58 protein-coding genes (2 of these 58 cut by a window edge) are annotated in these 55,975 nt (G+C 71.5%); 32 read left to right on the top strand and 26 right to left on the bottom strand.

What is annotated here, in order from left to right:
- Together Q9R20_RS04535 and Q9R20_RS04530 are read right to left on the bottom strand one after the other, a co-directional pair.
- Positions 1-399, bottom strand: the 5' portion of a protein-coding gene (locus Q9R20_RS04535; protein WP_311248200.1) for a metal-dependent transcriptional regulator. 237 nt of this gene lie to the left of the window's left edge; 399 of the gene's 636 nt are visible here — the first part of the coding sequence; its start codon is at positions 397-399; its stop codon lies beyond the left edge, outside the window.
- Positions 400-409: 10 nt separating this feature from the next.
- On the bottom strand, positions 410-1,687 hold the full coding sequence (locus Q9R20_RS04530; protein ID WP_311248199.1) for an Nramp family divalent metal transporter: 1,278 nt from the start codon (positions 1,685-1,687) through the stop codon (positions 410-412).
- Between the two features lie 240 nt (positions 1,688-1,927).
- On the opposite strand from Q9R20_RS04530, the gene Q9R20_RS04525 reads away from it, so the two are divergent.
- Entirely contained in the window at positions 1,928-2,581 is a 654-nt protein-coding gene (locus Q9R20_RS04525; protein WP_311248198.1) for an RNA methyltransferase, read from the top strand.
- A 15-nt stretch (positions 2,582-2,596) separates the two neighbouring features.
- On the opposite strand, the gene Q9R20_RS04520 is transcribed toward Q9R20_RS04525, so the two are convergent.
- Complete coding sequence (locus Q9R20_RS04520; protein WP_311248197.1) at positions 2,597-3,925, bottom strand: MATE family efflux transporter; 1,329 nt, start codon at positions 3,923-3,925, stop codon at positions 2,597-2,599.
- 165 nt (positions 3,926-4,090) lie between these two features.
- On the opposite strand from Q9R20_RS04520, the gene Q9R20_RS04515 reads away from it, so the two are divergent.
- The 12 genes from Q9R20_RS04515 to Q9R20_RS04460 all read left to right on the top strand — a co-directional run bounded on the left by Q9R20_RS04515 (position 4,091) and on the right by Q9R20_RS04460 (position 15,609).
- Positions 4,091-6,070, top strand: a complete 1,980-nt coding sequence (locus Q9R20_RS04515; protein ID WP_311248196.1) for a M13-type metalloendopeptidase — start codon at positions 4,091-4,093, stop codon at positions 6,068-6,070.
- 48 nt (positions 6,071-6,118) lie between these two features.
- The gene (locus tag Q9R20_RS04510; protein ID WP_396653655.1) at positions 6,119-7,084 is read left to right on the top strand and encodes a serine hydrolase; all 966 of its coding nucleotides are present in this window, start codon (positions 6,119-6,121) and stop codon (positions 7,082-7,084) included.
- Positions 7,085-7,190: 106 nt separating this feature from the next.
- Positions 7,191-7,451, top strand: coding sequence for a monovalent cation/H+ antiporter complex subunit F (locus Q9R20_RS04505; protein WP_311248194.1), 261 nt, complete (start codon positions 7,191-7,193; stop codon positions 7,449-7,451).
- Positions 7,448-7,822 carry a monovalent cation/H(+) antiporter subunit G gene (locus tag Q9R20_RS04500; RefSeq protein WP_311248193.1) on the top strand — a complete coding sequence of 125 codons (375 nt, stop codon included), beginning with the start codon at positions 7,448-7,450 and terminating at the stop codon, positions 7,820-7,822. The genes Q9R20_RS04505 and Q9R20_RS04500 overlap by 4 nt, the downstream gene beginning before the upstream one ends.
- A complete protein-coding gene (locus Q9R20_RS04495) occupies positions 7,819-8,745 on the top strand; it encodes a hydrogenase subunit MbhD domain-containing protein (RefSeq protein WP_311248192.1) in 927 nt (308 codons plus the stop codon). Before Q9R20_RS04500 ends, Q9R20_RS04495 begins: the two co-directional genes overlap by 4 nt.
- Positions 8,742-9,056 carry an NADH-quinone oxidoreductase subunit K gene (locus Q9R20_RS04490; protein ID WP_311248191.1) on the top strand — a complete coding sequence of 105 codons (315 nt, stop codon included), beginning with the start codon at positions 8,742-8,744 and terminating at the stop codon, positions 9,054-9,056. Before Q9R20_RS04495 ends, Q9R20_RS04490 begins: the two co-directional genes overlap by 4 nt.
- The gene (locus tag Q9R20_RS04485; protein WP_311248190.1) at positions 9,053-10,507 is read left to right on the top strand and encodes a proton-conducting transporter membrane subunit; all 1,455 of its coding nucleotides are present in this window, start codon (positions 9,053-9,055) and stop codon (positions 10,505-10,507) included. The genes Q9R20_RS04490 and Q9R20_RS04485 overlap by 4 nt, the downstream gene beginning before the upstream one ends.
- Positions 10,504-12,063: a proton-conducting transporter membrane subunit gene (locus tag Q9R20_RS04480; RefSeq protein ID WP_311248189.1), complete on the top strand. Its 1,560-nt coding sequence runs from the start codon at positions 10,504-10,506 to the stop codon at positions 12,061-12,063. Before Q9R20_RS04485 ends, Q9R20_RS04480 begins: the two co-directional genes overlap by 4 nt.
- The gene (locus Q9R20_RS04475) at positions 12,060-13,829 is read left to right on the top strand and encodes a complex I subunit 5 family protein (protein ID WP_311248188.1); all 1,770 of its coding nucleotides are present in this window, start codon (positions 12,060-12,062) and stop codon (positions 13,827-13,829) included. The genes Q9R20_RS04480 and Q9R20_RS04475 overlap by 4 nt, the downstream gene beginning before the upstream one ends.
- Entirely contained in the window at positions 13,826-14,326 is a 501-nt protein-coding gene (locus Q9R20_RS04470) for a Na+/H+ antiporter subunit E (RefSeq protein WP_311248187.1), read from the top strand. Before Q9R20_RS04475 ends, Q9R20_RS04470 begins: the two co-directional genes overlap by 4 nt.
- 99 nt (positions 14,327-14,425) lie before the next feature.
- Positions 14,426-14,701, top strand: coding sequence for a hypothetical protein (locus tag Q9R20_RS04465; protein WP_311248186.1), 276 nt, complete (start codon positions 14,426-14,428; stop codon positions 14,699-14,701).
- A 14-nt stretch (positions 14,702-14,715) separates the two neighbouring features.
- Positions 14,716-15,609 (top strand): FHA domain-containing protein, encoded by an 894-nt coding sequence (locus Q9R20_RS04460; protein WP_311248185.1) that lies wholly within the window; start codon positions 14,716-14,718, stop codon positions 15,607-15,609.
- Positions 15,610-15,701: 92 nt separating this feature from the next.
- Here Q9R20_RS04460 and purU read toward each other — a convergent pair whose 3' ends face one another.
- The 3 genes from purU to Q9R20_RS04445 all read right to left on the bottom strand — a co-directional run bounded on the left by purU (position 15,702) and on the right by Q9R20_RS04445 (position 17,836).
- Positions 15,702-16,583, bottom strand: coding sequence for a formyltetrahydrofolate deformylase (gene purU / locus Q9R20_RS04455; protein ID WP_311248184.1), 882 nt, complete (start codon positions 16,581-16,583; stop codon positions 15,702-15,704).
- A gap of 135 nt (positions 16,584-16,718) precedes the next feature.
- Positions 16,719-17,093: a hypothetical protein gene (locus tag Q9R20_RS04450; protein WP_311248183.1), complete on the bottom strand. Its 375-nt coding sequence runs from the start codon at positions 17,091-17,093 to the stop codon at positions 16,719-16,721.
- Positions 17,057-17,836, bottom strand: a complete 780-nt coding sequence (locus Q9R20_RS04445) for a zinc-binding alcohol dehydrogenase family protein (RefSeq protein WP_311248182.1) — start codon at positions 17,834-17,836, stop codon at positions 17,057-17,059. Before Q9R20_RS04445 ends, Q9R20_RS04450 begins: the two co-directional genes overlap by 37 nt.
- An 80-nt stretch (positions 17,837-17,916) precedes the next feature.
- Here Q9R20_RS04445 and Q9R20_RS04440 point away from each other — a divergent pair, with 80 nt between their 5' ends.
- The 3 genes from Q9R20_RS04440 (at position 17,917) to Q9R20_RS04430 (ending at position 20,638) form a co-directional block, all read left to right on the top strand.
- On the top strand, positions 17,917-18,477 hold the full coding sequence (locus Q9R20_RS04440; RefSeq protein WP_311248181.1) for a TetR family transcriptional regulator: 561 nt from the start codon (positions 17,917-17,919) through the stop codon (positions 18,475-18,477).
- 129 nt (positions 18,478-18,606) lie between these two features.
- On the top strand, positions 18,607-19,929 hold the full coding sequence (locus tag Q9R20_RS04435) for an MFS transporter (protein ID WP_311248180.1): 1,323 nt from the start codon (positions 18,607-18,609) through the stop codon (positions 19,927-19,929).
- Between the two features lie 22 nt (positions 19,930-19,951).
- Entirely contained in the window at positions 19,952-20,638 is a 687-nt protein-coding gene (locus Q9R20_RS04430; protein ID WP_311248179.1) for a GNAT family N-acetyltransferase, read from the top strand.
- Between the two features lie 4 nt (positions 20,639-20,642).
- Here the strand turns inward: Q9R20_RS04430 and Q9R20_RS04425 are convergent, their stop codons facing one another.
- Genes Q9R20_RS04425 through Q9R20_RS04415 form a run of 3 tightly spaced genes read right to left on the bottom strand, consistent with a single transcriptional unit; the run spans position 20,643 to position 23,407 of the window.
- Positions 20,643-22,319 (bottom strand): FAD-binding dehydrogenase, encoded by a 1,677-nt coding sequence (locus Q9R20_RS04425; protein WP_311248178.1) that lies wholly within the window; start codon positions 22,317-22,319, stop codon positions 20,643-20,645.
- A 60-nt stretch (positions 22,320-22,379) separates the two neighbouring features.
- A complete protein-coding gene (locus tag Q9R20_RS04420) occupies positions 22,380-22,589 on the bottom strand; it encodes a multidrug transporter (RefSeq protein ID WP_311248177.1) in 210 nt (69 codons plus the stop codon).
- A gap of 5 nt (positions 22,590-22,594) precedes the next feature.
- On the bottom strand, positions 22,595-23,407 hold the full coding sequence (locus Q9R20_RS04415) for an SDR family oxidoreductase (protein ID WP_311248176.1): 813 nt from the start codon (positions 23,405-23,407) through the stop codon (positions 22,595-22,597).
- A gap of 265 nt (positions 23,408-23,672) precedes the next feature.
- On the opposite strand from Q9R20_RS04415, the gene menC reads away from it, so the two are divergent.
- The 4 genes from menC (at position 23,673) to Q9R20_RS04395 (ending at position 31,586) form a co-directional block, all read left to right on the top strand.
- Positions 23,673-24,806 carry an o-succinylbenzoate synthase gene (gene menC, locus Q9R20_RS04410; RefSeq protein WP_311248175.1) on the top strand — a complete coding sequence of 378 codons (1,134 nt, stop codon included), beginning with the start codon at positions 23,673-23,675 and terminating at the stop codon, positions 24,804-24,806.
- The gene (locus Q9R20_RS04405) at positions 24,803-25,516 is read left to right on the top strand and encodes a hypothetical protein (protein ID WP_311248174.1); all 714 of its coding nucleotides are present in this window, start codon (positions 24,803-24,805) and stop codon (positions 25,514-25,516) included. The genes menC and Q9R20_RS04405 overlap by 4 nt, the downstream gene beginning before the upstream one ends.
- Before the next feature lie 58 nt (positions 25,517-25,574).
- Positions 25,575-26,963 carry a glycine--tRNA ligase gene (locus Q9R20_RS04400; RefSeq protein ID WP_311248173.1) on the top strand — a complete coding sequence of 463 codons (1,389 nt, stop codon included), beginning with the start codon at positions 25,575-25,577 and terminating at the stop codon, positions 26,961-26,963.
- Between the two features lie 627 nt (positions 26,964-27,590).
- Positions 27,591-31,586, top strand: a complete 3,996-nt coding sequence (locus tag Q9R20_RS04395; protein WP_311248172.1) for an SCO7613 C-terminal domain-containing membrane protein — start codon at positions 27,591-27,593, stop codon at positions 31,584-31,586.
- 117 nt (positions 31,587-31,703) lie between these two features.
- On the opposite strand, the gene Q9R20_RS04390 is transcribed toward Q9R20_RS04395, so the two are convergent.
- Both Q9R20_RS04390 and Q9R20_RS04385 read right to left on the bottom strand, forming a co-directional pair.
- A complete protein-coding gene (locus Q9R20_RS04390) occupies positions 31,704-32,174 on the bottom strand; it encodes a hypothetical protein (RefSeq protein ID WP_311248171.1) in 471 nt (156 codons plus the stop codon).
- A gap of 45 nt (positions 32,175-32,219) precedes the next feature.
- Positions 32,220-33,518, bottom strand: a complete 1,299-nt coding sequence (locus Q9R20_RS04385) for a hypothetical protein (protein WP_311248170.1) — start codon at positions 33,516-33,518, stop codon at positions 32,220-32,222.
- Positions 33,519-33,683: 165 nt separating this feature from the next.
- Between Q9R20_RS04385 and Q9R20_RS04380 the strand changes: the two genes are divergently transcribed.
- Complete coding sequence (locus Q9R20_RS04380) at positions 33,684-34,235, top strand: hypothetical protein (protein ID WP_311248169.1); 552 nt, start codon at positions 33,684-33,686, stop codon at positions 34,233-34,235.
- 49 nt (positions 34,236-34,284) lie between these two features.
- On the opposite strand, the gene Q9R20_RS04375 is transcribed toward Q9R20_RS04380, so the two are convergent.
- The 3 genes from Q9R20_RS04375 to Q9R20_RS04365 form a co-directional block, all read right to left on the bottom strand.
- Entirely contained in the window at positions 34,285-34,860 is a 576-nt protein-coding gene (locus tag Q9R20_RS04375) for an HhH-GPD-type base excision DNA repair protein (protein ID WP_295840140.1), read from the bottom strand.
- Between the two features lie 71 nt (positions 34,861-34,931).
- Positions 34,932-35,213, bottom strand: coding sequence for a hypothetical protein (locus Q9R20_RS04370; RefSeq protein WP_311248168.1), 282 nt, complete (start codon positions 35,211-35,213; stop codon positions 34,932-34,934).
- Between the two features lie 218 nt (positions 35,214-35,431).
- Positions 35,432-36,757, bottom strand: a complete 1,326-nt coding sequence (locus tag Q9R20_RS04365) for a glutamyl-tRNA reductase (protein ID WP_311248167.1) — start codon at positions 36,755-36,757, stop codon at positions 35,432-35,434.
- Positions 36,758-36,857: 100 nt separating this feature from the next.
- Between Q9R20_RS04365 and hemE the strand changes: the two genes are divergently transcribed.
- From hemE to Q9R20_RS04340, 5 genes are all read left to right on the top strand, one after another.
- On the top strand, positions 36,858-37,895 hold the full coding sequence (gene hemE / locus Q9R20_RS04360; RefSeq protein ID WP_311248166.1) for a uroporphyrinogen decarboxylase: 1,038 nt from the start codon (positions 36,858-36,860) through the stop codon (positions 37,893-37,895).
- Positions 37,892-39,397 (top strand): protoporphyrinogen oxidase, encoded by a 1,506-nt coding sequence (gene hemG / locus Q9R20_RS04355; protein WP_311248165.1) that lies wholly within the window; start codon positions 37,892-37,894, stop codon positions 39,395-39,397. Before hemE ends, hemG begins: the two co-directional genes overlap by 4 nt.
- A 109-nt stretch (positions 39,398-39,506) precedes the next feature.
- Positions 39,507-39,905: a hypothetical protein gene (locus Q9R20_RS04350; RefSeq protein WP_311248164.1), complete on the top strand. Its 399-nt coding sequence runs from the start codon at positions 39,507-39,509 to the stop codon at positions 39,903-39,905.
- A gap of 3 nt (positions 39,906-39,908) precedes the next feature.
- Positions 39,909-40,319, top strand: coding sequence for a phage holin family protein (locus Q9R20_RS04345; RefSeq protein ID WP_295840133.1), 411 nt, complete (start codon positions 39,909-39,911; stop codon positions 40,317-40,319).
- Entirely contained in the window at positions 40,309-40,587 is a 279-nt protein-coding gene (locus tag Q9R20_RS04340; protein WP_311248163.1) for a hypothetical protein, read from the top strand. Before Q9R20_RS04345 ends, Q9R20_RS04340 begins: the two co-directional genes overlap by 11 nt.
- Before the next feature lie 62 nt (positions 40,588-40,649).
- Here the strand turns inward: Q9R20_RS04340 and Q9R20_RS04335 are convergent, their stop codons facing one another.
- The gene (locus tag Q9R20_RS04335) at positions 40,650-41,438 is read right to left on the bottom strand and encodes a DUF4239 domain-containing protein (protein WP_311248162.1); all 789 of its coding nucleotides are present in this window, start codon (positions 41,436-41,438) and stop codon (positions 40,650-40,652) included.
- Positions 41,439-41,576: 138 nt separating this feature from the next.
- On the opposite strand from Q9R20_RS04335, the gene hemQ reads away from it, so the two are divergent.
- The 5 genes from hemQ to hemL all read left to right on the top strand — a co-directional run bounded on the left by hemQ (position 41,577) and on the right by hemL (position 46,479).
- On the top strand, positions 41,577-42,248 hold the full coding sequence (hemQ, locus tag Q9R20_RS04330) for a hydrogen peroxide-dependent heme synthase (protein WP_295840130.1): 672 nt from the start codon (positions 41,577-41,579) through the stop codon (positions 42,246-42,248).
- On the top strand, positions 42,245-43,243 hold the full coding sequence (gene hemC / locus Q9R20_RS04325; protein WP_311248161.1) for a hydroxymethylbilane synthase: 999 nt from the start codon (positions 42,245-42,247) through the stop codon (positions 43,241-43,243). The genes hemQ and hemC overlap by 4 nt, the downstream gene beginning before the upstream one ends.
- Complete coding sequence (locus Q9R20_RS04320) at positions 43,240-44,055, top strand: uroporphyrinogen-III synthase (RefSeq protein ID WP_311248160.1); 816 nt, start codon at positions 43,240-43,242, stop codon at positions 44,053-44,055. The genes hemC and Q9R20_RS04320 overlap by 4 nt, the downstream gene beginning before the upstream one ends.
- Complete coding sequence (gene hemB / locus Q9R20_RS04315) at positions 44,052-45,035, top strand: porphobilinogen synthase (protein WP_311248159.1); 984 nt, start codon at positions 44,052-44,054, stop codon at positions 45,033-45,035. Before Q9R20_RS04320 ends, hemB begins: the two co-directional genes overlap by 4 nt.
- A gap of 103 nt (positions 45,036-45,138) precedes the next feature.
- On the top strand, positions 45,139-46,479 hold the full coding sequence (gene hemL / locus Q9R20_RS04310) for a glutamate-1-semialdehyde 2,1-aminomutase (RefSeq protein ID WP_311248158.1): 1,341 nt from the start codon (positions 45,139-45,141) through the stop codon (positions 46,477-46,479).
- 118 nt (positions 46,480-46,597) lie between these two features.
- On the opposite strand, the gene Q9R20_RS04305 is transcribed toward hemL, so the two are convergent.
- From Q9R20_RS04305 to Q9R20_RS04275, 7 genes are all read right to left on the bottom strand, one after another.
- Positions 46,598-46,774: a hypothetical protein gene (locus Q9R20_RS04305; protein WP_311248157.1), complete on the bottom strand. Its 177-nt coding sequence runs from the start codon at positions 46,772-46,774 to the stop codon at positions 46,598-46,600.
- Between the two features lie 964 nt (positions 46,775-47,738).
- A complete protein-coding gene (locus tag Q9R20_RS04300) occupies positions 47,739-48,266 on the bottom strand; it encodes a hypothetical protein (RefSeq protein ID WP_311248156.1) in 528 nt (175 codons plus the stop codon).
- Positions 48,267-48,276: 10 nt separating this feature from the next.
- Entirely contained in the window at positions 48,277-48,642 is a 366-nt protein-coding gene (locus tag Q9R20_RS04295; protein WP_311248155.1) for an SseB family protein, read from the bottom strand.
- Positions 48,643-48,963: 321 nt separating this feature from the next.
- A complete protein-coding gene (locus Q9R20_RS04290) occupies positions 48,964-49,236 on the bottom strand; it encodes a hypothetical protein (RefSeq protein WP_311248154.1) in 273 nt (90 codons plus the stop codon).
- A gap of 2 nt (positions 49,237-49,238) precedes the next feature.
- Positions 49,239-50,528 (bottom strand): hypothetical protein, encoded by a 1,290-nt coding sequence (locus Q9R20_RS04285; protein ID WP_311248153.1) that lies wholly within the window; start codon positions 50,526-50,528, stop codon positions 49,239-49,241.
- On the bottom strand, positions 50,525-50,776 hold the full coding sequence (locus tag Q9R20_RS04280) for a hypothetical protein (RefSeq protein WP_311248152.1): 252 nt from the start codon (positions 50,774-50,776) through the stop codon (positions 50,525-50,527). Before Q9R20_RS04280 ends, Q9R20_RS04285 begins: the two co-directional genes overlap by 4 nt.
- A gap of 68 nt (positions 50,777-50,844) precedes the next feature.
- Positions 50,845-51,246, bottom strand: coding sequence for a YbaB/EbfC family nucleoid-associated protein (locus Q9R20_RS04275; RefSeq protein ID WP_311248151.1), 402 nt, complete (start codon positions 51,244-51,246; stop codon positions 50,845-50,847).
- Positions 51,247-51,332: 86 nt separating this feature from the next.
- On the opposite strand from Q9R20_RS04275, the gene cofD reads away from it, so the two are divergent.
- Entirely contained in the window at positions 51,333-52,298 is a 966-nt protein-coding gene (gene cofD, locus Q9R20_RS04270; protein ID WP_311248150.1) for a 2-phospho-L-lactate transferase, read from the top strand.
- A gap of 134 nt (positions 52,299-52,432) precedes the next feature.
- Here cofD and cofC read toward each other — a convergent pair whose 3' ends face one another.
- The 4 genes from cofC to cofG all read right to left on the bottom strand — a co-directional run.
- On the bottom strand, positions 52,433-53,068 hold the full coding sequence (cofC, locus tag Q9R20_RS04265) for a 2-phospho-L-lactate guanylyltransferase (protein WP_311248149.1): 636 nt from the start codon (positions 53,066-53,068) through the stop codon (positions 52,433-52,435).
- A 148-nt stretch (positions 53,069-53,216) separates the two neighbouring features.
- Positions 53,217-54,227 (bottom strand): glucose-6-phosphate dehydrogenase (coenzyme-F420), encoded by a 1,011-nt coding sequence (fgd, locus tag Q9R20_RS04260; protein ID WP_311248148.1) that lies wholly within the window; start codon positions 54,225-54,227, stop codon positions 53,217-53,219.
- Positions 54,228-54,246: 19 nt separating this feature from the next.
- On the bottom strand, positions 54,247-55,716 hold the full coding sequence (locus Q9R20_RS04255; RefSeq protein WP_311248147.1) for an NAD(P)/FAD-dependent oxidoreductase: 1,470 nt from the start codon (positions 55,714-55,716) through the stop codon (positions 54,247-54,249).
- Positions 55,713-55,975: the end of a 7,8-didemethyl-8-hydroxy-5-deazariboflavin synthase CofG gene (cofG, locus tag Q9R20_RS04250; RefSeq protein WP_311248146.1), read on the bottom strand. 2,155 nt of this gene lie beyond the right edge of the window; only the last 263 of its 2,418 coding nucleotides appear in the window; its start codon lies off the right edge, out of view; its stop codon occupies positions 55,713-55,715. The genes Q9R20_RS04255 and cofG overlap by 4 nt, the downstream gene beginning before the upstream one ends.

Here is a 55,975-nt window from a genome sequence, read left to right as displayed (position 1 = left end):
ATCCGGGATCGCATCGCCGTGCGGGTCGAACCGCGGGCGTCCGAGCCGTTGATCGATCCCCTCCAGGAGCCGGTCGCTGAGCGCGTGCTCGAGCACCTCGGCCTCGTCGTGCACCTCGTCCCACGCGTAGTCGAACTCGCGCACGAGCCAGGTCTCGATCAGACGGTGGCGCCGGATGACGGCGGCCGCCCGACGCTGCCCGGCCGGGGTGAGCGACACGGGACCGTACGGGCGGTGCGTCACGAGGCCTTGCGCGGCGAGCTTCTTCACCATCTCGGTGACGCTCGAGGGGGCGAGCCCCAGCACCCCGGCGAGCTGCGAGGGAGTGATGGGCGCGCTCTGCCACTCGGTGTGATGGTAGATCGCCTTCAGGTAGTCGTCGGACACGGGCGATTCCACGCCCGTCAGCCTATCCGCCGGTGAACACCAGCCACAGGAGCACGGCGTTCAGCCCGATGAGGAACACGGATGCCAGCACCCCGGCGACCGTGGTCGCGGGGCGGTTGCGGTGAGCGCCGAGCACGTCGCGTCGCGCGGTCAGGGCGACGAGCGGGACGAGGGCGAAGGGGATGCCGAACGACAGCACCACCTGGCTGAGCACGAGGGCGAGGGTCGGGTCGATGCCGAGGGCGAGGATCACGAGCGCCGGGACGAGCGTGATCAGGCGGCGGGCGAGGAGGGGAATCCGCGCGCGGAGGAGTCCCTGCATGATCTCGGCGCCGGCGTACGCGCCGACGGACGTCGAGGCGAGACCCGAGGCGAGCAGGCCCACGGCGAACAGGGTGGCGACGAGCGGTCCGAGGCCGTCGCGCAGCGCCGCGTACGCCCCCTCGAGGCTGTCGGTGCCGTCGACGCCGGCGAGGTTGGCGGCCGCGAGCAGCAGGATGGCGAGATTGACGGTGCCGGCCACGGCGAGGGCGATCGTGACGTCCCAGCGCGTCGCACGCAACAGGCGCGGTGTCGAGATGCCCCGTGCCGCTTCGAGTCCGTCGGCACCGAGCGGGGAGGAGGGGGCGAATCGGTCGCGCGAGAGCGCCGAGTGCGCGTAGATCGCGTGCGGCATGATCGTCGCGCCGAGGATGGATGCCGCCAGCAGCACCGAGGTGGACCCCTCGAACCGCGGGACGAGACCGCCGACCACCTCCGCCGGCTCGGGGGGCGCGAGGAAGAGTCCGAACGAGAAGCCGACCGCGATGATGACGAGCATCCCGATCAGGACGGTCTCGAAGGCGCGGGCGCCGCGGCGCGTCTGCACGAGCAGCAGTCCCATCGATACGACGCCGGTGATCGCCCCACCCCAGACGAGGGGGATGCCGAACAGCAGGTGCAGGGCGACGGCACCGCCGATGACCTCGGCGACGTCCGTCGCCATGGCCACCAGCTCGGCCTGCAGCCAGTACGCGCGCCGGGCCCAGGGGGAGCGGATGCGTCGCCCGAGCACCTGCGGGAGGCTTTCGCCGGTGACGATGCCGAGCTTGGCCGAGAGGTACTGGATGAGCCAGGCCATGACGTTGCCCAGCACCACGACCCACACGAGCAGGTAGCCGAAGGCGGCGCCGGCGGTCATGTTGCTCGCGACGTTGCCGGGGTCGAGGTAGGCCACGCCCGCGACCATCGCCGGACCCAGCAGCCACAGGCCGCGGCCCGGCGCGCGACGTCGGTCGACGGCATCCAGAGTTTTCGGCATGCCGAAACCCTAGCCATTTTTCGGGCGTCCGAAAAGCGGGTGTGGCGGTCGAGGTCACGTGCTCTCGACGAACAGACACGTCGTGTCGTGTCGGCTGGCGCACATCACGTGACCTCGGCGCGCGCTGTCGGCCCCGGCAGGACGTCGCCCCCCCCGCCGACGCCGAGCTGCCACCGCCGCCCCGCCGCCGCGGTCGGCGCCGCGAACTGAGCCGAGAGAACGCGCGGGTAGCCTGAGGCGGTGACGGATGCCGACGATCCCGCGCCCCCGACGGCGGATGCCGAGACGCCCGCGGAGACCGCGACCCACGGCGTCGGCCCCTGGGTCGGCGAATGGCCCGACGACCCGCGCTACGACCCCGAGCTGCTCGCCGAGGGCGACCGACGCAACGTCGTCGACGGCTACCGCTACTGGAGCATGGACGCGATCATCGCCGACCTCGATGCGAAGCGGCATCCGTTCCACGTCGCCATCGAGAACTGGCAGCACGACATGAACATCGGCACCATCGTGCGCAGCGCCAACGCCTTCCTGGCGGCCGAGGTGCACATCATCGGCAAGCGGCGGTGGAACCGCCGCGGGGCGATGGTGACCGATCGCTACCAGCACGTGCGCCACCACGAGGACGTCGCGGCGTTCGCCGACTGGGCGCGGGGCGCGGGACTGCCGGTGGTCGCGGTCGACAACGTCGACGGCTCGGTCCCGGTCGACCGTGCGGACCTTCCCGAGGCGTGCGTCCTGCTCTTCGGTCAGGAGGGACCGGGGCTCTCGCCCGAAGCGCTCGCGGCCGCCACGGGTGTGGTCGAGATCACCCAGTACGGCTCGACCCGGTCGCTCAACGCCGCGTCGGCGGCGGCCGTGATCATGTACGAGTGGTGCCGTCGCTGGGCGTGAGCCCGGACGCGACGATCAGTCGCCGGCCGTCATCCACGCCCGACCGCGGACGCGGAGCCCGAGCGTCAGGGCCCGCGCGAGCATGTACACGCCGAAGAACGCCGCGGCGAGCCACGCCAGACCGGCGGCACCGTTCCCCGCGAACAGGGCGACGAGCACCAGCGCGGGCACGTACGGCACGAGGTTGAGCAGGCCCGCGAGGGCGAGGTAGCGCACGTCTCCCGCGCCGATGAGCACCCCGTCGAGCACGAACACGAAAGCTGCGAGCGGCTGGGCGACGGCGAGCACGAGCAGGGCCGGTTGTATGAGTCGGGCGATCTCGGCGTCGCCCGTGAAGACGAGGCCGATCACCCCCGACCCCGCCGCGACGATCGCTCCCACGGCGATGCCGAACCACACGCCCCACGCGCTGGTGCGGCGCAGGACCCGGCCGACGGTGTCGGTGTCGGCGGCGCCCAGGGCACTGCCGATCAGCGCCTGCGCGGCGATCGCGAGGGCGTCGAGCGCGAATGCCGCGGTCGAGAACACGGTGAACGCGATCTGCCACCCGGCGAGCTCGGCTGAGCCCAGACCGGTCGCGACGGCGACGGTGGCGAGGAACGCCACACGCAGGCTCACGGTGCGCAGGAACAGCCAGCCGCCCGACCGTGCCGTGCCGGTCAGGCCGGCCCGCTGGGGACGGATGGATGCCGCGTGCCGCCGCGCGAGGCGGCGCGCGACGAGCACGTAGGCGCCGACCATGCCCCACTGCGCGACGACGGTGCCGATGGCGGACCCGGCGATGCCCCAGCCGAAGCCGTAGATGAAGAGGGCGTTGAGCGCGGCGTTGGCGCCGAAGCCGAGGCCGGCGATCCACAGCGGTGTGACAGTGTCTTGCATGCCGCGCAGGAGGCCGGTGGCCGCGAAGACGACGAGCATCGCGGGCAGACCCCACATCGAGATCGTCAGATAGGTGCGGGCGTTCTCGGCGACGTCGGGTGCCGCGCCGAACAGCGCGACCACCCCCGGGGTGGCGACCGAGCCGATGGCCGCGAGCAGGGCGCCGAGGCACAGCGCGAGCCACATGCCGTCGATGCCGACCGACACCGCCCTGCCGAGCTCTCCCGCACCGTAGCGTCGGGCGACGGCCGGGGTGGTCGAGTACGCGAGGAAGACCATGAGCCCGACGATCGTCTGGAGCACCGCCCCCGCGATGCCCAGTCCCGCCAACGGCGCCACACCGAGGTGCCCGACCATCGCCGCGTCGACGATGAGGAAGAGCGGCTCGGCGATGAGCGCCCCGAGGGCGGGGACGGCGAGCCGCAGGATCGAGCGGTTCAGCGTCTCGGGCGGGCGGGTCGTCACGCCCCGAGCCTAGGACCGAGCACCGACACCGCCCCGGCGGAGCGCGCCGCGTGACACGAGCCGGGCTCGCGCCGACGGGCCGGGGCGACGGCATCCCCCATCCGGGCGCCGACGGGGCGATGCCGTTCCGAGCCCGCACCGATCCGGGGCATCTATCCTGTCTGCATGACCGACACCCCCCGCTCCGGTCTCGCGCTCGACGAGCTCAGCGACGAGATCCGCCCGCAGGACGACCTGTTCCGCCACGTGAACGGACGCTGGCTGGAGCGCACCGAGATCCCCGACGACAAGGCCCGCTGGGGCTCGTTCCACCTCATCGCCGAGCAGGCCGAGGCGGACGTGCGCACCATCGTGCAGGAGACCCAGGATGCCGAGCCGGGCAGCGAAGCCCGCAAGATCGGCGACCTGTTCGCCAGCTTCATGGACACCGAGCGCATCGAGGCGCTCGGGCGCGAGCCCCTCGCTCCGCAGCTCGAGCGCGTCGACGGCGTCACCGACGTCCCCTCCCTGCTCCGCCTCATCGGCGAACTCGAGCGCGACGGGATCAGCGGCCTGTTGACCCTGTTCGTCGAGCCCGACCCGGGCGACCCGACCCGGTACGTCCCCGTCATCTACCAGGGCGGCATCTCGCTGCCCGACGAGAGCTACTACCGCCTCGACAACTTCGAGGAGACGCGCGCCGCGTACCGCGGGCACATCGAGCGGATCCTCGAGCTCGCCGGTGTCGCCGAGGCCGCGGCATCCGCGGATCACGTCTTCGCCCTCGAGACCGACCTGGCGACCCACCACTGGTCGCGCGAAGACAGCCGCGACTCGGTGAAGACGTACAACCTCATGTCGTGGGACGACACCGTCGCCCGTGCCGGCGTCGACCTCGAGCCGTGGCGCGCGGGCGTCGCCCCCGGCCACGAGGACGCCTTCGCCGAGGTGGTCGTGTACCAGCCGAGCTTCATCGAGTCGCTCGGCGGTCTGCTCGTCCAGGACCGCCTCGACGCGTGGAAGGCGTGGCTGCGCTTCAAGATCGTGCACGCCGCGGCCGCCTTCCTGTCCGAGGACTTCGTCGCCGAGAACTTCGCCTTCTACGGCACGCATCTCACCGGCGTCCCCGTCAACCGCGAGCGATGGAAGCGCGGCATCAGCCTCGCCGAAGCCGCGCTGGGCGAGGCGATCGGCAAGGTGTACGTCGAGCGGCACTTCAAGCCCGCCGCGAAGGACGCCATGGACGGCCTGGTCGCCAACCTCATCGAGGCGTACCGCCGGTCGATCCAGGGCCTGTCGTGGATGACCGACGAGACCCGCGAGCGCGCCCTCGCCAAGCTCGACACCTTCGTGCCGAAGATCGGCTACCCCGTGCGGTGGAAGGACTACTCCGAGCTCGAGGTCTCGGCCGACGATCTCGTCGGCAACGTCCGTCGTGCCCACGTGTGGGAGCACGACCGCCAGCTGGCGAAAGTCGGCCAGCCGATCGACCGCGACGAGTGGTACATGACCCCGCAGACGGTCAATGCGTACTACAACCCGCTGATGAACGAGATCGTGTTCCCCGCGGCCATCCTGCAGTACCCGTTCTTCGACGCCGACCGCGACGCCGCCGCCAACTACGGCGGTATCGGTGCGGTCATCGGGCACGAGATCGGCCACGGCTTCGACGACCAGGGGAGCCGCTTCGACGCCGACGGGTCGCTTCGCGACTGGTGGACGGATGCCGACCGCTCGGCGTTCGAGGAGCGCACCAAGGCCCTGATCGCCCAGTACGAGGCGCTCGTGCCGCAGGGGCTGAGCGAGGAGCACCACGTCAACGGCGCCCTCACGATCGGCGAGAACATCGGCGATCTCGGCGGGCTCGGCATCGCCATCGCCGCGTACCGCCTGTTCCTCGAGAGCCAGGGCGGGACCGACCCGGACGGCCCCGTCGTCGACGGCTACACCGGTATCCAGCGTCTGCTGCTGAGCTGGGCGCAGATCTGGCAGCAGAAGGGCCGCGACGCCGAGACGATCCGCCTGCTGACGATCGACCCGCACTCGCCGAACGAGTTCCGCTGCAACCAGATCGTGCGTAACATCGACGCGTTCTACGCGGCGTTCGACGTCACCGAGGGCGACGCCCTCTGGCTCGACGCCGACCAGCGCGTCACCATCTGGTGAGACGGCGTTTGTTGAGTTCCTGACCCGGAAGGAGCCACGCTCGTGGGCATGCCCCCGGTTCCCGAGCCCGCTTCGTCCTCCGACCCCGTCGGTGGGCCGGTGGAGTCGTCTCGTCGCGACGCACCGGCCCTGCGGGGGGCGGGTCGGAAGGGACCCAAGCGGCTGCCGCGACGTGCGGCCGCGGGGCGCCGGTCCTTCACCGCGACGCTGCGCGCGCTCGACGAACTCGCCTCGTCGGGGGCGCGGGTGTCGGTGCGCATCGACGACCTCGACGGCGGGGCGCCGGTGCTCGCGGGCGACGACTTCGTCACCCTGCCCGTCGGGGGTCTCGGCGTGGTGGCACTGCTGATCGAGGTGGCGGCGTCGTTCGAGTCGGGGCGGCTCGACGCGCTCGAGATCATCGACCGCGCTCAGGTGCACGGCGCCACGAACGGCGGCGTCTGGCAGCACCTCAAGGCCCCGGCGCTGCCGCTGAGCGACGTCGCGGTGCTCGCGGCCTCGTCGGGCGACGCGCTCGCGGTCAACGCCCTGCTGCACCGGGTCGGACTGCAGTCCGTGCGGGCGCGCATCGAGCAGCTCGGACTGCGCCGGACCGCGCTGTTGGATCGGTTCCGCGACGACCGCGGCCCCGACGACGCTCCGCACCTCGCCCTGTCGACGGCGCGCGAGATGGCGCAGCTGTTCGCCGGACTCGTGAACTCCACGATCGTCTCGCCGGGCGTCAGCGCGCAGGTCGCGGAGTGGCTGAGCCTGAATCACGACCTCTCGCTCGTGGCATCCGCCACCGGCCTCGATCCCTTCGCGCACGAGAACGACCAGCACGGACTGCTGTTCGTGAACAAGACCGGTCGCGCTCCCGGCGTCCGTGCGGAGGCGGGCGTGCTCGGCGGGCCCCGCTCGGCGGTGTCGTACGCCCTCATCGCCAATTTCGACGACCTCTCGATCGCGCACCGGCTGCGCGCGCACGATGCGTTCCGCGTGCTGGGGGTCGAGCTCATGGAGTACGTCTTCTAGTCCCACCCTTACCCCACGGGTAGAGCGCGGGGCCAGCCCGCGCGGGCATGTCGGGCCTCTTCGCTACAGTCCTCGAAACGCAGTGCGCGAGCCGAGGAGGGCAGTGATGAGCGCGATCGACGCCGCCCTCGTGGCGGTCGCCGCCGTGCTCGTGGCCTGCATCGCCGCGGGGCTCTGGCGCGGGGTTCGCGGTCCGACCGCCGAAGACCGTCTGACGGCCTTCGTCCTGCTCGGTACGAGCGGCGCGGCCCTGTTCATCGTCCTCGCCACGGCGCTCGGCGTCCCGGCGCTGCGCGACGTCGCCATCACGGTGGTCGCCCTCGCGACGGTCGCGGTCGTCGTGTTCACGCGGAGGCAACCGCGGTGATCGACGTCGTGGTGATCGGTCTGCTCGCGATCGGCGCGTGCTTCGTCGTCGTCGGCACCGTCGGCCTCATCCGCTTCCCCGATCTGCCGACGCGCCTGCACGCGGTGGCGAAGGCCGACAACCTCGGTCTGGGGTTCATCGTGCTCGCGCTCGTCGTCGACACGGTCGCGCGTCCGGGCGACGCCTCGCCCCTGGGCGTCGTGCTCAAACTCGTGCTCATCTGGATCCTGGCGCTGGTGGGGTCCGCCGCGAACTCCCATCTGCTCGCCGGTCACGCCCGTCAGCGCGAGGTCCCGGATGCCGTCGAACCCGGGTCGAACGACCCGGCGCGCAGCGGTCCCCGTCGTCGTCGGCGAGGAGGCGACGCGTGAGCGCTCTCGACCTGCTCGACGTCGTGGTGCTGGCGGCCGTCGTGCTGACCGCGTTCGTCGCGCTGCTGGTCCCCGGGCGGGCGGCCGCGCACACGGCGTTCCTCATCTTCGGCATCCTGCTCGCGGTGCTGTGGGGTCGGGTCGACGCACCCGACGTCGCGATCGCCGAGGCCGCGCTCGGCGGCGGCATCGCGGGTGCGCTGCTCGTCGACGCGCTCGAGCGGCGCACGCCGCCGGTGCCCGGCGGTCGCGAGACCCCGCGCGTCGTGGTCGCCGTCATCGTCGGGGCGGTGGCGGCGGCCGCCCTCGTGGCCGTCGTGCGCGAGATCCCGCTCGCCCCGGCCCCGCTCGCCGCCGAGGCCCTCGGCGAGCTCGGGCGCACCGGGGTGAGCAACCCGGTGACGGCCGTGCTGCTGAACTACCGCAGCCTCGACACCCTCCTCGAGATCGCCGTCCTCGTCGTCGCCGTCTCCGCCGTCGGCGCGGTCTCGCGCGAGGGCGTCCGACCGCTGCGCGAGAGCGAACCGATCCGGCGCGCGCTCGCCCTCGTCCTCGTCCCCGTCCTGCTCGTCCTCGCGCTGTGGATCCTCGTCGCCGGCTCGAGCCAGCCGGGAGGGGCGTTCCAGGCCGGTGCCCTCGGCGCCGCCGCTCTCGTGATCGGGCACTTGTGCGGCATCCCGTACGCCACCCCGCGGGGACGCGGGGCGCTCGCGATCGCCGGTGGGGGTGTCGTGGCCTTCGTCGTGCTCGGCGTGATCGGTCTGGGCTCCACGGGAGCGTGGCTCGGGCTCGACCCGGCGTGGGCGGGGGCGGCGATCCTCGCGATCGAGGCGGTGCTCGCGGTCTCGATCTCGGTGGCGCTGGCCGCGATCTTCCTCGCCGCGGGAGCGGTCGACGCCCGACGCGCGGGGGTGCGGCCATGACCACCGTCTCGCTGTTCCTCGCCGCCGGGGTCGTGATCTTCGCCGTCGGCATCGCGGTCCACCTGCTGGTGCGCGACCTCATCCGTCGCATCGTCACGCTGAACGTGGCCTCGGGCGGCGTCATGCTCGTCTTCCTCGCGCTCGCCGACCGTCGGCCCGACGGCGTCGCCCCCGACCCCGTGCCGCAGGCGCTCGTGCTGACCGGGATCGTCGTCATGGCTGCGATCACGGGTCTCGCGCTGGCCCTCGCCCGACGGGTCGAGTCGATGGATGCCGAGAACGAGACGCCCGCGGGGGAGGAGCCCTCGTGAGTGTGCTCGTGCCCCTCGTCGTCCTCGTGCCGCTGGTGGGGGCGATGGTCGTCGCGGTGCTGCCCGCTCGCGCGCGCCCCGCGGTGACGATCGTGGCGCTCGTGCTCACGGGCGTCGTCGTCGGCGTGCTCGCCGGGGGCATGGCATCCACCGGTCCGGTGCGCACGGAGCTCGCGGGATGGGCGCCGCCCCTGGGGATCGCGCTCGTCGCGGACGGGCCGTCGGTCGTCATGCTCGCCCTGTCGAGCATCGTGGTCCTCGCCGCCGCGGTCGCGGGGACCATCGACGGGCGGTTGATCGGGTCGGCGTCGTTCTGGCCGCTGGTGGGAGCAGCGACCGCCGCAGTCAACGGCGTCTTCGTCGCGGGCGACCTGTTCAGCATCTACGTGCTGCTCGAACTGCTCACGCTGGCGGCCGTCGGCCTCGTGGCCCTCGGGGGCGAGAAGGCGACGGCCCCGGCGCTGCGCTACCTGTTCGTCGCGGTGGTCGGTTCGCTGTTCTATTTGCTCGCGGTCGCGCTGATCTACGGTGCCACGGGCACCATCGACCTCGCCCTCGCCGCCGAGCGCCTGCCCGACGGTGCACTGGCGGCGGCCGTGGTCGCCCTGGTGGCCGTCGGCATGGCGGCGAAGATGGCGCTGTTCCCGCTGCACTCGTGGCTGCCGGTCGCCCACCCCGCGGCCCCGGCGGCGGTCAGCGCCCTGCTGTCGGCCCTGGTCATCAAGGCGTCGCTGTTCGTACTGTGGCGCGTGTTCTCGCAGCTCGCCCCCGCGACGGGCGTCGCGCCGCTGCTGGGCACGGCGCTTGCGGCGGCCGGGGCCGCGGGTGTCGTGTGGGGTGGGGTGATGGCCCTGCGCCGAGATCGGCTCAAGACGGTCATCGCCTACTCCACCGTGGCGCAGGTGGGGTACCTGGTGCTCATGCTGCCGCTGCTCGGTTCGGTCGCGGGTGCCGACGCGGCCTGGAGCGGCGGCATCGTGCTCGCCGTCGCCCACGGGTTGGCGAAGGCCGCGATGTTCCTCGCGGCGGGGGTCCTGGTCGTGGGGTACGGCGGTGATCGGCTCGAGGGGCTGCACGGCGCCCTCGCGCGCATGCCGCTCACTGTGGCCACGATCGGCGTCGCCGGTGTGAGTCTGGCCGGGCTTCCCCCGGCGCTCGGATTCGTGGGCAAGTGGCAGCTGCTCCAGGCGTCGCTGGCCGAGGGCTCGTGGTGGCTGGTCGCGGTGCTGCTGGTGGGCGGCCTGCTCACCTTCGCCTACACGGGGCGCATGATCGCGGCGATATTCAACGTGCCCGGCGAGGAGCCCCCGCCGCTGCGCGAGAAGCCGCGTCGGGGGCTGGCCGCGGTGCCGTTCGTGCTGGCGGCGATGTCGGTGGTGCTGGGGCTGTTCCCCGGACCCGTCGTCGATCTGCTGGTCGGTTCCCTTCCGACGGGAGGTCCGTCGTGGTGACCCCCAGCGTCATGCCGGTCGTGCTGATCCTCACGTCGCTCGTGCCGGCGCTCATCATCTTCGGCCTGCCGGAGGACAAGCGCTGGCTGCGGACGACCCTCAATCTCACCGGCGCCGTCGCGAAGATCGTGCTCGTCGCCGCCCTCATCCCGCTCGTGCTGCAGGGGGAGCAGTTGCGGACCGAGTTCGCGTGGATCCCGGGCCTGCCGATCGTGTTCGTGACCGACGCGTTCTCGCTGTTCTTCGTCGCCCTCTCGGCCGGATTGTGGCTGGCGACGACCATCTACGCCATCGGCTACCTCGAGGGCGCGCCCAACCGCAGCCGCTTCTTCGGCTTCTTCAGCCTGTGCGTCACCGCGACGACCGGCATCGCGCTGGCGGAGAACCTCGTCACCTTCCTCATCTTCTTCGAGCTGCTCACGCTCGTCACCTATCCGCTCGTCTCGCACCGGGGCACGGCGGCGGCCCTGCGCGGGGCGCGCGTCTACCTCGGCTACACGCTCGTCGGCGGTGTTGTGCTGCTGCTGGGCGTGGCCTGGTTGACGCTCGAGGTCGGCCCGGTCGACTTCCGTCCCGGCGGCATCCCCGAGGTGGTCGCGTTCGCCGAGCGCGACCCCGTGAAGGCCACGGTCATCGGGGCGCTCCTGCTGACGGGGGTGGGTGTGAAGGCCGCCCTGTTCCCGCTGCACGGCTGGCTGCCGGTGGCCATGGTGGCCCCCGCCCCGGTGAGCGCGCTCCTGCACGCGGTCGCCGTGGTCAAGGCCGGAGCCTTCGGCATCATCCGCGTCGTCGAAGACACCTTCGGGCTGCAGACGGCCGCCGACCTCGGGCTCCTCACGGTGCTCGCCGCCGTGGCATCCGTGACGATCGTGTACGGGTCGGTCCGCGCCCTCGCGCAGGACGACCTCAAGAAACGTCTCGCGTACTCGACCGTGTCGCAGGTGGCCTACATCGCCCTGGGCGCGGCCCTGCTCTCGCCTCTCGCGACCGCCGGGGCGATCGCGCACATGGTCAACCAGGGGTTCATGAAGATCACGCTCTTCTTCTGCGCCGGGCTCTACGCGGAGGAGCTGGGACTGTCGAAGGTCAGCCAGCTTGCCGGCGTCGGGCGACGGATGCCGCTGACCACGGCCGCCTTCACCGTCGCCGCCCTGGGCATGATCGGTCTGCCGCCGCTGGCCGGGTTCGTGTCGAAGTGGGCGCTCGGGGTCGGCGGGCTCGAAGCTGCGCAACCATGGGTGGTCGCGGTGCTGCTGACCAGCACGATGCTGAACGCGGCGTACTTCCTGCCGGTGATCGTGGCGATGTGGACGAAGGCGCCCGTGAAGGCCGAGGCCGACGGGGCCGCCCCCGATCTGACCGACCCGGTGCCCGAGGACGAGCTCAGCGGCGAGGGCGCGGGAGGGGAGCCGGTGCGACGCCTCGAGGCACCGGCCGCCCTGCTGCTTCCCGCTCTGGCGACCGCCGTCTTCGTCGTGGGTCTCGGCGTCGCGGCGGGGTGGGAGTACTCCCCCTGGTCGATCGCGAAGATCATCGCGGACGGAGCGTGGCCGTGATCTGGATCCCCGCGTTCCTCGTGCCGCTGACCGTCGCCGCGGTCATCGGCGGCCTCGGCCGCCTGGGCGGTCTCCGCGCGCACCGGGTGCGCGCGTGGGTCGTGCGCCTGTCGTGGGTGGCCGTGCTCCCCGCGGCGCTCGCCGCCCTGACCGATCCGGGTGGCGTGCACCGCGTCGACTGGATGCTGCTGGGCACGACGATCTCGGCCGACGCGATCGGCCGGCCCCTCGTGTTGATGGCGACGGGTCTCTACGCGCTCGCGCTGTCGTTCGTCGTGCGCGCGAAGTCGCGGCGCACGCACGTGCTGACCGCCTTTCTGCTGCTGTGCTTCACGGGCAACATCGCGGTTTTCGTGGCGGCCGACCTCGTGACGTTCTACCTCGCGTTCGCCGCGATGAGCTTCCTCGGGTACGCGATCGTCGTGCACGATCTCACTCCCGCCGCGCGCGGTGCCGGCTCCGTGTACCTCGTGCTCACGGTGGCGGGGGAGTGCGCGGTGCTGGCCGCGCTGATGATCCTCGGCGCCGAGGGCGTGATGTCGGTCGCCGATGCGCCCGCTGCGGTGGCGGCGTCGCCGTCGCGCGACGTGCTGATCGCCCTGCTGCTCGTGGGCTTCGGCGTGAAGGCGGGCACCGTTCCGCTGCACGTGTGGCTGCCGCTCGCGCATCCCGCCGCTCCGAGCCCCGCCAGTGCGGTGCTCTCGGGCGCCATGCTCAAGGCGGGGATCGTGGGGTGGCTGCGCTTCCTCCCCCTCGGTGAGGGGGCGGGGGAGCCCGTGTGGGGTGCGGTGTTCCTCGCGCTCGGACTCGTCGGCGGCCTGCTCGCCGTGCCGGTGGGCGTGCTCCACGACAATCCAAAGGTCGTGCTCGCCTACAGCAGCATCAGCCAGATGGGCTTCCTCGCCGCCGTCGTCGGCGCGGCCCTCGTCGATCCCGGCCTCGCACCCGCGTGCGTCGCCGCGGTTGTCGTCTACAGCGTGGCGCACGGCCTGGTGAAGGGCGTCCTCTTCCTCGGCGTGCAGGCGTGGGATGCCGAACGCATCCCGCGCGCGATCGTGCTGGTCGCGCTCGCCGTGGCATCCCTGGCGCTCGTCGGCGTGCCGTTCACGAGCGGGTACATCGCCAAGTACGCCGGGAAGGAAGCGGTGGGCGACGTGGTCGCGCCGCTCGTGCCGGTGGCGGTCGCCGACGTCCTGCCCTGGTTCGGCGTCGGCTCGACGCTGCTGCTGGCGCGGTTTTTCATCGTCCTCGTTCGTCGCGAGCGCCACGCCCACCGCACCGCCGTGTCGCGCGACATCGCCTGGGTGCTCGTGTGCGTCGGAGCGGTCGTCCCGGTCGCCGCCCTCGCCGAGATCCTGTCCCCGCCCGTGTCGGTGCCCGAGTGGTTCTCGCCGGGCACGATGTGGGGGCAGACCTGGCCGTTGCTGCTGGGACTCGCGGTCGCTGCGGGTGCGTGGGCTCTCGCGCGGCGTCTGCCCGCGTCGCGCCTGTTGCATCCGCGCGGCGACGTGGTTCCGCCCGGCGATGTCGTCGTCGTCGAGGAGCGCGCGGCGCACGCCCTCGGGCGGGGGATCGCCCGGGCCTCCGAGGGGCTGGGCCACGCGCGGGAGTCGGCGCTCACGGCCGCCCGCCGAGCACCCTCCGCGGGTCCCCTGCTGGACCGGGTCCAGGGTGGGCTGGGTACCTGGGTGGGGTCGGGGGTGGTCCTCGCCGTCCTCCTGGCCGCGGCGCTGTGGGCCGCCGTCGCGACGGGAGCGCTGCCGTGATCGTGTCGCTCCTCGTCCGTCTGATCGCCGTCGCTGTGCTGTGGGCCGCCGCGACCGAGCTGGCCCCCTCGGCGTTGGGATACGGCCTCGTCGCCGTGCCGGTGGTCGTGGCGGTGACCTTCGTGCTCGTCCCGCTCCGGCCGTCGCGGTCGCGCGCTCCGGTGGGGCGGCGGGTCGGCGGCATCCTGAGGCTCGTCGCGCTCGCCGGGTGGGTGCTGTGGCGCTCGGTCGTGGGTGGGATCGACGTGGCCCGCAGGGCGCTGTCGCTGCCGCGGCCCGCGATCGCCCCCGAGTGGAGCGTGTACCGGACGACGCTCTCCTCGCGCGCGGGGCGCGTGGCGCTCGCGCTCGTGATGAACCTCATGCCCGGGAGCCTCTCGGCACGCCTCGACGCCGATCGCCTGGAGGTCCACGCGATCGACCCGGCGATCGACGTGCACGCGTCGATCGCGGCTCTCGAACAGCGCCTCGCGCGCGTGGAACAGGCGTTCGCGTAAGCGGTGCGCAATGGTGCCCCAACCCGGGTGGGAACGCAATCCCTCGTCACGCGTCCGGGGTGCTGGAACGCTGGTGGCCTCGAAACGAAAGGTTCCGCCATGTCCGACTCCGCTGCCACCACCGACCCGTTCTCGGACTCCCGCGGTCCCGAGGGGCACTCGATCACCGACTGGACCGACCTCGGCCGCGAGATGTGGTCGTACCTCACCGGCCGCGGCGCCGCGGTGAACTACTCGTTCGTCGACATGACGATCGAGGTGCCCCGTGACATCGGCCCCGACGCGCCGCGCGCCACGTGGAAGCTCAACGGCACCCTGCGCGTCACCACGAACGACGACACCGCGGCCGGGTCCGACCCGTACCGCGGCAACTGAGGGGCGGCGCCGTCATGGTGCGCCTCGACATCGACCTCAGCTTCTCGGAGGAGGAGGTCGGGTCGGATGCCGACGTGCCCCCGTTCGAGGGCACGATCACCGCCGCGGGGACCGAGGTCCGCATCGTGGTGAGCGACCCGTCGCGTTTGCCGGGCAACGGTCGCCGCACGCTGGCCGAGCTGTCCACGGTCGCCGAGGCCTTGGCATCCCGGGGGATCTCGGTGAAGCTCGAGGGCCCGGACGGACCGATCCTGCAGCTCGGCGACGTCAAGAGCGGCGCGCTGCAACGCGTCATCACGGGGTCCAAGCACATCCGGCTCGGGTCGGTCTCGGCGGTGGCTCCGTTGCTGGTGCGCCGCAACGGCGACCGCACGCTGACCTTCCCGATCCCGCCCGAGACGCCCCTGCCGCTCGTGCCCACGATCAACCGCACGGTGCGCCGCCGCATCACGACGACGCACTACACGCCCGGTTCCGGTCGTCCGCGTCTGATCTTCGCGGTGGGCGACTCGTCGTGGGACGGCTCGCGTCCGCGCGAGTTCGACCTGCTGCCGACGAAGACCGTGATCGGCTCGGGCGAGGAGGCCGACCTGCGCCTGCCGGGTCTCGCGCCGATCCACGCCGAGATCCGCCACGAGGGCGACGACGAGTACGTGCTGTACGGCTTCGACCAGGTCGGCGGCGGTGGGGCCCGCGAGCAAGGTCCGGGCCGCGACCGCGGCGGCCGCATCCTGCGCACCGGGGCGCGCATCGAGCTGGGCGACTGGCGGTTGGCGTACTTCCGCGCCGAGTTCGCCGACCACGGCCGGCCCTACGGCGGGCGTCAGGGCGGCGAGTTCTCCGACCAGCGCAAGCAGCCGCCGCGCGGCGGCACGGGACCGTTGAGCCGGGCGAGCGACCCGGAGTGACGCCGGGACCGGCCGGCCCGTGCTGGTCGGCCGGTCTCGCCGCAGCGGAGGGGGCGCCGGCGGGCAGGGGATGCCGGGACGCCCGGCCCGCGTCAGAAGACGATGGTGTGGTTGCCGTGGCGGATGATGCGGTCCTCGGCGTGCCACAGCACGGCACGCGACAGCACCTGGCGCTCCACGTCGGCGCCGCGGCGGGCGAGTTCGGCGGCCGAGTCGGCGTGGGTCACGCGCACGGTGTCCTGCTCGATGATCGGACCCTCGTCGAGGTCGCTCGTGACGTAGTGCGAGGTCGCGCCGATGAGCTTCACGCCGCGCTCCTTCGCCTTCTTGTACGGCTCCGCGCCGATGAAGGCCGGCAGGAACGAGTGGTGGATGTTGATCACCGGCACGCCGATCTTCTCGAGGAAGTCGGGCGAGAGGATCTGCATGTACCGGGCCAGCACGACGAAGTCGACGTTGCCGACGAGCAGCTCGAGGATGCGGGCCTCGGATGCCGACTTGTCCGGCCCGGGCGTCGACGGAACGTGGAAGAAGGGCACGCCGAACGAGCGCACGTCCTCAGCGGCGGTGGTGTGGTTCGACACGACCATCGGGATGCTGACCGGCAGGTCGCCCCGGCGGTGACGCCACAGCAGGTCGAGCAGGCAGTGGTCCTGCTTCGAGGCGAGGATCGCCATGCGCTTGGGCGTCGACAGGTCGGTGAGGGTCCATTCGAGCTCGAAGCCCTCGCCGAGGGTCTTCGCGAGGTCGGCCTCGATCTCGGGCAGGGCCGCCGCGAGGTTCGGTCGGTGGAAGACCACGCGCTGGAAGTAGGCGCCGCCGCGGGGGTCGTCGGAGTACTGGTCGAACGCGACGATGTTGCCGCCCTGACGCGCGATGAGCGCCGACACCGCGGCGATGATGCCGGGGGTGTCGCTGCCGTGGACGATGAGGCACGCGTGATCGGGCTGCAGGTGGGGGCTCGCGGAGACCATCGGACCATTATTCCGTGCGCCGATGGCGTCGCCGACCACGGGCGGTGTCGTTTCGGGGCGCCGTCGGTGGCCCCGGGGCCACGTGCGGCGCCCCGGGGCCACGGGTGAGCGCCGCCCGCCCGGCGCGCACGCCTCCTAGAGGCGTACGACCACCTTCTGCGCCGAGACGCCTGCGCGCTGCCGGTCGAGGGCATCCTGCACGGCGGGGAGACCCTCGCCGACGACGAGCGGCGTGGGGGCGGGTCGAAGCGAACCCTCCGCCAGCATCCGCGGAACGACCTCGCCCCACAGTCGTAGGCCCATCGCGTCGTCGCGCAGGCTGCTGCCCCAGACGAAGCCGGCACGGATGCCGCGGCGCCGGGCGCGCAGCGTAGAACGAAGCGTTCCGAGGCCTATGCGGGCGAAGATCGGCAGCATCGCCGGGAACAGGTGCCGTCGACCGACCAGCGAGTCCAGCGAGACCGGCGTGCTGGCTATGGCCAGGCGCTCCCCACCGGTGCGAGCGAGCACGTCGATGCACGCATCGGTCGAACCCGCGCCGAGCGCCACCGCTCCGACGACGGCTCGTCGACCGTTGCGGCGACGAGGTCGGCCACCGCCGAGGGCGACCGGTGGTCGACGACGGCGTCCGCGCCGAGTCCGCGCACGGCCGCGGCGTTCTTCACGGATGCCGTGGTCACGACGTCGTATCCGGCGGCGCGCGCCAGTTGGATGGCGTTCATCCCCACGCTGGTCGAGCCACCCCAGACCACGACGACGCCCGTGGCGGCCGCGGGCACCGGTTCACCCGGCATCCGGATCCCGAGGTGCTGTGGCTGGAACAGCGCGCACGCGGCCGTGGAGAGCCCCAGCGGGAAGACCGCCGCCTCTTCGTCGGAGAGGTCGTCGGGGGTCGCCGCGGTGAGGCGCTCGACCAGGGTCGTGTACGCCTGGAAGGCGCCCTCGCGCAGCGCGTCGCGTCCGCGGTCGGTGCCGGTCGCAAGACCGAAGACGCGCTGTCCCACGCGGAAGCGGGTGACGGCGGACCCGATGGCGACGACCTCGCCCGCGACGTCGGAGCCGAGGACTGCCGGCGCGTTCAGCCACCGGTAGGTGACGCGGCTGGTGCCCTGGATGACCCAGTCGACCGGGTTGACGGCCACGGCGCGCACGCGCACGAGCACCTCGTCGGCGGCGGGCACGGGGGTGGGGACGGTGGTGACGGTCAGCGAGGCCCGGGGTGCGGGAAGGATTGCGGCGGCGTGTGAGGGCATGAGGAGCCTTTCGCGTGATGACACGGAGTGTCTTCACTATAGAGGTGATGACACCTCGTGTCGTCACATAGGATTCCGACATGGCCAGATGGGCACCCGATACGCGAGAACGCCTGCGCGCGGCGGCGATGGAGCTGTTCGCAGAGCGCGGCTTCGAGGCGACGACGGTGCCCGATATCGTCGAGCGCGCCGGTGTCACGCGCCGCACGTTCTTCCGGCACTTCGGCGACAAGCGGGAGGTCTTCTTCGGTGACGCCGAGATCCCTCGACTTGCCGCTCGGATGCTCGAGGTCGCCCCCGCCGACATGTCGCCGTTCGCGATCGCGTGGAGCGGCTTCCATACCCTCGCCGCCGAGCGCTTCGAGCCCCGCCGCCGCGAGATGGCGGCCGCGCGCCGCGTGATCGAGTCCGAGCCCGCCCTGCGCGAGCGAGACCTGCAGAAACAGGCCGACCTCCGCGCGGTCCTGGCCGAGGGGTACCGCGCACGGGGCGTCGATGCCCTGCGCGCGCGCGTCGTCGCGGGGATCGCGGTCGACCTGCTGCAGACGGCCCTCGAGCAGTGGGCGGCCGACCCGGCGGGTACCCCGCTCGTGGAGCACCTCGAGCGGGTCCGCCGCGAGATGGCGGACGTTCTGGCCTGACGCGCCCGGCCCCTCGCATCGCGACCCTCCCACCTCGCGCACCGGGGCGCTCTCCGTCGGTGGCGCCCCGATGTCCCGGTGCGCGCCACCCCGCCGCCCGTGTCGCGGGTCGCGACTAGCCTGGAACACGTGACCAGCACCCTTCGCCTCGACCGGCCGGGCTGGCGCACCTGGACGCTGTGGATCGTCGGCGTGCTGGCCTACGTCGTGTCGATCATCAACCGCACCTCGCTCTCCGCCGTCGGGGTGGATGCCGCGGTGCGCTTCGGTGCCGACGCCTCGGCGCTGTCGATGTTCGCCGTCATCCAGCTCTTCGTCTACGGTGCGATGCAGATCCCCGTGGGGCTGCTGCTCGACCGCTTCGGTGCGCGCCCGATGATCGCGATCGGCATGGTGCTGATGGCCGTGGGCCAGCTCGTCATGGCGTTCGCGGACGCGGTGGGGATCGGCATCCTGGCTCGCGTGCTCATCGGAGCCGGCGACGCCGCGATCTTCCCGAGCGTGCTGCGCGTGATCGCGACGTGGTTCCCGGCGCAGCGCGCGCCGGTGCTGGTGCAGCTGACGGGCATCATCGGTCAGCTCGGTCAGATCGTGGCGGTGGTGCCGCTGGCCGCGCTTCTGCACGCGACGAGCTGGAGCGTGGCGTTCGGCAGCGTGGCGGGGCTGGGCGTGCTGTTCGGGGTGCTGACGTTCGCGATCATCCGCAACCGTCCACCCGAGCGGCGTTCCGATCCGGTCGACACCTCGGTCAACACCGAGACGGGCGCCATCCGGGTCGTGCGTTCTGCGCCCGACCTCCGGAAGGGATTCCGCGAGTCATGGGCGCACCCGGGCACGCGGCTCGGATTCTGGTCGCATTTCGCGACGCCCTTCGCGGGCACCGCGTTCATGCTGCTCTGGGGCTTCCCCTTCCTCACCGCGGGCGAGGGACTCGAGCCGGCGACGGCGTCGCTCGTCATGACCTCGCTCGTGCTGTTCAGCATCCTCAGCGGGCCCGTGATCGGGGCGCTGTCGAGCCGCCATCCCACCCGCCGTTCTCGTTGGCTCGTCCTCCCCACGGTCGTGTTCCAGGCCGTCGTGTGGATCGTCGTGATCGCATGGCCGGGCCCCGCGCCCGTGTGGTTGCTGGTCGTGCTGATGTTCGCGCTGTCGACCGGGGGGCCGGCGTCGATGATCGCTTTCGACCACGCCCGCACATTCACCCCCAGTCACCGCCTCAGCACCGCGACGGGCATCGTCAACGGCGGCGGGTTCCTCGCCGCGCTCCTGGCGATCCTGTTCATCGGTATCGCGATGGACGTGCAGGGGGCGGGCAGCCCCGAGACGTATTCGCTCGACGCGTTCCGTCTGGCTTTCCTCACGCAGGTGCCGCTGTGGCTGATCGGCGGGATCGCGATCGTCGTGGAGCGCGGGCGCACCATCCGCCACGTCGGTGGTGTTCTCCCGCGTTGAGCCCGGTGCGAGACTCGAGGTCATGAGCTCGATCGACATCCGCACGCTCGATACGGTCGCGGGCATCCACGACGCCGCCCGGGTCCTCGACGCGGTGTGGGGCGAGCAGCAGACCATGCCGGCGAACATCCTGCGGGCGCTCGAGCACGCCGGCAACTACGTCGTGGGTCTGTTCGACGGCGACGAGATGATCGGTGCCTCGGCGGCCTTCTTCGGCCCGCCCGCCGAGCGGACGATGCACTCGCACATCACGGGCATCCTCCCCGGATATCAAGGGCGCGGCCTCGGGCGGCGGCTCAAGAATCACCAGCGCGACTGGGCGCTCGAGCGCGGCGTCGGCCGAATCACGTGGACCTTCGACCCGCTGGTGGGGCGCAACGCGCATTTCAATCTCACCGTTCTGGGGGCCCGTGCGGGGGAGTACCTCGTCAACCACTACGGCGACATGCACGACGCGGTGAACCGCGGCGACGAGTCCGACCGGCTGATGGTGACGTGGGCGCTCGCCGAGCCGCCCGCGCCGGTCCCGACGGATGCCGAGGTCTCCGCCGTCGTGCCGGTGCCCGACGACGTCGAGGCTCTGCGTCGCACCGACCCCGCCGCGGCCGCCGAGTGGCGGGGGCGCGTGCGGGAGCAGGTGCGGGGGCACCTGGCATCCGGTCTCCGCATCGGCGGGTTCGACCGGCGCGGCTACCTCCTCGTCGGGTGACCGCTCAGAGCGCGGCGGCCAGCGCCCGGCCGACGGTGCGCCCGGTGAAGATGCATTGCCCGAGGAAGGTGCCCTCGAGGGCGTTGTATCCGTGCGCCCCGCCGCCGCCGAAGCCCGCTGCCTCCCCGGCCGCGTAGAGGCCCTCGATCACCCGGCCGTCGTCGCCGAGCGCACGACCTCGAAGGTCGGTCTGGATGCCGCCGAGGGTCTTCCGTGTCACGACCCACAGGCGTACCGCGATGAGCGGACCGTGCTTCGGATCGAGGAGCGCGTGCGGCGTCGCGGTACGGAAGATGCGGTCGCCGAGGAAGCGCCGGCTGTTGCGGATGCCGATCGTCTGCGCGTCCTTGGAGTAGGGGTTCACGAGTTCGTTGTCGCGCGCGACGATCTGCGCCCGGATGCTCTGCTCGTCCAGCAGGTCGTCGCCGGTCAACGCGTTCATGCTCCGTACGAGCTCCGCGAGGTCGTCGGCGACGACGAAGTCCGCGCCCCGGCTCTTGAAGTCCTCGACCGGAGCGGGCGCCGAGCGGCCGAGCCGGGAGCGCAGCAGCAGTCCGAGGTCGCGGTCGGTGATGTCGGGGTTCTGCTCGGAGCCCGAGAGCGCGAACTCCTTCTTCACGATCGTCTGATCGAGCACGAACCACGAGTAGTCGTAATCGGCGATGTCGGGGGTGGTGCGCAGGATCTTCAGTGTCCCGAGGGTGTCGTACCCCGGCAGACCCGGTGCCGGCAGTCGGCGGCCGCGAGCGTCGAGCCACATCGACGAGGGACCGGGCAGGATGCGGATGCCGTGACCCGGCCAGATCGGGTTCCCGTTCTGCAGACCCTCGGTGTAGTGCCACATGCGGTCACGATTGACCAGGCGCACGCCCTGCTCGGCGGCGATGTCGAGCATGCGTCCGTCGACGTAAGCGGGCACTCCCGTGACCATCTTCTTCGGCGGTGTGCCCAGTCGTTCGGGCCACCAGCGACGGACCCGTTCGTGGTCGCCGCCGATCCCGCCCGTCGCGAGGACCACCGCTTGGGCGGTGAGGGTGAAGCCGCCGATCTCCGCGCGGGTGGAGGGTGCTCCTCGGCGCGCGTCGTCGGGAGCGAGCAGGGTCCCCGAGACGCCGGTGACGCGCCCGTCGGTGAACGTCAGGCGGTCGACGCGGTGCCGGAATCGGAACGTCAGGTCGCCGGCATCCGCGGCGGCACGCGCTCGATCGGCGAAGGGCTCCGAGATCCCGGTGCCCGTCCCCCAGGGCACGTGGAAGCGCGGGACGGAGTTGCCGTGCCCGGCGGCCGATCCGGCGCCGCGCTCGGCCCAGCCCACGACGGGCGTGAACCGCACGCCCTGCTCGTGCAGCCACGGGCGGGCCTCGTCCGCGGCGAACTCGACGAACGCGCGGCCCCACCTCTGCGCCCATTCGTCCTCGGAGTGCTCGCCCTCGAGACGGTCCCACCCGGCCGAGCCCTGCCAGTCCTGCCACGCGAGCTCGAACGAGTCCTTGACCCCGAGGCGGCGTTGCATGGGAGTGTCGACGAGGAAGATCCCGCCGAACGACCAGAACGCCTGCCCGCCGAGGTTGGCGGCGTTCTCCTGTTCGACGAGGACGACCCTCTTCCCGGCACGCACCAGTTCGGCGCAGGCGACGAGACCCGCCAGTCCCGCGCCCACCACGATGACGTCTGCGTCCACGACTCCTCCTTGACCCGCGCTGCCCTCGCGAGAAGGCTACTCACCCGGGCCGGGAGCAGGTCACCGCTCGCCGAGCGGGGTGTCCTCCTCCGCCGCCGGGTCTCCCGGACCCGGACCCGGGCGCACGGCGGCGTCGTCGCGCACGTCGATGCGCGTGATGCCGTCGTGTTCCGTGACGTCGAAGCGCGGGGCCGCGTCTTCCTCGGTCGCCTTCGGGGCGCTCGTCAGCTGGTCGTGGCGGTTCTCTTCGAAGCTCTTCTCGTCGCTCATCGCGTTCACTCCTCGCCGGCCGAACGCCAGGCGTCCGACTCCATGTGGGAGCCCGCCTGCGGGCCCATGTGCAGCATCCCGCCGTCGACGACCCAGCTGGCCCCGGTGACGTAGGCGCTCTGGGGTGAGGCGAGGAAGCGGATGACGTCGGCGATCTCCTGCGGCTTCCCGGGACGGCCGAGGGGGATGCCGGGACGGTGGATGCGATCGGCGTCCTCGGCGGACATGTCATTGATGGGGGTCGCGATCTCGCCGGGTGCGACGGCGTTCGCCGTGATGCCGTACTGGCCGAGCTCGAGCGCCATCGTCTTGATGAGGCCGCCGACGCCGTGCTTGGCGGCGACGTAGGGGGCCGAGCCCACGCGGGGCTGATGCTCGTGCACGCTCGAGACGACGATGAGGCGCCCGCCGTTACCGGCCGTCACCATGCGCTTCGCCGCGGTGTGCAGGGCGAGGAACGCCCCGTCGAGGTTGAGGGAGATGTCGGTGCGCCACGTGTCGAAGTCGAGGTCGAGGAACGAACCGCCGATTCCGCCGCCGGCGTTGTTCACGAACACGTCGAGGCCGCCGAGCTCGTCGGCCATGGCGTTCACGGCATCCGGGACCGCGTCGAAGTCGGTCGCGTCGAACTGTCGCACGATCGCCTCGACGCCGCGAGAGCGCACGTTGGCGGCGACCTTCTCGGCGCCGTCCTGGTCGGAGTGGTACGTGATGGCCACGTTCATGCCGGCGTCGGCGAGGGCGAGGGCGGTGGCCGCACCGATGCCCGAGTCGGAGCCGGTGACGATCGCGTGGCGGGGGGTGAAGTCGTCGCTCATGCGCCCGACGGTACGCGCGGGCGCGCGGTGCGCCCGGTCCCTTGCCTCCGCGGGCGGCGGGCAGTACGGTCGCCGGCTGGCTGCGGGCGGGCTTTCGGCGGGTGCGGTGCGGACCGGAGCGGCGGGATCCGGGGCGGGCGCGTGCCGGACTCCGGAGAAATCGACGATCTCGGGTGCCGCGGCGCCCGAAACGGCCCCGGGGAGCTGATTCCTCCGGAGTTCGGCACGCCGACCGCCCGGCGCCGGACCCCGCTACCCTCCCCTCATGCCCCTTCTCCGTCCCGCTTCGCCCGTGACCCTGGATGCCGTGGACCTCCGCGTCCTGCACATCCCGCTCGTCTCGCCCTTCACGACGTCGTTCGGCACCGAGACCGTGCGCGAGGTCATCGTCGTCACGGCTGTGACCACTGACGGTCGCGGCTGGGGAGAGGTGGTCACGTCCGCCGAGCCGTACTACTCCAGCGAGTACACGCAGGGCGCGTGGGACGTCCTCACCCGTTTCCTCGCGCCGGCGCTGCTGGAGCGCCGGACGTTCGCGCCCGAGGAGGTCGGTGGCATCCTGGACCGGGTCGTCGGGCACCGCATGGCCAAGGCGGGTCTCGAGCTCGCCGTGATCGACGCCGCGCTGCGTGCGGAGGGCCGCAGCTTCGGGCAGTACCTCGGCGCCGAGGCGGACCGTGTGCCCTCGGGCGTCTCGGTCGGCATCCAGCGCGATCCCGTGGCACTCGTCGAGACCGTCGGCGGATACCTCGACGAGGGCTACGTGCGCATCAAGATCAAGATCAAGCCCGGTCGCGACCTCGACGACACGGCCGCCGTCCGCGAGGCGTTCGGTTCGATCCCGCTCCAGGTCGACGCCAACTCGGCCTACACGCTCCAGGATGCCGACACCCTCGCCGAACTCGACCGCTTCGAGCTCCTGCTGATCGAGCAGCCGCTGCAAGAAGACGACCTGGTCGATCACGCGACCCTCGCGAAGAGGCTGACGACCCCGGTCTGCCTCGACGAGTCGATCGTCTCCGACAAGGCGGCGGCCGACGCGTTCGCCCTGGGGTCGGCGGCCATCCTCAACATCAAAGCCGGCCGTGTCGGCGGCTATCTCGAGGCCGTCGCGATCCACGACCGCGCGTTCGCGGCGGGCGTTCCCGTCTGGTGCGGCGGCATGCTCGAGACGGGGATCGGCCGTGCCGCCAACGCCGCGCTCGCCGCCCTCCCCGGGTTCACGCTGCCCGGCGACATCTCGGCATCCGCGCGCTTCTACGATCGCGACATCGTGACCGAACCCGCCGTCCTGGAGGACGGATACGTGCGCGTTCCGACCGGCCCCGGCCTCGGTGTCGACATCGACAAGGCCGCGCTGGATGCCTTCACCGTCCACCGCGAGCGGCTCACGCGATGAGCCGGGGCGCGCAGCCGGGCCGCGAGGGGCTCAGCGAGACGTCGGGAGACGACGTGCCCTGGGGGCGACCGGCGGTGGCGGGGATCCCGCTTCCGCCGTTCCGGGATGCCGCCGAGCAGGCGGCTTATGTGCTGTCGTTGCAGACGTTCCTCGCGCTCCTGGATGAGGGAGAGCCCGCCGCCGGGACGATCGCGCTGATGGCGGCCCTCGCCGCGGAAGTCGCGCGCGGGAACTCGGAGGCGTTCCCGCAGCTCTCGCCGCTCGCTCTCGGCGTGAGTCTGTCGACGTTCTTCCCCGCGCCCTGGACCCCGAAGACCCTCGCCGCTGCTCTCGCCCCGCTCGGGGCGTTCACCCCGCGGTACGGCTGGGGGAGTTGGGGATGGGGCGGCGACCCCGATTATCGGGCGACCCCCCACCGCGGCGGCTGGGCCATCGAGCGCCACGAACGTGGTTCCCGCACGCACGCCACGATGCCGCACGAGGGCGATCTCGTTCTGCTGTGGATGGACATGTATCGCAACCGTTTTCCGTATCCCATCGCGCACAGGCTCTCTGCATCGGCCCAGACGCCCGACGCGCTCGCCGCGGCCGCCCGGGCCACTCGCGCCGCGCACGCCGTGAACGTGGCGAAGCCGTATCTGCAGACCTGGCGCGAAGAGCGCGAGCAGGCCCTTCTCGAGCGGCCGGGCGGCCCCGAGCCGCTTCGATAAACTGGATGCCGCGCACTCGCGCTCGATCCCCACAGCTTTCCCGACCATTGGAGCCACCGTGGCCGAACAGTCCCGCCTCGACAAGGTCATCGCCCTCGCCCGCCATCGCGGGTTCGTCTTCCAGGCCGGTGAGATCTACGGCGGCTCGCGGTCGGCCTGGGACTACGGCCCCCTCGGCACCGAGCTGAAGGAGAACATCCGTCGCCAGTGGTGGCAGACCTTCGTCCGGGGTCGCGGCGACATGGTCGGTCTCGACTCCAGCGTCATCCTGCCCAAGCGCGTGTGGGAGGCGTCCGGCCACGTCGCGACCTTCACCGACCCGCTGGTCGAGTGCCTCAGCTGCCACAAGCGCTTCCGCGCCGACAACCTCATCGAGGACTTCGAGGCGCGCAAGGGCCGGAAGGCCGAGAACGGCCTCGCCGATGTGCCCTGCCCCAACTGCGGCACGAAGGGTCAGTACACCGAGCCCAAGTCGTTCTCGGGTCTGGTCAAGACCTACCTCGGCGTCGTCGACGACGAGTCGGGGCTGCACTTTCTGCGTCCCGAGACCGCGCAGGGCATCTTCGTGAACTTCTCGAACGTGCTCACGGCATCCCGTCGCAAGCCGCCGTTCGGCGTCGGCCAGGTCGGCAAGGCGTTCCGCAACGAGATCACGCCCGGAAACTTCATCTTCCGCACGCGCGAGTTCGAGCAGATGGAGATCGAGTTCTTCACCCCGCCTGCCGAGGCGGACGAGTGGTTCGAGCACTGGGTCGAGGCGTGCTGGAACTGGTTCATCGACCTCGGTATCGACGCCGACAACATGAAGCGTTTCGACGTCCCTGAAGACGATCGCGCGCACTACTCCGCCGGCACGATCGATGTCGAGTACCGCTTCGGCTTCCCGGGCAAAGAGTGGGGCGAGCTCATGGGCGTCGCCAACCGCACCGACTACGACCTCAAGAGCCACTCCGAGGCATCGGGCCAGTCGCTGACGTTCTTCGACCAGGCCTCGGGCGAGAAGTACACGCCCTACGTCATCGAGCCCTCGTTCGGTCTGACGCGCGCGATGATGGCGTTCCTCGTCGACGCGTACCGAGAAGAAGAGGTGCCCAACGCCAAGGGCGGCACCGACACCCGCACGGTGCTCAAGCTCGACCCGCGCCTCGCGCCCGTCAAGGTCGCCGTACTGCCGCTCTCGCGCAACGAGCGACTGTCACCGCTGGCCCGCGAGGTCGCCGACACGCTGCGCTCCGCCGGCTGGAACATCGACTTCGACGACGCCGGCGCCATCGGCCGCCGCTACCGCCGTCAGGACGAGATCGGCACGCCGTTCTGCGTCACGGTCGACTTCGACTCGCTCGACGACAACGCCGTGACCGTCCGCGACCGCGACACGATGGGCCAGGAGCGCATCGGCCTCGACGCCCTGCGCAACTACCTCGCGGAGCGTCTGCGCGGCGCCTGACCCGCATCGCGGGTGACCGGATGCCATGGCTCGAGGCCGCGGCATCCGGTCTTCGTCGTTTTCGGGCGCCGTCGGTCGCGGGCGGCGCAGGTCGCGGCGGCGCTCCTGTGGATAGCCGCGGTGCGGTTCGCGCCCTTCGCTAGCCTGGGGCGACGACCGACGCCGAGGGGGCACGATGACGGAAGTCGAGGGTGGGGCACAGCTCACGGGGGCGCGTGGCCGCCGGGGCCGGGCGCCCTCGTCGACACGTCCCGCTGTCCGTCGTGCTTCGCGGCGATCACCGCGTCACCGTGCGCATCCTGCGGACTCGATCTCACCGACGCGCGCACCGCACGCGTACTCGAGCTGTCACGGCGCATCGTCGACCTCGTCGACGAGCGAGCCGACGTCCTGCTGAGCGTCCACCGCGATACCGAGGCGGCCGCCGCAGAGGCGCGCGCCGAGCAGGAGCGGGTGCCGGCGGTCGAGGTCCCTCCGGGGCTCTCGGCCCCGGCGATGACCCCTCCGCCGCTTCCCGTCCGGCTGGATCCCGCGAGCAATCCCGCCGCAGCGGCTGACGCGGCGTTCCCGCCGCCGCCCGGGCCCGCTGTCGCTCCGACGCCGGCGCCCCGGTCCGCGCCGGAGGCGGTGCCTGCGGAGGTGCCGCCGGTCGTCGACGGCCCTCCCGCCGTTCCCTCCGCGCTCCCTCCCGCGGAGCCTGCCGGTCCCCGCCGCTCCAGCGTCCAGGTCTTCCTGCTGTCGGCCGGTGTGGTGCTGCTGGCGGTCGCGGCGGCTTTCTTCCTCACCGTCGCGTGGATCGGCGGGGGACTCGTCCTGCGCTCGATCATCATCGGGTTCGTGACCGCGGCGGTCATCGCGACGGCGTCGTTGCTGCGCCGTCGCGGACTCGGCGCCACCGCCGAGGGCATCGCGCTGCTGGGCATCGCCTTCGTCGCTCTCGACGTATGGGCGGTGCGAGCGAACGACCTGGCCGGGGCGGCCGATCTCGAACCGAGCGTGTATTGGGGCGCGACGACGCTGGCCGCGGGTGCGGCGTTCGTCGGATGGGCGCGACTGTCGCGCCTGCGGGCACCGCTCTCGGCTGCCGTGGCGGCACTCGCGGTCGGCCCCGCCGTCCTGGTCGCCGGTGTCTTCACGCGGGACGCCGCCCTCGGGTGGTACGCCTGGGGTCTCGCTCTGCTGCTCGTCGCCCTCGCCGCGCCCTTCGCCCCGTTGCTCGCTCGCCGCCCGCGGCCGGCTCTGACGGTCGAGATCGCCGTCGTCCGAGGGCTCGGCGCCCTCGGTGCGGTCGCCGCGCTGACGGCCGCACTGATCGTCGACCCCCGCTCTCCGGCGACGCCGGCGATCCTCACCGCCGTGCTCGGCGTCGCTCTCGCCCTTCACACCGGTTCGCTCACGCGTCGAGGTGCCGCGAGTCTCGCCCCGACGGCGGCGGTCGCGGCGGTCATCGTGCTCGGCGTCGGCATCGCCGCCTCCGTCGTCCGCGCAGCGGATGCGACCCTGTCGGTCACCGTCCCGGTGCTGGTGGCCGCCGCCATCGCCTTGGGTCTCGACGCCGCGGCGCGCCGTGCCGCTCCGGGTCTCGGCCGCACGAGCGTCGTCGCCGCCTCTCTCGCCGGGGCCATCGTCGCGGGTGCGGCCGCGGTCCTCCCGGTTCTCGGGGCGATCGCCGCCTTCGGAGTGCCGCTGCGTCGGGCGACCGTCGTGTTCGGTCGCTCCGCCGTCGACGCCGATGTCCCGGATGCCACCAGCAGCGCCGCGGTGATCTCGCTCGCCGCGATCGTAATCATCGCCGTCGTCGTCTGGCGTCTCTCGGGATCGTGGATGCAGCGCCGGACTCGCGCGCTCATCGCGGCGGTCGGTGTCGCCCTTCTCGCGGGGCCACAGCTTCGCGTGGTGGTGCTCGTCGTCCTCTGGTACCTCGCGCTGGCGGTCGTCGCGGTCGTCATCCTCCGTCGTCGTCGAGGCGACATCGCGCTCGCCGCGGTGGGAGGGACCACCGCTCTGGGCGCGGGCTGGCTGTTGTCGTTCTCCTCTCCGCTCGCCTGGGGCGTGGCCACCGTCGTCGTCGCCGTCGTGGTCGCGGCCGCCGCCGGCGCGCACCCGGGGCTGCGCAGACCGTCGACGGTGACGGTCGTGCTGCTCCTGACGAGCAGCGCCGTGCTCGTTCCCGGGGCGTTGCGCGCGGGGGCCGATCTCGTCGTCTCCGGCGCCACCCCGCTGACGGTGCCGCTGGCCGTGGCGTCGCTGTGTCTCGTCGCCGTCGTCATTCCCGCCGGGCGCCGCGCAGGGCTCGACGACGGGCAGCGGGGCGCGGGCGCGGTCGCCGCTCTCACGTCGATCCTGGTCGTCGCCGCACCCGCGCTCCTGTTCCGGACGGGGGTCGCGACCGACGTCTGGGTGCTCGCAGCGACGCTCGTCGCATCCGGCGCGGCGGCGGCGGTACTCACCGCGTCTCACCGAGCGTGGCGCGTCGCGCGTCCGTTCGCGGCGGTGATGACGCCGCTGCTGCTCGCGGCGGCTGCGGGCTCCGCCCTCCGGCTGGTCGAGGCGCCCTCGCTCCTCCCGCCCATCGCCTTCGCGGCCCTCGCCGTCGCCGTCGCGGCGGCAGCACTGCGCCTGTCGGGCTCCGACACCCCGACCCGTGCGTACCTCGACGCGGGAGCGGCGATCGTCGCGATGCTCTCGATCGCCGCCGCCCCGTCGCCGGGCGTCCGGTGGATCCCCCTCCTCCTCGCCGCGGTCGCCGCCGTGCTCTGGGCTACGGACGCCGACGGGCTCTTCCGCTCCCGCGGCGGACGCCGTCATCTCGTCTGGCTCGGGCTCGTCCTCGGCACGCTCGCGCTGTGGACGCGGCTGTTCTGGCAGCAGACCGAGACCGTCGAATTCTTCACGGTTCCGGTCGGCCTCGGGGTCATCGCGATCGCGGCCGGTCACGAGCGGGCTCGGCGCCTCGTCGAGGGGCGTTCCGTCACCGTGCCCGCGGTGATCGCCGCCGCCGGAACCACGGTCGCGCTCGCACCCAGTGCGCTGGCCGCCGCCGACGACGTCGTCCGTGTCGCGGTCGTCGCGGCGGTCTCCGTCCTGGTGCTGACGGGCGCGGCCTGGAGTCGCGCTCCGCGCACGCCGGACGAGCTCCCCGTCGCGGTCGCAGCCGCGGGTGCCCTGTCTCTCGTACTGCTCACGGCTTCGCAGCTGCCCCGTCCCGCGATCCGGAACGGGGTCGGGGTCGCAGATCTGATCGTCGTGGTGTGCGCCGTCGCGATCGTCGCGGCCGCGCTCGGCGTCGGGCGGCGGTCGGCGTCCTGGGCGCTGCCTTCCGCGCGCGGCGCCGTCGTCGCCGCCGCCGTGGTCCTCTCACTCGGAACCACGATGCTCATCGCCGTCGACGGCGGACCGGTCGAGCGGGTGGTGGTCGGCGTGGTCGTGCTCGGCTCGGTCGGCGTCGCGGCGCTGCGGTTCCGGCATCCTCTGATGGGGATGCCGCTGGCGATCACCGCGCACTCCGGGGCGGGCCTCGTGGCGCTCGTCGCAGCGGGAGCGGGCGTCCGGCCCCTCGAGTGGACGACCGTTCCGCTCGCGGTCGTGTGGGTGGCCGCCGCCGTCCTCGACCGTCGTCGGCCCATCGGCGTCGCCTCGGTCCTGTTCGCGATCGGTGGACTCGCGGTCGGACTGCTGCCTTCCGCGGCCCTGGCCTCCGCGTCGCCCGCGCGCGCCATCGGGGTCACCGTCGCCGCCGTCGTCGTGATGGTCGTCGCCGCGGTCACGCTGCGTGGTGCTCTTCTCGCGCTGCTGACACCGATCGTCGCCGTCGCATCCGCCGGTCTGGTGATGGCCGCGTCGCTGCGCGCCCTGCACGAACTCACCACGGCGCTCTTCGACGTCTGGATGCTCGCCGCGACCGTTCCGCTGACGGCCATCGCGCTCGTCCTGCGTCTGCGCCGCCCGGACGTTCCCTCGCCCCTGGCGACGGTCCTCGCGATCGCCGGTCCGGCCGTCGCCGTCGCTCTGACCGTCGCCCGGCTCGCCGCCACCGCAGAGGGCCCGCTCCGCCTGAGCGCGACCCTCGTCGTCGTCCTGGCCCTCGGCCTGTGGTGGCACGGCCCGGTGGTGCGGCCGGCGCTGTTCGGCCTGTCCGCCGTCCTCGCGCTCGCGGCGGTCGTGCTCGGCAGCGCCGACCCGATCGAGACGGCCACGGTTCCGGTCGCTGCGGCGATGCTCGCCCATGGCATCCGCACCTTGCGTCGACGTCCCGAGTCGCGCACCTGGCCGGCGCTGGGCATCGGTCTGGCGTTGCTGCTGATCCCGTCGCTGGCGTACGACTTCTCCGCCGGCAACGCGCTCTGGCGCGTCATCGTGCTCGGCGTCGTCGCTCTCGCGACGTTGCTGGTCGGGGTGCGGCTGCGCTGGCACGCGCCCGTGCTCGTCGGCGGGATCGTCCTCATCATCCACGCCGTCGCCCAGTTGTGGCCGTGGATCACCGCGCTCTACGAGAGCGCGTCGGGCCTGTGGTGGCTGTGGCTGGGAATCGCCGGCGTCCTGCTCATCTTGGTCGCGGCGACCTACGAGCGGCGCATCCGCGAGGTGAAGGCGGTGGCTCTGGCGATCCGCTCACTCCGGTGACTGCGCCACCGGGCCTCCGTACCGCCGGGCGCGGCACGAAGACCTGCGGATGCTGCGCCCGACGGAGCCGGCGGATGCAGCGTGACGCCCCCGGATGGCGAACGCGCCCTCCGCCGCTCAGGCTGCGCGTCGCACGGGGTCGATCTCGACACCCACCCGCTCACGGAAACGCAGGACGACCGCGTCGGCCGACGGTGAGTAGCGGTAGGGCATGACGATGCGGTCCTGGTGGGCGCCGGGGGCGTCCCACAGCATGGTGACGCGTTCGGGCTTCAGCACGGCGAGGAAGCCCCGCGTGTCGTCGTCGCGCGACCCGGACTCGTCGACCCACTCGCGGAACAGGACGGAGGGAGCCGAACCCGGATCTTCCAGAGCGGATTCGAGCGCATGACGCGCCATCAGATCGATTCGGTCCCAGCCCGACAGGATGGCGTCGAGCTGCGCGAGGTGACGCTCGTCGAACCGCCCGGGGAAGTCCACCTCGAGGCGGAACGGCACGGTGACGCCGCCGAGCTCGGTCGTTGTTTCGAAGACGCCGCCGCCGGGGCCGCCGACGAGCTCTACGGGTCCGAGGACACGGCTTTCCATTGCGATGCGATCCGTTCTGCGGTGGTTCGGGCGGCCGACGGGCCTTCAGGAGCGGGGGGTGAGGGCTTCGGACGCGGCGAGTTGCTCGACGGTCCGCTGGTTCTCGGCGTCGGTGTTGAAGTAGTTCTCCACCTCGGCGTCGAACAGGTCGCGCCCGCGCTCGTACTCCGTGCGGGTGGAGATCAGGGCGTCGACGGTCAGGTCGTACAGGGTGAACGCGGCGGCGTGTGTTCCCGCCGAGATCTGCCCACTGTGCGGCGCGGGATCGGAGTACGGCGGGGAGCCGAGAGAGGATTTCGCGGCGTCCAGGGCATCGAGGATGCGCCCCATGTTGCTCGACACGGTGTTGGTGTGTTGGCGCACCATCACGATCTCGTCGGAGAAGTTCTCCGGCGGCGTCTGGATCCGGTAACGGTCGAGGTCGAAGCCGCTCGGATCGCCGGCGATGTGGTCCACGGCCCCCGTCAGCATGGTGCGGACGGCGTTCTCCTGATCTTGCACCGCCTGGCGGAGCTTCTCGAGGGAGTCCTCGAAAGACGACATGATCGGGTCGTACCCGTCGCCCGTGATCGAGGCGTCCGCGCTGATCGCGGTCACCGCTGTCGAGGCCGCCGTCGACAAAGCCACCATCGAGCCGACGAGCGGCGCCGCGGTTCCGGCGGTGGCGACGGTCGCCACCGCCGCTGCCACGGTTCCCACGACCCCCAGCGTGACGCTGAGGTTGGCGGCGGCTTTGCTCTCGGCGTAGTCGGCGCACGCGGTGGTGCCCTTCTCGACGATGCTGGCTACGTCGCTGCGCGCTCCCTGCCACATGCTCGATTGCATCGCGTAGTTGATCTGAAGGATCGCGGCGGCGGCTCCGAGGCTCTGGGCCACGCCCTTGAACTGCGTGTAGTAATTGTCCATCATCGGCTCGATGAACGACGCGACGAGCTGCTGGTTGAGCAGGTCGCCCATCGTGTTGGCCGACGTGAAGATCGCCCCGTCATCCGCGACGGATGCGCCGCTGCCCGATGCCCCCAAGCTCGCCGCCGCCGTCGACGTCGACGTCTTGAACGGGTCCGCGCCGGACCCGGTGGGAAGTCCGCGCCATCTGTCGACCGCATTGTCGACGCGGGAACGGATGCCGTCGAATGAGATGTCGTCATCCCACGGCATACCGTCGACTCTGCCGCCACCCTCACCGGCCGCGTTCGGCATCTCGTAGCCGTTGGGCGCCCAGCCCCATTTGTAGTATTTGTTCTCGCCGAGCAGGTCTTCGTAGAAGCCGTCTTCGGCCATGTACGCGTCGATCGCGGCCTTCTTCAGGCGGCCCACGGAACTGTCGAGATCGTCGTAGCTCACAGAAGTGTCCTCATCCGTCTTGCACGAACGGGGGATGACCGGTGGTGTGCACCACGAATGCGCCCCCTCTCACCAATGTCGCATACCGCGGCGTGAAAGAGAACCGTGCGCGGGCCGGGCTGTGCCATTCGCCTAAGCTCGTCCTGTCTCGAGGAGGGGGAGCCGATGGTCGCAGAGGGAGAAATCACGACGACGCGGACGCGCGCCCTGAGCGTGGCCCTGTCGGTCGCCGCTCTCGTCTTCCTTGTGGCCGGGGTGCTGCTGTCGTGGTCTCGGGCGGCGGTGCTGGCGTTGCCCGTGATCCTCGGGGTGATCGCCCTCGTCCTCGCTTTCCGGGCTCGGCGGTCCGTGGGGGGCCGGCCGGGACCCGCCGTTGCTTTCCTCCTGGCCGCGGTGGCGATCATCGCTCCCGCTCTCACGGTGATCGGGGTGATCCTCGCCGGGGTCTTCGCCCCCTCCGCCACCTACACGCTCACGGTCGACTCACCCGAGCCGGTCACCGTGATCATCCGCGACGGCGCGGACAGCACCACCGAGCAGTGGTCCTCGGGCAGGTCCATCAGTCTCGACTCGAGCCAGGGCGTCGTCGGCATCGATGCGAGAGCATCCGAGCCCACCGCGGTGATCTCGTGCGAGCTGGTGCGCGATGGACGCACGATCTCGACCGACGAACGCGCCGGTTCCGTCGATTGCGGCTACAACGCCGGTCGCAACTGACGCCGGACGTCACCCGGGGGCGTCGCCTGCTGCACCGGTGCCTCGGCACTCAGCCCTTGGTCTCCTTCGCCGCCGCTTTCGCGGCGCGCTTGAACTCCCGCACCTTGGTCAGCGACTCCGGGCTGACGATGTCGGCGACCGAGCGGAACGATCCGTCCTCGCCATAGGGGGCGGACGCCTCGCGCCACCCGGCGCCGTCGAAGCCGCGCTGCTTGCCGAGCAGGGCGAGGAAGATCTTCGCCTTCTGCTCGCCGAAGCCGGGCAGTGCCTTGAGTCGCTTGAGCACCGTCTTGCCGTCGGGCTCGTCGCGCGTCCACAGGTTCTCGGCGTTCCCGTCCCAGTCCTGCTCGATCGCCGCGCACAGCGCCTGCACGCGCCCCGCCATCGAGCCCGGGTAGCGGTGGACGGCGGGCGTCTGCGAGAACGCGGCGGCGAACTCGTCGGGATCCTGATGCGCGATCGCGCCGGCATCCATCGACCCGGTGCGCTCCCGGATCTTCAGCGGACCGGCGAATGCGGTCTCCATCGCAACCTGCTGGTCGAGCAGCATGCCGATCAGCAGGGCGAGCGGGTTGCTCGACAGCAACTCGTCGGCGGCGGGGTCATCGGTGATGCGCAGGCTCATGTCGACATTCTCGCGCGCTTTCCCGCGGACGGGCGCCCTCGCCTCGGGCCGTTCCGACGGCCCGGCGCGGCTCACTCGGCCTCGGCGATCCACTTCTGCGCGAAGGGCACGGCATCCATGGTCCCGAGGTCGGCGGTGACCTCGGAGATCTGCTTCTCGAAGTGCGAGATGCTCCCCGGCTTCAACCTCTTCACGAGGGAGCCGTCGACGCGGCGGATCACCGTCTCCGACACCGACGGCGCATCCTCCTCCACCTGGAGCAGGCCCAGCACCAGCGTGGCCGCCCATCGCGGGGCGTTGCCGCGTCGACGTTCGCCCGCGACGACGTAGACCTCGGATGCCGGTGTGCTCACGGCAACCATCCTGCCGGAGGCGGGCGCCGCGGCGCGACGCCCGGCCACGGGAGGAGTTTCGGCGGAGGGAGGACGGATGCCGCCGGCCCGGTCCTCCGCTACCCGAACCTCCTCCCCCCGGACACCGCGACGACGCCTCGGCTCCTGCCCCGCGCCGGGAGCCGTCGCGGCACTGGGCGGGCCGCAGCCTGCCCCGTCGGGCGAGGGACCGGCCGAACTCAGCCCGCGTCGGCGATCTCGCCGCGCGGAGCGGCGACGGCGGGGTCGGTGACCTCGATGCCGAACAGCGCCGACAGGGCGTCGACGTAGTCGTCGGCACGACCGGCCTCGGCCAGCTCGTGCGCGCGCGTCGTGGGGGTGTGCAGCAGGACGCCGACGAGGTGGCGGAGGGCCTGCTCGGTCTGCCCGCCCTCGTCGCCTCGGGCGCGGACCCGCGCGACTTCGGCGTCGAGCACGCCGAAGACGTGGGCGCGGAGGGCGACGACGGCGGGGGTGATGTTCTTGCGCTCGCCGACCGAGGCGAAGCGGCGCGCGGCGTCGCGGACCACGTCGCGGGCGGCGTCGGTGGCCTGCAGCTCCTCGAGGGGGGCGTGCAGGCGGATGGTCTCGAGGTCGAGCAGGTCGACGCCGGGGACGTTGGCGACGTCGGGGTCGACGTTGCGCGGCAGACCGAGGTCGATGACCAGTCGGCGTCCGGTGTGGTCGATCGGGCAACCGGCGGCGGCCGTCGACTCGGAGCCCGTGCGGCCGGCGGCGAAGGTCGCCGCGCTGACGACGTGATGCTCGCTGGTGGTGCAGGTGATGACGAGGTCGGCGTGCGCGACGGCGCTCGGGAACGTCTCGGCCGAGACGGCGCGCAGTCCGTGCTTGGCGGCGAACTTCGCGGCGCGGCCCGAGGGAGAGTGCACCGAGATGTCTTCGGCGCCCTGGTCGCGCAGGGCCGCGACGGTGGCCGCGGCGTAGGCGCCGGTGCCGACCAGCAGCACGCGCTGCGTGGCCCAGTCGGCGATGCGGCTGTCGGCGAGCTCGAGGCCGAGGCGCACGAGGGAGCGGCCCGCGCGGCCGATCGCGGTGGTGTTCTTGACCCCGCGCTGCGCTTCGGAGGCGCGCTGGAACAGGCGCTCGAGCTCGGCGGAGGTGGTGCCCAGAGTGCGCGACTCGGTCAGCGCGCGGCGCACCTGGCCGGCGATCTCGCCCTCGCCGACGACGACGGATTCGAGACCGGATGCCACTGAGAACAGGTGTTCGGCCACGTCGTCGCCGCCGAGCACGGTGTAGGAGCCCTCGAGCTCGCTCGCGGGCACGCCGGTGGCGGCCTCGATGGCGCCGAGGGTGGCGTCGATGCCGAGGGCGACGGCCGCGGTCACGGGCTCATCCATGTCGACGTACGCCTCGAAGCGGTTGCAGGTGGCGACCACGACCGCGCCCTGCACGCACTCGTCGTGGGCGGCGATCAGGGGGGCGACGGGGGTGCTGGGTACGCTGAGCCGCTCGAGGAGCTCGAAGGACGCGGTCTTGTGACTCGCGCTGACGCACAACAACACGCTCATATTCTACGCCCGGCGACCTCCGGGTATTCCGGGCGCCCTTTCGACGTCGAGGCATCCCCGTGGTTCACAGAAGCCGGGTGGGAGGATGGATGCCATGGCCTCCCTCGATGCTCCCCTCCTCCGCGCCCTCCGCGGCGACCGCCCCGAGCGGCAGCCGGTCTGGTTCATGCGTCAGGCGGGGCGTTCGCTGCCGGAGTACCGCGAGCTGCGGGTGGGCACCCGCATGCTGGACGCGTGCCTGACGCCCGACCTCGCCGCCGAGATCACGCTGCAGCCGATCCGCCGTCACGACGTGGATGCCGCCATCTTCTTCAGCGACATCGTCGTGCCGTTGCGTCTGGCCGGGGTCGACGTGGTCATCGAGCCGGGTCGCGGCCCGGTGTTCGCCGACCCGGTGCGGACGGCGGCGGATGTCGCGCGCGTCACGGCGATCGACCCGGCCGAGGTGGCGGCTGCCGCCGAGCCGGTGCGCGAGGCCGCACGCCGCGTCGTGGGCGAGTTGTCCGATTCCGTGCCCCTCATCGGTTTCGCCGGGGCACCGTTCACGCTCGCCGCGTACCTCGTGGAGGGCGGCCCGTCCAAGGAGCACCTCCGTGCCCGCGGCATGATGCACGCCGACCCCGAGTCGTGGCACCGTCTCGCCGGCTGGCTCGCGAAGGTGTCCCGCGCCTTCCTCGACGCGCAGATCGAGGGCGGGGCGCAGGCCGTCCAGCTGTTCGACTCCTGGGCGGGGTCGCTGTCGACGGCCACGTTCCGCGAATTCATCGCGCCGCACTCCACCGCAGCTCTCGAGGGCATCGAGGTTCCGCGCATCCACTTCGGCGTCGGCACGGGGGCCTTCCTCGACGACATGCGTCTGGGCGGTCTCGCCGACGCGGTGGGCGTGGACTGGCGGATGCCACTCGACGAGGCGGCCTCGCTGGTGGGCCCCGACACGACGCTGCAGGGCAACATCGACCCCGCGCTGCTGGGCGCGCCGTGGCCGGTGCTCGCGGCGCACGTCGACGACGTCCTCGCCCGCGGTCGCGCCGCGCGCGCGCACGTGCTGAACCTCGGCCACGGTGTGCCGCCCGACACCGACCCGGAGGTGCTGACCCGCATCGTCGCGCACGCGCACGGGAGCGTCGCGTGAGCGAGCCGCTCGAGCGTCTCGTCCGCCACGCGAACGAGACCCGCGTCGTCGTGGTCGGCGGCGGGATTTCGGGCCTCGTGGCGGCGCGCGAGTGCGCAAAGGTGGGGCTGCGGGTGACGGTGCTCGAAGCCTCCGAGGCCTTCGGCGGCGTCGTGCGATCCGCCGAGGTGGGCGGGATCACCCTCGACGTGGGGGCCGAGAGCTACGCCACGCGCGGCGGTGTGGTCCGCGAACTCCTCGACGAACTCGGCCTGGGCGACGACGTCGTCGCGCCGAACCCGGCGGGTGCGTGGGTCGTGGGCGTCCCGGGCGTGGGCGCCGCGCCCCTGCCGAAAGGCGGGGTGCTCGGCATCCCGGACAATCCCTTCGCCCCCGACGTGCGTCGCATCATCGGCTGGTCGGGCGCGTGGCGCGCCTACGTCGACCGCGTGCGGCCGCCCCTGACGATCGGGCACGCGCTCAGCCTCGGCAAGCTGGTGCGCTCGCGCCTCGGTTCGCGGGTGCTCGACCGGCTCGTCGCCCCCGTCACCAGCGGGGTCTACTCCGCCCGGCCCGACGACATCGACGTCGAACTCGCCGCTCCGGGGCTCAACGCCGCCCTCACCCGCACCGGTTCGCTCACCGGGGCCGTCGCCGAGCTGCGCGCGCGTCGCGCCTCATCGCGACCGGCCGATGCGCCGGCATCCGATGTCCCCGTGGGCTCGGGCGCCGCGCGCACCCCGGCCCCCGGGGGCGCCGTCGAGGGCATCGCCGGGGGCATGTCGCGCCTCACCGACGCGCTCGTCGCCGGACTCCGCGAGGCGGGTGCCGAGCTGCGCACGGGGGTCGTGGCCGAGAGTCTGGGCCGCACCGACACCGGCTGGACCGTGTCGACCTCCGCCGACGAACAGCCCGTCGAGGCGCACGCCGTCATCGTCGCGCTGCCCGAGGGGCCGGCACGTCACCTGCTAGCGCCCGTGGTCCCGGGGCTCGAGGTCGGCGACCCGGTGGCGCCCGTCGTCGAGGTGGTGACTCTCGTCGTCCACGCCCCGGTCCTCGACCGTGCGCCGCGGGGGACGGGCGTGCTGACGGTACCCGGCAGTCATGTGGCGAAGGCCCTGACCCACTCGAGCGCCAAGTGGGACTGGGTTCGGGATGCCGCCGAGCCCGGCATCCACGTCGTCCGCGTCTCGTTCGGGGCACAGGGCGAGGAGCCGGCCACCGCGGCCTTGGACGACGACGCCGCGGCCGCGCTCGCCCTCTCGGATGCCGCACGGATGCTGGGCGTCGAGCTCTCGGCATCCGCTCTGCGCGCCGCCCATCGCTCGCGCTATGTGCAGTCGCAACCGGCCGCCACCATCGGGCGGGCCGCGGAGACCGCCGCCGCCCGTGGCGCGGTCCGTGCGGTCGCAGGGCTCGGGGCGACGGGGGCGTGGATCTCGGGCACGGGTCTCGCGCAGGTCGTCCCCGACGCGCGCGACGAGGCCGACCGGGTGCGCAGCGCGGTGCTGTGGCGCGGCTGATCCGCTCTTCTCGACCATGCGGGCCCGCCTGTCAAGGGCGGATGCCCGACGCGGCATACATGACTACTGTGAGACTCGACCAGCACTCGATCGAGCGTGAGGAGACCCCATGAGGGGCAAAGCAGCACTCGTCGTCGGACTCGTGGCGGGCTACGTGCTCGGAGCACGCGCGGGCCGCGAGCGGTACGAGCAGATCAAGGCTCAGGCCGAGAAGGTCTGGGACCGACCGGCCGTCCAGGGACAGGTCGAGAAGGTGAAGTCGTTCGGCGTCTCCGCCCTCAAGTCCGTTCCCGGTGTGGTGTGGAAGGGCGCGAAGTCCGTCACCAACGCCGCTTCGGGCTCGGGCACCGTGCAGGAACGGGCCGAGCGGGCCGGACGCGCCGCCAAGCAGTCCGCCGGCGAGGTCGCCGACGTCGTTGAGGACTCCGTCGACGACGCCAAGCAGGCCGAGAAGACGGCCACCGCGCGGGCGAAGGCCAAGAGCGGCACCGACTCGTCCGGGAGCTGAGGCATGACCACTCCGCGCGGATTCCGCGATCGCACCGACGACAGTCTGTTCACCCTGATCGGCGACATCCCCGAACTGGTGCGCAACCTCGTCGTCGCCGAGATCAACGGCGCCAAGGCGTGGGCGCAGCGCACCGCGAAAGACGCCGGGATCGGTGCCGGCTGGTTCGTCGGCGCGCTGATCGTGGTCTTCTGGGCCGTGCCGGTGTTCTTCGCCTTCGTCATCGCCGGACTCTCGTCGTGGTGGCCGGTGTGGCTGTCGGCCCTCGTCGTGTTCGGCGTGATGATCGTCATCACGGCGATCCTTGCCCTGCTCGGCTACCTCCGGTTCAAGAAGCTGTCGAATCGCGAGAACCCGGGCAAGGCCATCGCCGAAGACGTCCGCATCGTCAAGGAGGCCCGCGATGAGTATTGAGCGTCCCGTTCCCGTGCCGCGCACGGCGGTGCCCCTCGGCATCACCGACCCCGTCGAATCGGCCCGCGCCGAGCTCAAGGCGGCTCTGGCCGCCATCGAGGTCAAGGCGAACGTGCCGCGCCGTGCGAGCGATGCCGTGGACCGCACGATCCACGACGTCCGGGCCAAGGCCCAGCGCAATCCGGGGGCCGCTGCTGCGGCCGTCGCGGGCGTCGCGGTCGCGGTCGGCCTCGCCGTGTGGGGGCTCGTCAACGCGTACACGCGCTGAGAAATCGTGAAGCGGCCCGTCCCCTGGTGGGGCGGGCCGCTTCGTCGTCCCTGGTCAGACCCTTACGGCTCGTCGACGAACAGGCCCTTGAGCAGGTCCTCGAAGTACTCGGGGGTCACGGCGATCGGACCCGCGTACGCGTGGTCGAAGCCGGCGATGGCGTACAGCAGCAGTGCGACGAAGAGGGCGAGCATGCCCGACATGAGCAGGTGGACCCGCAGGTTCCTCACCTCGATGAGGCCGATGAGGACGGCGTTCAGCACGGCGCCGACCGACAGCACGATCCACAGCACGCTCGGCAGCGCCAGATGCGTCAGGGCGATGCGCTCCCGGCGGTTCTCCACGAGAGCGTGGAACTGGTCGAGGGACTGCTGCACGTAGAGGATCTCGGCGGGCGACGCGGGCTGCACGGCGCCGATCGCCTGCTGGATGGCGGTGATGTTGGCATCCGTCTCCTTCGGGATCTCCAGGCGGCGCTGCATCGGCCAGTCCAGGTCGATGACGTTGCGCGTGTACTGGCCGATCTGCTCCTGAACCTGGGTCGACTGAGGCTCGGGCAGCAGCGCCGCGGTGCGGTACAGCGCGGCCAGCGATGAGGACTCCTCGAGCACCACCCCGTCGACCTCGGTGAAATTGCCGTAGGCGGCCGCGGCGATGAGAGCGAGCGTCACGCCGTAGAAGACGCCGTACGCGCCCACCGCGTAGCTGAGGACGCGATCCCATTCCTCACCCTGCGGGGCGACGCGGAACACCCAGATGCGCAGGACGAGCAGGATGGCGCACGATCCGCCGACCACCAGCACGATGAACAGCGGCAATCCCACGGACATGGGCAGGTCGTACAGCCACATCGCGCACCCCTTCGCGAGGCATCCCCCGATGCCGTCGTCGCACAGTACCAATGCGCACGGCGTGGCCGCACCTGTGTTCCCCTCGCCGACGAGTCAACCGGTTTGGCCCGCCGCCGCGACGAGACGAGACTAGGAGTCATGTCCTCTGACAGCTCCTCCTCCGTGTACACGCTGTGGGCGGTGTTCCGCCGCGATCCCGAGAACCCGGTGACCGCCGCCGATGCCACCGAACTCGCCGACCTCGTCTCGCTCGTGGAGGCCGACGGCGTCACCGTCCGCGGCTTCTACGACGTCAGCGGTCTGCGCGCCGACGCCGACCTCATGGTCTGGCTGCACGGCGAGGACCCGCAGGCGCTCCAGCGCGACCTGCGGCGCCTGCGCCGCACCGAGCTGCTGAAGAACCTGCTGCCGACGTGGAACGCGATGGGCGTGCACCGCGACGCCGAATTCAACCGCTCGCACGTGCCCGGGTTCCTCCGCGGGATCGAGGCGCAGCAGTGGCTGTGCCTGTACCCGTTCGTGCGCAGCTACGAGTGGTACCTCCTGCCCGAGGAGGAGCGGCGCGAGATGCTCATCGAACACGGCAAGAAGGGCTCGGCCTACAAGGGCGTCATCGCCAACACGGTCGCCTCGTTCGCCCTGGGCGACTACGAGTGGCTGCTGCCGATGGAGGCCGACGTGCTCACCGATCTCGTCGACATGATGCGCGACCTGCGCTACACCGAGGCTCGCCGCCACGTGCGCGAAGAGGTGCCGTTCTACACGGGCCGACTCGTCACGCTCGACGAGATCCCCGAGATCCTCCAGTGAACGCGCCTCTGCGCCTGGGCACCCGCCGCAGCGCGCTGGCGATGGCGCAGTCGCAGATGGTCGCCGACGCGGTCGCCGCGGCATCCGGTCGTCCCGTCGAGCTCGTGCCGATCGTGTCGGAGGGCGACGTCAACCGCGCGTCCCTGTCGCAGCTCGGCGGGCGCGGTGTCTTCGCGAACGGCCTGCGCGAGGCGCTCGCCGCCGATCGGTGCGATTTCCTCGTGCACTCACTCAAAGACCTTCCGACGTTGCAGCCCGAGGGGCTCGTGATCGCCGCGACCCCGCCGAGGGAGGACGCGCGCGACGTCGTGGTGACGCGCGACGGGACGCCGTTGTCGGCGCTCGCGCCCGGAGCACGCGTGGGCACCGGTTCGCCGCGCCGCATCGCGCAGGCGCTGCGGCACAACCCTCGTCTCGACATCCACGACATCCGCGGCAACGTCGACTCGCGTCTCGCGCGCGTTCGCGACGGTGACCTGGATGCCGTCATCCTCGCGGCCGCGGGTATCTCGCGGCTCGGCGGCGACCTGGGTGGTCTGCAGGCCGAGTACCTGGGGCTCGCCGAATGGCCGACGGCGCCCGGACAGGGGTCGCTCGCGGTGGAGACCCGCTCCGACATCGACCCTGTGATCCTCGCCGCCCTCGCCCAGCTCGACGACGAGGACACCCGCGTCGCGATCACCGCGGAGCGCGTCGTGCTCTCGGCGCTCGACGCCGGGTGCAGCGCCCCCGTCGGCACGCACGCCGCGATCGCCGACGGCGATCTGCGTCTGCGCGCCGTGGTCTACGCGCTCGACGGAACGCAACGGATCGGCATCGACCGGACCGTGCGTCTCGCACCGGGGTATGGTGGGGAAACGGGCAGTGGCAATGGAGCGGATGCTGCCGACGACGGGGGGCCGATCGCGCGTGCGGCGCGAACGGGCCGAGAAGCCGCGCGTCGGTTGCTCGAACGTGGGGCGGCCGACTTGGTACCACGAGAGTCGACCACATGAATGAAGGCCACCGGCACACGCCGAACCCCTCGACGGGCAGCGTGCCCAAACCGCTCGCCGGTCGGCGCGTCCTCGTGCCGCGCGGCGGCCCGTGGGGCGACGGTGTCGCGGCGAGCCTGCGGCAGCTCGGGGCGGTGCCCGTCATCGCTCCGCTCATCAACTTCGCGCCCACCAACGATCAGGCGACGCTCGATCAGGCGCTCGCCGACCTCGCCGACGGGCGCTTCGACTGGCTGACCCTCACCAGCGCGACGACCGTCGATGTGCTCTACGCCTACAAGGCGGTCATCCCCGACGAGACGAAGGTCGCCGTCGTCGGCGAGACGACCGCTGCGGCCATGCAGGCCGTCGGCTACCACGTCGACCTCGTCCCGGAACGCGACAACTCGGCGCAGGGCATGGCCGAGCAGATGATCGCGATCGAAACCGAGCCGCGCAAGGTCCTCACCCTCCGCAGCGAGATCGCCAAGCCGGTGCTCACGCGCCTGCTCATCGAGGCCGGCCACGACGTGCGCAGCGTCGTCGCCTACCGCACGGTCGGTGTCCCGGTGGCCGACAAGATCGCGGCCGACGTGCAGTCGGGCCGCATCAACGCCATCCTCGTCACCAGCGGCTCGGTCGCCGAACAGGTGGTCGAGCAGTTCCCCGACATCCCGGCATCCACGGTCATCGCCGCGATCGGCCCGCGCACCGCGAAGGACGCCAAGCGCGCCGGGCTCAGCGTCGACGTCGTGGCCGAGACCCAGACCGTCGACTCCCTCATCGAAGCCGTCGCCCGCTTTCCCCTCAACACCGACGAATCGACCCCATGAGCTTCCCCGAGCACCGCCCGCGGCGCCTGCGCCGCACCCCCGCCGTCCGTCGTCTCGCCCGTGAGACGCACCTCGTCCCGTCGCAGCTCGTGCTGCCGATGTTCGTGCGCGAGGGCATCACCGAGCCGAGCCCGATCGGGTCGATGCCCGGGATCGTGCAGCACTCGATGGACTCGCTCCGTCGCGCCGCGGCCGAGGCCGCCGAGCAGCGCATCGGGGGCGTCATGCTCTTCGGCGTGCCCGAGGTGCGCGACGCCGTCGGCTCCGGGGCCGACGACCCGAACGGCATCCTGAACCGCGCCACCGAGGCCGTGGTGGCCGAGGTCGGCGACGCGGTGGTCGTGCAGACCGACCTGTGCCTCGACGAGTTCACCGATCACGGCCACTGCGGCGTGCTGCAGCCCGACGGGGCCGTCGACAACGACGCGACCCTCGAGCGCTACACGGCGATGGGGCTCGCCCAGGCGCGCGCGGGTTCGGCGATGCTGGGGCTGTCGGGCATGATGGACGGCCAGGTCGGCGCGGTGCGCGAGGCTCTGGATGCCGAGGGCTTCACCGACACGCTGATCCTGGCGTACTCGGCGAAGTACGCCGGTGCCTTCTACGGCCCCTTCCGTGAGGCCGTCGACTCGCAGCTGAAGGGTGATCGCCGGTCGTACCAACTCGATCCCGGCAACGGTCGCGAGGGTGTTCGTGAAGCGCTCCTCGACGTCGAGGAGGGCGCCGACGTCGTCATGGTCAAGCCGGCCCTGCCGTACCTCGACGTGCTCGCCGACGTGAAGGCCACGGTCGACGTTCCGGTCTGGGCGTACCAGGTGTCGGGTGAGTACGCGATGGTCGAGGCCGCCGCGGCGCACGGCTGGATCGACCGCCGCGGCGCGATCCTCGAGAGCCTGCTCGGCATCCGCCGCGCCGGCGCCGACGCGATCCTGACGTACTGGGCCCTCGAGGCCGCCCGCTGGCTCCGCGCGGAGCTCTGACCCGTCTCCTCTCACGTGTGAGGGGTCACTTTTCGTCGCCTGGAGGGCGCCGAAGCGACATTTTTCGACCCCTCACTCAGGGGGCCTCTAGGAGGATGGATTCATGACCGATCTCAACGACCAGTGGTTCGCTCGCGCCAAGGACGTCATCCCGGGCGGCGTGAACTCGCCCGTGCGTGCCTACGGCTCCGTGGGTGGCACGCCGCGGTTCGTACAGTCGGCCTCCGGCCCGCGGATCACGGATGCCGCGGGTCGCGAGTACGTCGACCTCGTCGCCTCGTGGGGTCCGGCCCTGCTCGGCCACGCGCACCCCGAGGTGGTCGGGGCGGTGCAGTCCGCGGCATCCCGAGGTCTGTCCTTCGGTGCGCCCACGGGAGCCGAGGTCGAGCTCGCCGATCTCGTCGCGCAGCGCGTGCAGGTCGGCGACCTGAAGCCGATCGAGAAGGTGCGGCTGGTCTCGACCGGCACCGAGGCGACGATGACGGCGATTCGTCTCGCGCGCGGCGTGACAGGTCGCGATCTGCTCATCAAGTTCGCCGGGCACTACCACGGTCACTCCGACGGGCTGCTGGCGGCGGCCGGTTCCGGTGTCGCCACGCTCGCGCTGCCCGGCTCGGCGGGCGTTCCCGCGCCGATCGCCGCGCAGACGCTCGTGCTGCCCTACAACGACCTCGACGCGGTGCGCGAGGTGTTCGAGGTGCACGGCGAGAACATCGCCGCGATCATCGTCGAGGCGGCATCCGCGAACATGGGCGTCGTCCCGCCGCTCCCCGGGTTCAATGCGGCGCTGGCCGACATCGCGCACAGCCACGGCGCGCTGCTGATCATGGACGAGGTGCTCACCGGGTTCCGCGTGCACCCCGCCGGGTTCTGGGGTCTGCAGGCGTCGCAGGGCGAGCGGTACCTGCCCGACATCCTCACGTACGGCAAGGTCATCGGCGGCGGCATGCCGCTGGCGGCCCTCGCCGGTCGCGCCGAGATCATGGACCACCTCGCGCCCCTCGGCCCCGTGTATCAGGCCGGAACGCTGTCGGGGAACCCGCTGTCGGTGGCCGCCGGTCTCGCGACGCTGCGGCTCGCGACCCCCGAGGTCTATGCGGCGGTCGATGCCGCGGCCACGCAGGTGTCGGAGGCGCTGGACGCTGCGCTGACGGCCGAGGGCGTCGTGCACGCCGTGCCGCGCGCGGGTTCGCTGTTCGGTGTCGCGTTCCTGGCCGAGGTTCCGCGCGACTACGCCACCGCGCTGACGCAGCAGTCGTACCGGTACGCCCCGTTCTTCCACGCGATGCTGGATGCCGGTGTCTCGCTGCCCCCGAGCGTGTTCGAGGCGTGGTTCCTCACCGCCGCCCACGACGACGTCGCCCTCGACCGCGTGCTCGAGGCGCTGCCGGTCGCGGCGAAGGCGGCCGCGGAGGCGCTGGATCCGACGCTGCTCGCGCAGTAGACGTCATCCCCGGGAGGGACGCGTTTCATCTGCAGCGATGATGCGCGCGGCTCGCCCGGTCACGAGGCATGGATTCATGCTCCCCGAATCGCGCGGTGTTCCCGTCGCGCCGTTCGCATCACTCCTCGTCGAGAAAGAAGAGAGGCTCGACGAATTTCCCGCGCGTGGTGACGGGCGCGTCCGGAGAATCCAAACCACTCTGAAGCATTCGCTGCACCTGGTCGACGAGCGCATCGAGCGTCGGGGGAAGCGCCGCGGACGGATCCTGCTCGGCGAGTTGTTCGATGATCACCACCGGCCGACCATCCGGGAGGGAGGTTCGGGCAACCTCGAGGAGGACGGCCTCGGGCGGGAGGACGACCTCCTGCTCAGTGGGGTGGGCCGAGAACTGTGTGATATCGCGCCCGGTGCGGCTGACGATCGCCGCGACGGCAGGTGTCGAGAAGTTCTCCGTCGCGATTCGGGGATCTCTGCTCGTGGCAGTGACACCCCGCGTCCACCGGGCCGGTGCCAATCGAGGGATGGACGGGAGCCCGTGGAACACGATGCCCGAGTAGGGAGGGAGGCGTTCCAGCGCACGGAGAAAAGCGAGGGCCGAGTCAGCTGGGTGAGACATTCTCATCCTCCCCCTCTCCGTCCTGGCTGAGATGGTAGGGGATCCCCGGCGCTGGTGCGGGACGAACTGTGCGAATTCCAGGAAGCATGCTTTCTGCCTTTTCCGGAACTTCCGGCCTCGTGTTGAATTCGCCAGCTTGCTGACGGCGGACTAGTTCGCGGATCCTTGCGATGGACTGTTGTCGCTCTTCCGGAGATAGACCCGATGGGATCTCGCCACCTTCGCTCATGGGACTTCCTTCATATCAATGTATATGTTCCCGCCCTGTTCGTACCAGTTGAGTACATGGAACCGGGATAACGGTTTCAACTATCGCCGATTCGAGCTCAGGGCCCTCGTCGGGATGCGCTTCACGTGCGGCTGTTATGTCGTCTTGGGGAGTGAGCGACCGGTCTTCGCCGATAAAACGCACGATGGCGTCGCTAAGGACGGAGTCATCGATGAAAGACATGCATAACTTCCTATCTGACGGCGTCCTTCGTCCCCGGGTCCAGAAGCCCTGCACCGCGGAAAGGGACCGAATTCGGCTCGGAGAATGTCGCGGAGTCCTTCGAAGGTGAGGTCCTTCATGCTCGAGTCTCGACTTTCGTGCGGTTCGCTGCGGGCCAGCTCTGTGTCCGACCCCCGGCGAGGGCGGTGCGTTCTAGAATGGCGAGGTCTTCGGGACCACGGTCGGCCAACGCCACGCCAGAGCGTCTATGGCGTCTGCCGAGAGGCGCGGCATGATGGCCGCCAGTTTGATGCGAACACGCTCGAGAAGCCCGTCGTCCGCGGGCGCGACCTCGTGGAAAGCGATGGACGCCGAACCACGAATGAATGCGGTCAGCACGGGGGTGAGGTCGGAGGCATCATCACCGAATCGGGCAACCGCGGCTCCCAGATCATCGCTTGGTTCCGGTGAGACACCCCAGCCGGTGTAGAGCACGACCGCTTCGCTCAGCTCCGCGTCGTCGACGGCGGGTGAGCTTGCAACACCGTGTCCGGGAAAGCTCGCTTGGGCGTCACGAACGGTGACGGGGTTGCGGAACCGGCTGTTCCCGGTCCACCACGTCTGGCAGTAGTCGCAGCGGTACAGGAAGTCGTCGGGCGATGTTGTGAGCACGAGTTTCGGTTGCTGCTCGCGCATCGCGAGGTCGAGGCACGCCGGACATCCGAGGTCTATCGACGGCATCAGGGAGCCGTCACGCCAGTTCGGTTTGGAACTTCGCAATCCCCGCCGGCTCGATGTCGAATCGGAGGTTCGAACCGGGGTTGACGACGCGGCCCTGCGTCGCCGGGGATTGCAGCAGCAGCTGGCTCCCCGACATGGCGACGATGAACGGCGCGAGGTGGGTGACGCGCTCGGCCACCTGAGGGGATGTGAAGACGGCCATCATCGAGTGGTCGTCTTTCGGGAACAGCACGGGCTGGAAGTCCTTGAACGTCTCTCCCGGGTCCGCCCCGCTCGGAACGTAGAGCGTGCTCGCCGCGAACGTCCAGAGCACCGACTGCATGGTGAGCTGGCTCGATCGTGCTCGGGCGATCGCTGTCTCGAGCACTGAGGCCATCAGAAGTCTCCTCGATCCGCTGGGTGGCTTAGACGACACGAGAGGGAGTCGATACGCGAGCGCCTCTCGCGTCGATTCCAGCGCCTCCGTCAGAGTCCCAAAGTGCGCCGCAACTCTTCGTCGAAGTCGCGAGTGGTGCGTTCGGATTCTGCCTTCTCTTCCGGAGTCAGGTGAACCCCTGGACGGTGATTCTTTCGCACCTGGTCGAGGATGAAAGCGCACGCCTCGGATTCGGAGGGGAATCGCGCGAGTTCGGACCCGCCAATCGGCGAGCGATGGGCCGTTCCGGCAGCGTGTCAGTCCGCTGCGGGGCCCCCTGCTCTAGCGCCACGTCCAACTGAGGAGGTCCCGCAGTGCGCGGGTGCCAGCGTCACCAATATCCGGATGAGTGGCCGCAATCTCGCGGGCCTTCCTGTCAGCCCACGGCATGAGATCCGCTGCATCGGCGTCAGGACGGATCGCGTCCAACTCGGCAATGACTGCTTCCACTTCGCCTCTCGCCGCCGAGTCGGCAATGGCCCCAGGATGCTTGCCCGGGATCGAGGATCCCGGCTTCCAGATGTACGCAACCAGCGCGTCGTCCAGGCTCGTCATGACTACCTCTCGAAGATCGTGCGCGTTGCGCCGGTACTGGGATCGATGGCTACGATCCGGGTTACGTCGGGATTGGACTGAAGCGCGCCGAGTTCGCGAGTTTCCCAGATGTTGCCTGGGCGCATACTCGAGCCCAGGACGACGTGCACCTCGCCGCTTGCTGCATCTGCGTACCTGCGAGAGATCTCGCCCCAAGCCTCCTCCGCGCCCGGCTCGCCCCACTTCGGCATGGCGATGCCGTTGTCAGCAAGGTACATCTCGAGTGTCGTTGCCTCGTGTTGTCGAGCAAGGCCCGCAGCAATTCCGCTGCTGCCGTAGGTTCCGGTACCTGCTTCCGTCGCGATGTCGGTCCGTCCCGACCAGAAGACGTGACCATCGCGTGGGATGTCGAACACGACATCGGATGGGTTGACAGGGCCCACTGGCGGCTCCGGGGTTTCGGTATCGAGAACGGATCGGATATCGACGTTCCCATTCTCGTCGCCCCACTTGGGGCGAGGTGTGCGAGGTGCCGAAGCATGGGGTTGAGGAGCAGAGCCCTTTCCCAGCACCTCTGAGAACTTTTTGGCCCCTTGGCTCATCAGCGCCCGAAGCTCACTCAGGAGATCCCCGAGCTTGCCGCACGAGCGCAGCAGGCCGGTGAGCTTGCTGCTGATCTTGGCGGTCCAGCTGGCGACGCGCGAGGAGACCTGCGCGACGATCCACGGGGTCGCGATACCGACGGTGACGACGGCCTGCGTCGCCCAGGAGATCGCCGAGCCGACGAGCTGCGAGAGGATGTCGCGGACGAGGTCGTGAACGACCTGCACGATCGTCGAGGCGATCTGCAGCCCGGTGGCCATCGCCCCGGCCCATTGACCGGAGGCGCGGATGTGGGCGGCGGCGTCGGTCTGGAAGCGGCGGTAGGCCTCGATGGCTTCTCCGGCCATGTCGTCGAGGTCGGTGACGACACGGTCGAGGTAGTCGGCGGTGCTGTCGAGTTGTTTCTGGACATTGGTCCAGGTCTGTGAGAACCCGGCGACCGCGCCGGCATCACCGGTCAGGTCGTTGAACCAGCCTTTGATGGGCTCGAAGTGGTCGATGAGCCAGCCGAGGCCGGCGGCGATGAGCGAACCCAGCGGGTCCATGACGGCGGCGACGGTATCGGCGGCGGTGCCGAAGGCGGCGAGGCCGCCCTCGACCCAGTTACCGGATTCGATGGCGTGCGCGAGCTGTGTTCCGGAGTCGAGGAGCCCCGCACCGCTGAACGGCGTCGCCGTGTCGACGGGACCGGCGATGAGCGCGTTGCTCACAGGCCCGCCTCCAAAGCGCGCACGGTCTCCATCACTTTCTGCTCGTAGGCGTCCATGTCGCTGCCGACACCGACGATCTCGGTCGCGGAGCGGCGCACCATGTCTTCGGCGGCACCGATCAGCGCGCGGGCGGCATCGGCCGCCATCGTCGCGGGAGGCACCAGGAACGAACAGAGAACGCCGAACGCCTCGGCATTCAGGCCCCCGGAGGACCCGGCGTCACGGGCGACGGAGATGTCGGATGCCACGGCGCTCAGTCGCGAGGCGTGCGACCCGATGAGTTCGGAATCGACGGCGATGCGGTCGGCCATGCGCGTCAGACCCGGAAGCCCATGGGCTGGGACGGCGGCTCGCGATCCAGCTCGCTTGCGAGGTGCCCGACGATGGGGGAGTCGGCGCCGAACGCGGCCCGCGTGATCTCCAGAGCCTGTTCGCCGGCCAGCACCTGAGCGCGCCCCGCTGTCTCCACGATCAACCGTTCCAATGCATCCGTACGCAACTCGTACGCCGCATCCGCGAGGCGGATACCGGCCAGACGCCCCGCCGCATCGACGGTCACCGTCACCTCGCGCCGCGGAGAAGTCGCCGACGCGCGGACGGCGTCGATATCCGCCTGCACCTGCTGCGCCTGGACTGCCCGCACCTGGGCTTCGGCCACCTGCTGTTCGATGCGGGCGATCGCCGCCTCGGCTTCACGAGAGGAGAAGAGGTCTGTCACTCGGGTGATGGTAGTCCCGCTCACCTCCCTCGGACGGGAAGATGTGAACATTCTCACGTTCCCGCACCGGGTGAAAGACTGAACCAATGCTTCCTCCCCAGCCCCGTGTCGTCGTGCTCGCCGGTGGAGTCGGGGGGTCGAAGTTCACGCTCGGCGTCCGCGCCGCCCTCGGCCGTATGGGTGCTCCCGAGGCCACGGTGATCGTCAACACGGGCGACGACCTGTGGCTCTCCGGGGTCCGTCTGCAGCCCGACGTCGACTCGATCACGTACGCCCTCGCCGGGGTGAACGACACCGAGCGCGGATGGGGCCGAGCGGACGACACCGAGCGCGTCAACGAGGAGCTCCAGGCGTGGGGCGCCGGCTGGCCGTGGTTCACGCTCGGCGACCTCGACCTCGGGACCCACCTCGCCCGCACCGGCTGGCTGCGGGAGGGGCTCACCCCGACCCAGGTGCTCGCGCGCATGGCGGAGCGGTGGCCGCTCGGCATCCGGATGTTGCCCATGACCGACAGCGAGGTCGACACGCACGTGCTGCTCGAGGACGGCGGGCGCCTGCACTTCCAGGAGTGGTGGACGCGCCACCGGGCGAAGCTCACCCCGCGCGCCTTCGAGAGCCCCGGGATCACGGATGCCGTGCCCGCCCCGGGAGTCGCGGAGGCCATCGCGGGGGCCGACGTCGTGCTCATCGCGCCGTCGAACCCCGTCGTGTCGATCGGTCCGATCCTGTCGGTTCCGGGGATTCGGGATGCCGTCCGGCACACGTCCGCGAAGGTGGTCGGCGTCTCGCCGATCATCGGCGGGCGGGTCGTGCGCGGCATGGCGGATGTCTGCCTCACCGCGATCGGCGTGGAGACCTCCGCGTCCGCCGTTGCACGGCACTACGGCGCCCGCTCGGCCGGCGGAGTGCTCGACGCGTGGCTCCTCGCGGAGGAGGACGAGAGCGCGGCCCCCGAGGTGGAGGCTGCGGGGATCCGAGCCGTCGTGGCACCGCTGTGGATGCGAGACGAGGAGACGTCGGCCGCGATCGCCGAGGCGGCGGTGAGCGCCTGAGCTCCGCCCCGGTCGCGAGCCCTCAAAGGACTCGGATCGAGGCAACAGATTCGGACGAATCTCGCCGTCGCACCCGAATCCGGTGCGTGGATCCGAATCTGTTGCGCAGGCCGCGCGTGGACGCCGCACGAAGCTCAGGCCGCGGTAGCCGCCAGCACCGCCGAGGTCCGCGGGCCCACGCCGAGGGTGACGGCCTCGGAGAGCTGGGCGGCGGTGTCGACGTCGCGATGCAGGGTCGAGTCGCGCGCGACGGCGAGGTCGGTGCAGCCCAGCAGGCGGTGGCGGGCCGCGGAGTCGGGGCCGAAGGCCGAGACCCACACGGCTCCGGCGCGGGCGGTGACGAGGGTGGAGCCGGTGGTCTCGGCATCCGGGACCAGACCCCGCTCGACGGATGCCGCGAGCTCGAGCGCGGCGTCGAGATCGGCGGGCCGGAGAGCCGGGACATCGCCGAGCAGGGCGGCGCGGGGGCAGCCGACCCCCGCCGCGGCCGCACCGAGCGCGATGGCGGCGTCGAGCCCGCGGGTGTCGCCCTCGGGCACGACCTCGACGGTGCGCGAGCGGCGGAACTCGGCGCGGACGCCTTCGTCGTCGGTGACGACGATCACGCGGGACACGAGGTCGGCGGCCGCCGCCGCGGCGACGGTGTCGAGCGCGATGGCGCGCGCGAGGGCCTCGCGGTCGGTGCCGACGTCGGTGAGACGCGTCTTGCCGACCGCGGCGGGCTTCACCGGCACGATGATCGTCCAGCCGGAGGTGTCAGGGGTGCTCATCGGTTCCATTGTGTGCCGGACCGCGGACATTTCCCGCGGGGGGTAGCGCCCGGCGACGAAACGTGCGCCGGGTGCGCCGCTTCTCCGGAGCGCGGCACCGGCGTCGGGCTGATCGCCGCTCGGCCGGAACGTGCCCCCACCCCTGGGGTCAACCGAAGCGCTTGCGCAGGCGCGGGAGGATCTCCTCGCCGTACATGCGCAGGAACTCCTCCTGGTCGTGGCCCGGGTCGTGGAACACGAGGTGGCGGAAGCCCAGGTCGACATACTGCGCGATGCGCTCGACGTGCTCGTCGGGGTCGGTCGAGACGATGAATCGGGAGGCCGCCCGCTCGATCGGCAGTTCGTTCGCGAGGCGCTGCATCTCGATCGGGTCGTGGACGCTCATCTTCTCTTCGGAGGTGAGGGCGAGCGGTGCCCAGAAGCGGGTCTTCTCCATCGCGGTGTCGTGGTCGGGGTGGTACGACACCTTCACCTCCATGAGCGTGTCGACGTCGTCGCGGGTGCGGCCGGCCTTGGAGAGTCCGTCGTCGAGGGCGGGGAGGAGCTTGTCGGTGTAGAGCTCGCGGTCCTTGCCGCTGGTGGTGATGTAGCCCTCGGCGATGCGGCCGGCCAGGCGCGTCGCGGCCGGTCCGGAGGCGCCGATGTAGATCGGGACCTTGTGCTCGGGGCGGTCGTAGATCGTGGCATCCTTCACCGAGTAGTAGGTGCCCTCGTAGGTGACCCGCTCGCCGGCCCAGAGTTCGTTGATGATCGTGATCGCCTCTTTGAGGCGCTGGAAACGTTCGGGCGGCTCGGGCCACTCGAGGCCGAGGGTCACCTCGTTGAGCGCCTCACCCGTGCCGACGCCCAGCACCACGCGACCGGGGTACATCACGCCGAGGGTCGCGAAGACCTGCGCGATGACGCCCGGGTGGTAGCGGAAGGTCGGGGTGAGCACGCTCGTGCCGATGATGACGCGCTGGGTGCGCGCGCCGAGGGCGCCGAGCCAGGGGAGGGCGTTAGGAGCGTGGCCACCGTCGTGCATCCATGGCTGCAGGTGGTCCGAGAGGAAGACCGAGTCGAAGCCCATCTCCTCGGCGAGCACGCCGAAGTCGAGGAGCTCGTTCGGCCCGAACTGCTCGCTCGAGGCCTTGTATCCGAATCTCAGCGGAACGCTCATGCACTGTCTCCTTGGGGGATCAGCCGCGCACGGGGCTGTGCGCGGGTTCGAATTCCGAGCCGTCGGTGCCGGCCAGCCGCTCGCGGAAGGACTGCACGGTGCCGGGCCACAACAGCGTCAGCCGCCCCGACCGTTCGTCGACGTACCAGTTGCGGCATCCGCCGGTCAGCCAGGGGGTGGATGCCGCGGCGGCAGCGATCTCGTCGGTGTACGCCGCCTCGGCCTCGGGGCGCACGCGCAGCGTCCGGTCGGGGCGGCGGTCGCGCTCGGCCAGGGCGCGCACGACGTATGCCGACTGCTCCTCGGCCATCAGCACGGCTGAGTTGTGCCCGAGGCTGGCATTGGGGCCGTTGAGGACGAAGAGGTTCGGGAAGCCCGCGACGACGGTCGAGCCGAACGAGGTCATCCCCTCCGACCAGTGCTTGGCGAGAGTGCTCTCGTCACCCCGGACGAGGTCGGCGTAGGGCTGCTGGGCGGCGGCGAACCCGGTCGCGAGCACGAGCACGTCGGCCTCGAACGTCGCACCGCTCGCGGCGGTGAGCGTCGAACCGTCGACGCGGGAGAGCGCGGTCGGCTCGAGGTTCACGGCATCGGAGGCGACCGCGGGGTAGAACGCGTCCGAGAGCAGCACGCGCTTGCAGCCGAAGGCGTAATCGGGGGTGAGCGCGGCGCGCAGCGCAGGGTCGGCCACCTGAGCGCGCAGGTGGCTCAGGGCGATCTCCCGGGCGGCGGTGGATGCCGCGGCATCACCCGAGCGCGACGCGAAGCGCTCCTCGCCCTCGGCGTACAGCTGCGCGCGCAGGCGGGCCATCTCGCCGGGGTGGGTGGACAGGTGCTCGCGCTCGGCGGGGGAGATGTCGGTCCCGCCGCGCGGGACGATCCACGCGGGCGTGCGCTGGAACAGGGTGACGTGCGCCGCGGTGCGAGCGAGCTCGGGGACGAGCTGCACCGCGCTCGCGCCGGTACCGACCACCGCGACCCGCTTACCGGCGAGGTCGACGTCGTGGTCCCAGCGGGCCGAGTGGAACAGCGGACCGGGGAAGGACTCGAGTCCGGCGATGGCGGGGACGTTCGGCTCGGTCAGCCGACCGCACGCGAGCACGAGGGAGCGGGCGACGAGCGGCTCGGCGCCGGTGTCGATGCGCCACACCGCGTCGTCGGCATCCCATCGCGCTCCGAGCATCGGGGTGCGCAGCCGCAGTCGATCGCCCAGGGACTCGCGCGCGGCGACGCGGCGCAGGTACGCCTGGATCTCGCCGCCCGGGGCGAAGGTGCGCGACCACTCCGCGTTCGGGTGGGCGGCGAGGCTGTACAGGTGCGCGGGCACGTCGCACGCGACGCCCGGGTAGGTGTTGTCGCGCCACGTGCCGCCGACATCGCCGCCGCGCTCGAGGACGACGACGTCATCGCGACCGGCCCGGCGCAGGGCCCCGACCATCGCGAGGCCCGCGAAACCGGCCCCGACCACGACGGTGTCGATGATCCTCATACGCGGGCGTCGCCTGTCGACCGGGACGCGACCCGGTAGTCGGTCGTCCGCAGGCGGAAGGGGCGCATGAGGCTGCGCGCAAGGCGTTCGGCGGCGGGGACGGGCAGCTCGAGCCCCTGCTCGATGCCGGTGTCGGGCAGGACGCGTCCGTCGTAGAGCGTGCCGCCCAGGTCGTCACCGCCCGAGCGCAGCAGCACGGCCGTCGTCTCGCGTCCGACGCGGGTCCACGGGATCTGCACGTGCGAGATGCTGCCCGACA

Origin of the sequence: Microbacterium sp. PRF11 (assembly GCF_031844085.1) — a bacterium.
GTDB lineage: Bacteria > Actinomycetota > Actinomycetes > Actinomycetales > Microbacteriaceae > Microbacterium.
This window is presented reverse-complemented; position numbering and strand designations above follow the sequence as displayed.

Bases quoted from the DNA above. Each gene is read 5' to 3' on its own strand.
- Q9R20_RS04510 (WP_396653655.1), top strand. From the start codon at position 6,119: ATGCCCCCGGTTCCCGAGCCCGCTTCGTCCTCCGACCCCGTCGGTGGG.
- Q9R20_RS04335 (WP_311248162.1), bottom strand. From the start codon at position 41,438: ATGTGGCTGTACGACCTGCCCATGTCCGTGGGATTGCCGCTGTTCATC.
- cofC (WP_311248149.1), bottom strand. From the start codon at position 53,068: ATGAGCACCCCTGACACCTCCGGCTGGACGATCATCGTGCCGGTGAAG.
- cofD (WP_311248150.1), top strand. From the start codon at position 51,333: ATGCTTCCTCCCCAGCCCCGTGTCGTCGTGCTCGCCGGTGGAGTCGGG.
- Q9R20_RS04255 (WP_311248147.1), bottom strand. From the start codon at position 55,716: ATGAGGATCATCGACACCGTCGTGGTCGGGGCCGGTTTCGCGGGCCTC.
- Q9R20_RS04465 (WP_311248186.1), top strand. From the start codon at position 14,426: ATGTCCGACTCCGCTGCCACCACCGACCCGTTCTCGGACTCCCGCGGT.
- Q9R20_RS04415 (WP_311248176.1), bottom strand. From the start codon at position 23,407: ATGAGCGACGACTTCACCCCCCGCCACGCGATCGTCACCGGCTCCGAC.
- Q9R20_RS04515 (WP_311248196.1), top strand. From the start codon at position 4,091: ATGACCGACACCCCCCGCTCCGGTCTCGCGCTCGACGAGCTCAGCGAC.
- Q9R20_RS04345 (WP_295840133.1), top strand. From the start codon at position 39,909: ATGACCACTCCGCGCGGATTCCGCGATCGCACCGACGACAGTCTGTTC.
- Q9R20_RS04390 (WP_311248171.1), bottom strand. From the start codon at position 32,174: ATGGAAAGCCGTGTCCTCGGACCCGTAGAGCTCGTCGGCGGCCCCGGC.
- purU (WP_311248184.1), bottom strand. From the start codon at position 16,583: ATGGTCTCCGCGAGCCCCCACCTGCAGCCCGATCACGCGTGCCTCATC.
- Q9R20_RS04380 (WP_311248169.1), top strand. From the start codon at position 33,684: ATGGTCGCAGAGGGAGAAATCACGACGACGCGGACGCGCGCCCTGAGC.
- Q9R20_RS04440 (WP_311248181.1), top strand. From the start codon at position 17,917: ATGGCCAGATGGGCACCCGATACGCGAGAACGCCTGCGCGCGGCGGCG.
- hemB (WP_311248159.1), top strand. From the start codon at position 44,052: ATGAGCTTCCCCGAGCACCGCCCGCGGCGCCTGCGCCGCACCCCCGCC.
- Q9R20_RS04505 (WP_311248194.1), top strand. From the start codon at position 7,191: ATGAGCGCGATCGACGCCGCCCTCGTGGCGGTCGCCGCCGTGCTCGTG.
- hemE (WP_311248166.1), top strand. From the start codon at position 36,858: ATGGCCTCCCTCGATGCTCCCCTCCTCCGCGCCCTCCGCGGCGACCGC.
- Q9R20_RS04300 (WP_311248156.1), bottom strand. From the start codon at position 48,266: ATGCCGTCGATAGACCTCGGATGTCCGGCGTGCCTCGACCTCGCGATG.
- Q9R20_RS04490 (WP_311248191.1), top strand. From the start codon at position 8,742: ATGACCACCGTCTCGCTGTTCCTCGCCGCCGGGGTCGTGATCTTCGCC.
- Q9R20_RS04340 (WP_311248163.1), top strand. From the start codon at position 40,309: ATGAGTATTGAGCGTCCCGTTCCCGTGCCGCGCACGGCGGTGCCCCTC.
- Q9R20_RS04420 (WP_311248177.1), bottom strand. From the start codon at position 22,589: ATGAGCGACGAGAAGAGCTTCGAAGAGAACCGCCACGACCAGCTGACG.
- menC (WP_311248175.1), top strand. From the start codon at position 23,673: ATGCCCCTTCTCCGTCCCGCTTCGCCCGTGACCCTGGATGCCGTGGAC.
- Q9R20_RS04375 (WP_295840140.1), bottom strand. From the start codon at position 34,860: ATGAGCCTGCGCATCACCGATGACCCCGCCGCCGACGAGTTGCTGTCG.
- hemQ (WP_295840130.1), top strand. From the start codon at position 41,577: ATGTCCTCTGACAGCTCCTCCTCCGTGTACACGCTGTGGGCGGTGTTC.
- Q9R20_RS04405 (WP_311248174.1), top strand. From the start codon at position 24,803: ATGAGCCGGGGCGCGCAGCCGGGCCGCGAGGGGCTCAGCGAGACGTCG.
- Q9R20_RS04295 (WP_311248155.1), bottom strand. From the start codon at position 48,642: ATGGCCTCAGTGCTCGAGACAGCGATCGCCCGAGCACGATCGAGCCAG.
- Q9R20_RS04430 (WP_311248179.1), top strand. From the start codon at position 19,952: ATGAGCTCGATCGACATCCGCACGCTCGATACGGTCGCGGGCATCCAC.
- Q9R20_RS04460 (WP_311248185.1), top strand. From the start codon at position 14,716: ATGGTGCGCCTCGACATCGACCTCAGCTTCTCGGAGGAGGAGGTCGGG.
- fgd (WP_311248148.1), bottom strand. From the start codon at position 54,227: ATGAGCGTTCCGCTGAGATTCGGATACAAGGCCTCGAGCGAGCAGTTC.
- Q9R20_RS04530 (WP_311248199.1), bottom strand. From the start codon at position 1,687: ATGCCGAAAACTCTGGATGCCGTCGACCGACGTCGCGCGCCGGGCCGC.
- Q9R20_RS04350 (WP_311248164.1), top strand. From the start codon at position 39,507: ATGAGGGGCAAAGCAGCACTCGTCGTCGGACTCGTGGCGGGCTACGTG.
- Q9R20_RS04320 (WP_311248160.1), top strand. From the start codon at position 43,240: ATGAATGAAGGCCACCGGCACACGCCGAACCCCTCGACGGGCAGCGTG.
- Q9R20_RS04290 (WP_311248154.1), bottom strand. From the start codon at position 49,236: ATGACGAGCCTGGACGACGCGCTGGTTGCGTACATCTGGAAGCCGGGA.
- hemL (WP_311248158.1), top strand. From the start codon at position 45,139: ATGACCGATCTCAACGACCAGTGGTTCGCTCGCGCCAAGGACGTCATC.
- Q9R20_RS04445 (WP_311248182.1), bottom strand. From the start codon at position 17,836: ATGCCCTCACACGCCGCCGCAATCCTTCCCGCACCCCGGGCCTCGCTG.